Genomic DNA, 43,165 nt, shown 5'->3' with positions numbered 1-43,165 from the left:
CGCGACAGTCGGGCCCAACGGCTGACCCGCCGCCGAAAGCCAAGAGCCGGTTGGGTCGCTCCGCGACCCAACCGACCTACGAAAAATCGAGGCTAACCAAGGAACCGCCGGCACCACGTGCGGGAGCAAGGTTGTGAATTAACCAGACCTCTGGTTGCGGCATGAGAGTGGTACGGTTTGCGACGGTATCGATCGCGTGCGCTGGTCTCGGCCCGGTATCTTTCTGATCAAGGCGGTGGATGCGCTGGGCCCGGTGTACACCGAGACCAGATGGTTCAGGTGGCCGTCGGGTCGGCTCGCTACTTTTGGCCGATGGCGCCATCCTCTGGTTTATTCTGAAGAGAAGCTAATGCCTGCATTTTTGCCGCAGCGACGACTCGGTCAGCAAGCTTCAGCCGTGCGCGGGCAAGCCGCCTCATTTGGCGTAGCGTCAACTCATCCCGTTGGTCAGCGGTGAGTGGAGCTTTTTGTTCGCTCTGTTGCTGTATTCGTCTGCGCTGGTGTGACGTTAGCCGTTCAGTCAGCTGCTCGTCAGCTCGGCCTGCGGCCTCGGCAATGCTCTCGAGCTGGTTTCTTTCCTGCTCTCCGAGTGCTGCCCCAGGCTGTTCAAGCCAGGCACGGATGTCGCTTGGGTCGGTGGCTGCGAGTGCAACCAGTCGCCAGAGTTCTTGCTCCTCCTCTATTGAGTCGAATGCTGCGGGGAGGGCCGTCAGCCAGGAGAGGTCCTGGTCTTGTTCCGGTACGCGTGCCCGTTGCCATTGATTGCGTTGCTCTAGGGCCGTGATGACGTGGTTTGCGGATTCCGGGGGCCAGCCTTGCGGCCAGTTCGATCGTTTCTCCCAGACGCGTAACACCAAGTCGGCACATGCCCTCGCCGCTTCTTCCCGGGTGGCGGCGTCAGTTGCCTCTTGGGTTTGGTGCATAAGTTCGGCAATGCGGAGGGACATCCATCGGGCGAGTAGAGGGGCGTCGTCGCCGCCGAGTTCAGCTATGATCCGCATTCCCAAGGCGGCGACATCGGGTCCTAGGATCTGCTCAGCTTCTTTCAGCCCAGGAGTCAGTTGCATGTCGCCTTTCGCGGGCTCGCCTTGGATGGACCGGTTCGCCATATCGGGTCCGTCGGTATCTCGCACGTCAGCATTGTCCTTCTGCTCTGTTCCTACTTCGCCATGAGTCCCGCTCCCGTTTCTGCCGCGCTGGGTTCCAGCGGGCGGACTCAAATTATGCTTCTGGGCGTTCTGGTTCAGAGAGTTCGATCGACTTCGACGCTGTCCACCCGCCCGTCGGCGTGGCGAGCGACATATCTTGCCCGTCGTTGGTCATCTTTTTCCTCCTGAATGCTGCTGCGGCCTGTGTTGTAGACGTGGGCATCTGTCGCCGATATGAGGCTGAGGCCGCGTTGGCCTAGATATGCCATTAGAAGGCTGCGGCTTACTGTCAGGCAGGAGCCGGAATAATCTTCATCTCCGTCGCGTTGTCCGCGTTTGTTTTCGTCCCCCCAGAGCGTCACTTGGGCACCGACCTTGCCTTCTGGATCGATAAATCGGGTGCCGGTGACATCACTGGACAGCCGCGCCCACTTTAGGAAGGCCGCGAAGGGAAAGCGCCAGGATCCGCTGATTCCGCCCGTCAGTGGGTCGTCGCGGTCCAGCCCTTCTCGGGCCGACTGGTCATCTGTGAGCCAGCCGAGAAGTTTGAGTTCGGGTTCGTCGAGCTCGTCGCCCCATGGTGGTCTGTCACCGGCTGTCGGTAGGTTCAGAGGCCGGGGACTGCTTGCTAAGGCGGCGAGCAGGGCATTGCTGGCGTCTGGCGTGCTGAGTGCACTGATTAGCCAGGCGTTGCACGCGTGACGGTCGGCGCGGGTGGTGATCGATGCGGAGACCACTATCATGCCGGGGTTGTCGTCGAGCTCCTCCAGCGCTCGGCATGCCTGCCGTGCGACAGCTGCACCGTCGAATCTTGATCGAGAGGTTCTCTCTGGCGCTTCCGTCGAGTTCGATGTGGTCTCGGGTTCTGACACTGGTCCCGTTTCGAGGACGTCGCTCTCTTGTAGCTTGCCCCAAGCGCCAAGGGTGAGAGCTATTGCCGGCAGCGGACTGCGGGCGTCAGCAAGCCAGTGGGTTCGCGAGCGGGGAAGATGATCCGCCAGCCAGTCCTCCCATGGATCGCTCGTCTCCGTCCAGTGCCTATGCACCAATGTGTTCTCGTCGATTAGCTCGCCGGCCACCATTTGGAGCGCGTGGTACTCCAGATACTTCCCCAGCGTCTCCACGATCGGCAGCGAGCCATGATCGGCACTAATGAGCCCCCAGGAGCGCTCGTGCTGGTGTGCACGCGGATCCTGCCACGTCTCCTCACGGCTGCGCCCCCACCGGTCGGTGATCCACGCGTCTGCCCGCGTCATAATGTCGGCCAAGTCCACACCGTGAAATACCTCGGCTAGCGGAATGAACCAGTACGGCACCACATCCATGGAGTCGAAATGGAAGCGTGTGTTGTAGTCGGCGAAGCGTGATCCGACCTGACGTGGCTCTTTGGACGTGCTGCATGCCTTCGGACGGTTGGTGAAGGCGAGGTCGTTTAGGGCACTCGCTGGCAGTGCTTCATGCTCTGATGTCGCGACATCCATTGCTACCTGGCGTGCCAACTCACGAATGGCAGCGTGCGGCTGACTCCGGTCCGCAGCCGCCGCGGCCAGCTCTGCGGCCAGCGGCGCGAGCACCGTTGGCCTGTCGCTGGCCACCCGGGCAAAGGCGATGAGCAACCAGTGGCGGGCGGAGAGCGGGAAGAATTCGAGCGTCGCTGACCGAAAACAGCGACTTGCGTCGCCGTCGGCACTGCCTTGTGCGCAACGCCATAGTGCAGCAGCCACAGCACGACCGTCACAACCATGGGTCAGCAGGAGCCGCACGGTATGTGCGGCTCGCCACCGCACCCGCCGGTCCGGGTGGCCAAGCAATGCCCACAACGCCGCCGAGAGGAGCGCAGCGGGCTCAGAGGGTGGCGTCGGCAAGGCCTGCCGCGCTGCCATCGCGTCGACCGGGGAGCTGATGGTGATCGCCGCGCTCGGGTTTATCGCACCAGCTAGGGGTGGAAACGATGGTGGAGACTTCAGAGCCCAGTCGACCACATGCGTTTTGACAGAGGCGGTCGGCAGAGTCTCCGCCAGAGTCGTCGCCAGAGTGTAAAGCTGGGCGGCGGTCAACTCATCAAGGTGTGAGGCCGCTGCCGGCAGCAGCCACTGAGAACGGACGGGATCGCCGCTCGGCAGCTGCAGCAGCTTGGTCGGATACGTGCGATGCCGATCCATGCCCGTCGTAAACAGGTTAAGCAGATGTCGCGTCACCCACTCCGGCAGGCGCTTGCGTGCCCAGTTCCAGACGCTCATGCTCGCACGCCACTCGTTGCACATCTCCGCCACGGCGGCCGCAACGCGGGTTGCTCTGGCGTCTCGCAGGCGGCGGTCGGCCAACTGCAATAGCGCCTCCAGAGCGTCAACACGCCCCGCGGGGCCGGCTCGGCGAGCCGCAGACGTCAGATAGGTAACCACTTCCTCGTCGGATACATAGGCTTCTGCGAGGGTACGAAGATCTTGTTCAGCACTCGCCAAGCTGGCGTCAGCGATCAGAGCGGCGACGTCCACCTGCCGCCCCTCACCGAGACTGCCCCAGCGTCGTGAGGTTTGCGTGTCTTGCTCATCCTGTTCAAGGACGGCGAGGCCGCGTACACGGGCCTGCAGCTTTTGCACGCACTCAATCTGACCCAGGCCCCACTCTTGTGCCGCTGCAACGAGCCGACGAGCCACGTCGGCCTGTCTGCGGGGAGTGAGATCGCGGATAACCCAGTCGGCGAGCGCGCCTAGGCAAACAATCGCCTGATCGCGGCCGGCTGGTACGCGGCCGAGCAGTGATTTGAGGATAGCGACTGCCGGAGAGACCGGGTCAGCGTACTGGTCGAGTAGTCGCAACATCCAGAAGGCGTCGATGGCGTCCAAGCTCCCGGTTGCGGCAAGGAGCGGAACTACGGTGCGAATACCGTCGGACAGGTCGACGTGTCCGTCGTCCTCCCACCTACAGGCCAGCGCGAGACCTGTCGGCCCGTCCAGGCGGGTCGCTACGGCGAGCGCAAGCCGGTGAGGCAAATGTTCTTGAGGATCCGGCACGAACGGTTCTGCGTCCTCGACCGCGTGGCCGAGCAGGCGCGCGATGCGTGCCCGATCCTCATCTGGTGGACCATCTGCTGGACTGTCGGGGATGCCGTCGGCAATCGTGAGCAAAGCCCGGAGCCGTAGAGCGATATCCGCATCGACGCCGCTGGCAGCGCGTACTGCGGCAGCGAACAGGTCTCCTGCGAGGTCGGCATCAACGGGCTGTGCCGCAGACGCCGCGTCGAGTAGCACATCTCGTCGTTCAGTTGCCGGGAAGGCTACCGTTTCCATGGCATCCCCGGCCCGCTGCAGCAACTGCAGTGCGACGTCCTCAGCAACGCTGCTTTCGAGGAGCGTGCGCCCCATCCGCACCCATGCGTATGCCGCCCCGTCGGCCAGCAACCTTCCGATGCTGTCCCCAACATTGGTCAGCGTGTCCTCAACCTGTGTCCGCATCGAGTCGACGGCGGCCCCCGCTGCTGCGCCACGGCCGCTGGAGTCCTCGGTGACAGCTTGCACAGCCGAGGCCAATGCCTCGACCGCCGCCACAAACCAGCTGCGATGTCGATCCCCGGCTCGGTAGAACCGGTCGGCCGTCTCACCCCCGAAGCCTTCCAGGGTGCTACACACGACCTGCACTACCGTCGCTGCCGCCTCGACCGTGTCGGTCCCGGATCGGCGCTTGGCAGCGGTAACCACACACTCCGCTCGTGCTGTCATCACTGGCAACAGCCGCCCGGCTATCTCCAGAAACTGCCGCCGCTCGGACTCGTTCTTGTCGTAGCTGCCTGCTGGATGATCTGCAGGTGGCCGCAACTGCTCAGGCAGGAGATCTTCATTGGTGAGGCTGCGGCCACTCAGGGCTGCATCGAGGCATGCCGCCCGCAGAGGGGCGAGCATCTGGCGGCTGCCGGTGTACTCGTCCACGTGCGACGGGATCGGCGGCGCGAACCGCGTCAGCAAGCGCCGCACTCTGGACTTTGACGCGCCGTGTCCTAGCGCCACCTCGCAGAACGAGACGCCCCACTCGGCTGGACGGGGCACCGGGCGACGCGGCATTCGATCCAGTCGGGCGGCGATCCCTTGCACCCATCGGGTAGGTAGCCTCTGCCCAGTGCGTGCGTATGTGACCGCAAACTGCGCCTGGACCCACGCACTGGCACGGACATCCGCCAGATCTCGTATGCATTGTGTGACCGGTAGGTGGCTAGGCGCGTACCGCGCCACGTGCCACGTCACCTCGTCCACGAACTTGGCTGGACGCCAACCGGCGGCCAGGCGATGGGCCCGATCCAGCCCGCCTAGTACGTAGGCGGCGTGCACACCGTAGGCGACGTCTTCCGGACCGAACTCCCCACGGCGACGGTCATCTGCGCGCGACCATGCCCTCAGCCACGCGCAAGCCAGGTCCAACTGCTCAGCCGCCTCTGTCGCCCGTTCCCCAGCCCACGCCAGCAGGGCCGCAGCCCGGAGATGAGCGCGGCCCCGCCACGCGCCTGACTCCTCCCGCAGGAGGACCTCGGCAACAGTGGCTGCGTCGGCGTGCAACACCGCCAACTCCGGGCGCTCACGTATCGTGTCAACCAGGCTCGAATCGGTGCGAGCGGCATCCCCAGCTGCCAGCAGAAGCCGCACTGCCTCCCCAGACAGGTCCTCTTCGCCGCGTCCGGCGACCGCTCGCAACGCCAGCGTCAACCTTGCCCGGAGGGCTCGGGCACGCGCCATACCATCCGTGATGGCCTCGGGGGCGCCGTCTTCAAGCGCAAGCTCAAGAAGTTCCCTGGACCGGCCGGCATTAAAGAGATGCTGGCCAACGAGCCGGGCTGCCTCCTCATCTACGTTCCGTCGGGCTAGAAAGTGCTGAGCGAACTGATCGTGTGCCTGACGCAGGTCACTTTCCGACAATTGGTCACGTATATGATGCTCGAAGTCTTCATCGGCGAAGCCGATCACATTCTCAGAAATGCGTAGCGCCGGAAACATGTCTTCGCACAGCTGTCGCACCTGGCCTTCGCTGACGCTTAGTACCCGGGCCAGCGTCAATGGCCGTGCCGGCCGTGCCATCGCGGCTAGGATGGCCATGTGGTGCTGGCGAACAGCGCGGTCATGCACAGTAGATAAAGCGCTGGCGAGTACCTCGTCAAAAATGGCTGTCAGGCCAGCATCCGCCCGCTCGATAACCCCTTCGAGGTTGGGCTCATCTGGTTCCGAAGACGTGTCCGTAGCCTGCGGCTGCTCCGCAACTCCCAGTGCGTACGCCTGAACGCGCGCTACGCCCTTGCTGGCCTCGTGGAAGGCAGCACAGTGGCCATCCAGTGCCTCCGGAAACACCGACCGCAGCATCACCGCACTGGCCGCGGCATCAAATGCGGGCAGCGTCACCTGAGCAATTCCTAGCTGTTCCGTTCCCACCAGCACATCCGCTCGGCGGGCACTGCGCGCTGTCATCAGCACCCGCACGTTGCCCGGCAGTTGCAGGTGCCATAGACCCCGCACAAACGCGGGGGCGCCGACCTGGTCAGCCGCGTAGACCGCGTTATCTGCAGCATCGACGGCGACAACGAGCAGGGCGCCTTCTGGCAGCCCGTCTGCGACGGCGGTGAGGGTTCGTTCGAGCCCTCGCCACAGTTCGCTGTGTACTACTGGCCCGTCCGGAACCACGACCGGCAGTACGCCGCCACGGACTGCTGTCTCGTTCGCGATCTGCACGACGGCCCGTTCACTGTGCCGGTCATTGGCGGGATTGAGGTACCGCCCGTTGGCGTAGCAGTCATACACCACAACGATTGATCCTGGTGACAACGCCTCTTCCAACGCCGTGAGCACCGTCGTCTTTCCAACACCCGGTCCACCGTGCGCGAGCAGCCTTCCGGTCGACGCCCCAGTCAAAGCAGATGCGAGGGCTCCAGGCTGAGTTGTCGGAACAAGCCGTGTGGGTTTCGACACGTGCGCGGGGTAAGGGAACAGCGATTGCTCGCCGCTGGCGCCGAGCGCCACGATGATGTCAGCGCGACGAAGCCCAGGGGTATCGGCAGTCCCCGGTAGCATCTGCTGGCGCATGAGTTCGATCAGCCCGACGACTCCGGGGCGGGTCGGACCGACGAGGAGAGTCGCTGCTTCCTGGTGCAGCGTCAACACCTGCAATGCCCGATTGTCAGCACCACAAGCAGACAAGTCCAGGACGCGCACAAAATCCGTGAACTGGCCGCTGGTCAATCCGGACGCTGTGCGCAGCGTCGATAGTGTCTTCCGATGAGGCTGGGCGAGCCGAGTAAAAGCACGACCTGCCTGGATACCTAGCGGTCTGCCCGCCAGCGCTTCCCGAGCTGCCGTCAGGGCGGCAAGCAGACTAGCGTCAGTTGGCTGGTTACTCACCAACGCAACACTGACCTTGCTCACCACCGTCGCCGGGTCCGAATCTTCCACTAGCCCTTTGAACATGTCAGCGAGCCGCCGCAGCGTAGACGCACCGCGGCCTTTGGCTTTCGCAGCCAGCCTGGCGGCCGTCCAAGCCCGGCCTGAGTGCTTCACGCTGTATTTTAGCTGGGTCAGGACCAGCCGCCTCGCGGTCGTCAGGGTGGTCCCGCCGTAGTACTCACTCAGATCGCAACCGAGGAAGCGGTCGTCATCGTCGCCCGCGTCAGATGGCGTCAGGCCTTCGAGTCTCAGCAGTTCCAGCTCGGAACCCGGCTGCAACAAGTGCAGCGCCCGGCGGGCTGCCCACAGGAGATGGAAGTCATCTCCAGCTCGGGACTCACGGACAGAAATGCGGCACTCCAGACAGGCAAGAAGACTCGACGCGCAAGAACGAGACAGGTTAAGCCCATCATGCCGTATCGCTTCGCTGTGCGCGTATCCAACAAGCCGAGTCCTGACAACGTGCCACCGGGCCGTGACAGGACAGGAGGGCACTGCGGTCCAGCGAGATCAGGCCAGACGGTACGTCGGTCATCCCGGCACTCCGCACCACGAGTTGCTTCACAAAACTTATTCGCTCATCGGCATGAGAGGGTGCTCAGTCCAGCATCGGATTGGGTCCCCGGTGGTCACCTGGAGAGGTAGTTGCGTACGGCGGTGATGCACGCGGTCCGGCGGGTCGCGTCGTGAGGGAAACGTCGGCTGCATTCGGCGCGGACCCAGGCTGGCGCCCGACGAGGGCGTGGTGGCTCGTGTGCTCGTGAATGGTGGCGGCGCGGCGCGCTGCGGTCCTGACTGTTCCTGCTCGGCGAGCGCAGCGATGGAGGGTGCTGCTCGTTGGAGGCGGCGCTGGTCTGTGCGGGTGCTTTTGGGGCAGATACCGATGGTTCGGCATCGTGGCGAGGCCGATGGGGGGTACGGCGGGCAGACTCCGGCCGCTTGGAGATGAGGGGCTGCGCGTCCGGTGACGGGCTTGATCGGTGCATTTCCTTCCCGGTGCCTGCCGTGTGGGAGGGACGTGGTGACCATGGGCCTGACGCGTTGCCGGGTTGGAGGATGGCGATGGTGCCGAGGGATGCCAGCACGGTGCTGATCAACGGTGCCATCCAGTGGCGTCGGGGGGAACGCCGACGGTTCCTGTGACGTGGGCGGACCCGCCATGGCTCGTCGGGCTCCGGTGGTACACGCGCGTGGGCTTCGGCGCCTGGGTCGTTGATCACCTCACTTGACTACCAAGAGTGATGGTGATCGCCAATCAGACTCGCTGCCCAGCGCTCCGGCGCACCCCGGTGTGAACGAACTGGCTTGCTGTTCTTGATCGGACCGTGACTCGACTTGGGGTGAAAACGGGCCCGGTCGGTGGTTCTTCATCGGTGCACGGGGATCGGGTGGCCGTCTTGGGTCACCCAGCGCATGAACCACACACCGTCCAACTCCGACCAGTCGGCGACCGGCCCGGTCACCGCACGCCGGATGGTCCCGCTGACCGTCTGGCTGTGCTCGGACACGGCCACCGCCGACACTGCCGGTGCTGTGAACCGCAGCTGCGGCCAGTCCCGGCCCAGCGACACCAAGGACAACTGCCCGCGGCACCGGCAGCCGGCAGGCCGGGAACTGGCCCGGCACCTGATCGGCACCTGCACCCGCCAGGATGATCTGGTCGTCGAGGGCTTCACCACCAGCGAGGCCACCCTGGTCGCCGCCGCCGGCCTCGACCGGCGTGGTATCGCGCTGGTCCCGCACTTCCCGCTCGCCCAGCACATCGGCGCCCGCCTGCGCGCCACCCTGCCCGAAGAGCAACTGACCAGGGTGGCGATGAGGCCCGTGCGGCCGGATCAGATGGCTCGCGGCCTGGCCGACCACCTCGGCGACGTCGCCCTGGTCACCGCCGCGCCGCCGCCGTATGAGACCGGTGGCCGCCCGGCCCGCCAAGCCGGACAGCGCAACTGCCCGGCGTGCCGAGCGGACCTGTGGACGCTCACCAGCGAACAACTCGCCCTGTTCCTGGCCTCCGCATGGACGGCACTGCGGCCGGGCGGTGTCCTGGCGATCACTACCACTGCCCGCCACCAGGCCGGACGCCTCATCGACCCGGCCCCGCGTATCATCCGCCTCGCCCAAGGCTTGGGATTCCGCTACGCCCAGCACATCATCGCGCTGCGCGTCCCCATCGACGGAGACGCCCTGGTCGTCCAGGCCGGCCCCTCTGACCTCGCCCAACTCCGCGACATCCGATCCCGTGCGCTGCTGCCGCCCGTCAGCGTCCATGCCGACGTCACCTTGTTCAGCAAGCCGCAGAACCAGCGGGCTGGAGGCACTCGATGAACCACGACACCTTCACCGCGTCGCCTTTGGCATCGGTTCTGGCTACCGGGCAGCGGCCGTCGAGGCTGCAGCGCCAGGGAGGCTACACGCCCGAGTCGATGCGGCACCCCGGCAAGATGCTTCCCGCGATCGCTGCCACCGTCATCGAAGCGTTCACCCGTCCGGGGGACCTGGTGGTCGACCCGATGTGCGGGATCGGCACCACCCTGGTCGAGGCCATCCACCTGGGACGTGACGCTGCCGGCGTGGAGTACGAGCCCGACTTCGTGCACCTCACCCTGGGCAACTTGCGGCACGCCCACGCCCAGGGCGCCACCGGCACACCGCAGCTGGTGTGCGGGGACGCCCGCAACATCGCCACCCTCTACCGCGCCCTGCACGGGAGAGCGGCACTGGTGCTCACCTCACCGCCCTACGGGTCGCACACCCACGGGCACATCCGCTCCGGACGCGACAACGGCGGCGGAAAGATCGACAAACGCCACCACCGCTACTCCACCGACCGCGGCAACCTCGCCCACCAGCCCCTGCCCGGACTCCTGGACGCCTTCGGCCACATCCTCGCCGGCAGCGCCATCCTGCTGCGCCCTGGCGGGGTGATCGCCGTGACCGTCCGCCCGATCAGGATCAAGGGCGAACTGGTCGACCTGCCCGGTCAGGTCATCGACACCGCCCAACACCACGGTCTCACCCTCGCCGGACGACACGCCGCGCTGCTCGCAGGACTGCGCGACGGCGCACTGGTCAACCGAGCCTCCTTCTTCCAGATGCTGGAAACTCGCCGCGCCCGGGACCGAGGCATCCCCGCCTGCGCCATCGCCCACGAAGACCTCCTGCTCTTCCAGCCGGCCCAAAGGCCCACCGACCTGCCGGAGGCGACCCGATGACCAAGCACAGCCACGAGAAGCCAGCCGGACGGAACCGGGTTGTGGAGATGCTCGCTGTCCTGCAGCTCGGCCTGTGCGGGCGGTGCGGACGCGCCCGCTACCCCACCCGCCGCACCGCCCGGCACGCCGCCCGCATCGCCGCACCCGGCACCCGGCTGCGCGCCTACCGGTGCGGCGACACCTGGCACCTGACCACTCCGCCGGGCCGGCGGCAGTACATCACCCCGCCCGTCACGGTGCCCTGCACCAGCCTCGGGACCAGGCTTGACCTCCACGGCCGAGGCAAGCGTCGATACCGGGACCGTAACGGTCTCGGTAACGGCGACCCCACCCCAGGGCGCACGCAGCGGACGGGCTCCGGTTCCCCAAGGGGACGACGGTGACCGAGACCGGCAGGAAGTTGCGCCTGGTCACGCCGGACGAGCCACCACGGCTCACCCCCGGCGCGGCCAAGGTGCTGCTGCGGATCCTGCTCAAAGCAGCTGAGAACCCTTCAAGACCTGAGGCAAGGAGCCAGACGCCCAATGATCGGATTCGCGATCTATAGCCGGACCAGCCTGGCGCAAGGGCCCTACGGGACCGCGCGGCGCTCCAGCACCGAGGAGGACGCGTCGTGACCGAAAGGTCCACCAACCCGCAGCCGCAACCCGGCTGCGCCAACGATACCCGGACTTCCCCACCGCCAGAGGCCAGCGCCGCAGCGGCCCCGCCACGCCTTCGGTTCGCCTTCTACGGGCGTGTCTCGACCGAGGACAACCAGGATCCCGAGGCGTCGCGTGCCTGGCAGCTTCGCCGAGCCCGCAGCCTTATCGAGGCGAAGGGCGGGGTGATCGTCGCCGAGTACTTCGACGTCGACAAATCTCGTTCCATCCCCTGGATGCGCCGTCCGCGCGCCGTGGCGCTGCTCGACGAAGTCAAGGACCTCCAGCGGAACTTCGACGCGGTGGTGATCGGGGAACCTCACCGTGCCTTCTACGGCAACCAGTACTCCCTGACCTTCCCGGTCTTCGAGCACTTCAAAGTCCCGCTGTGGGTGCCCGAGGTCGGCGGACCCATCGACCCCGCCAACGAAGCCCACGACATGATCATGGGCGTATTCGGTGGCTTGTCCAAGGGCGAGCGGAACCGCATCAAGATCCGCGTCCGGTCAGCCATGGCCGCGATCACCGTGACCGAGGGCCGCTACCTGGGAGGCCGCCCTCCCTACGGATACCGGCTCATCGATGCCGGTCCGCATCCCAACCCGGCCAAGGCCGCCGACGGAAAGCGGCTGAAGCGCCTCGCGATCGATGAGTTCGCGGCAGCCGTCGTCCAGCGGATCTTCGCCGAGTACCTCGGTATCGACAACCACCGCAAGAGGGGCTGCTTCGCGATCGCCGAGGGACTCACACGCGACGGCATCCCCAGCCCGTCGAGCCACGATCCCGCACGTAACCGGCACCGGTGCGGTGTCGCATGGTCCAAGAGCGCCGTACGGGCCATCCTGAGGAATCCGCGGTACACCGGGTACCAGGTCTGGAACAAGCAGCGCAAGGACGAGGTGCTGCTGGACGTCGAGGACATCGCCCTCGGGCACACCACCAGGCTGCGATGGAACCCAGAGGACCAGTGGGTGTTCTCCGAGGAGATGGTCCATCCGGCGATCATCGACCTGCAGACCTTCAAGCGGGCGCAGCAGCGGTTCGCCGAAGCGCCCCGGCCGAATGAGCCCAGGCAGCGGCACAGCAAGCGCTGCTATCCGCTGAAGGGCGCGATGTGGTGTGGTCTGTGCGAGCGGAAGATGCAGGCCCACCACAACGGGACCGCCACGTACTACAGATGCCGTTTCCCTGAGGAATACGGCCTCGCCAACAAGATCGAGCACCCGCGCAACGTCTACGTCCGCGAGGATCACCTGCTGCCTGAGCTCGATCACTGGCTCAGCCTCGTCCTGGCCCCCCACCGGATCGGCGAAACCATCACCGCCATGAGCCGGTCACAGTCCCCGACGTGCACGGACACCGCGGCAGAACAGGCACGAAGCAAGATCAAGAAATGCCACATCAAACTCGAACGACACCGTGCCGCGCTGGAGGCCGGCGGGGACTCCGCGACCATCGCACGATGGATCGCTGAGACAGAAGCCCAAAAAGCCGCAGCCGAGGCGCGACTGCGAGAAGCACGCAAGCAACAGCGCACGCACCTGAGCCGGGAAGAGATCGCCGCCGTGGTGCAACGAGTGGACGACCTACGCGCGGCCATCCCGAACGCCGACCCGGTGGAGAAGCAAAAGCTGTACGAGCAGCTGGGACTGAAGATGACCTACTGTCCCGAACGCGAAGAGGTCCAGGTTGAAATCAACTTCAACCCGGACCTGGATCGCTACCGTGGGGTAACTGGTCGTGTCCGAGGGGTGATCACAACCAATTGCACATGCCGACATCAACCACGATCGGCGACGTGTACCGGGTCCCTGTCGGATAGCTACCCGACTGGGCGTCGTAGCAAACCCCTCGGGCCCGTATGCGGCGTGACCGTGTACGGGCCCAACCCTATCGGAGTCGCCTAGTATGAGTACCAACTGGCATCAAAGACGCGGGATAAATCCTTCCGCGCCGGTTCGAATCAAGTACCGCACGTTCGCTGTTGGCAGCACCCAGCGATGCTGCCCTGACCGCCCTGCTGTGACAGACCGGCTAGCATGCAGCGCACGTGCGAGCAGGACGTACGCTATTGAGCGATGTCGTAGAAAGGATCCATAATGGCTGCCATGATTGTCGCTCGCCGGTGCGGACTTCGGCACAGGGGCGTCCGCAACCGGCGCCCGCCAACAACTCATCCCGCCTCGTGTTCCGCTGAGTTCGCCGCTGCCGAGACTCCGTCAATGGTGTCGGTTGTCAACTGGCCCATGCGAGGCTGGACGGGCAAGTTTAAGACCTTGGAGGCATGTTGAAGCTCAACACCGATGACATCGTTCCGGAGATTGTTGTGACCGAAAGCCGAGCCTTCCCAGGAGCGGAGGTCATCGAGATACCCGGGCTCGGTTACTGGGCCTCACGCGAATCCGCCCAGGAGGCGCTGGACAAGTTGGCTCGAGGCGTTTGCCCTATGACTCATGAGATCGAGGCTGGTTTCGAGCCGCAATCTTGCCGGATATGTGGCGAGCTGGAACATGTCGTCGACGATCCCGACCAATCTAAGTCAGATGAATGATCAGTTCACGGTCTGATGCGGTCGGTCGACGTGGCGATAGTGGTGGAGGGTTATTGCTTGAATTATCGAGAATAAGTGCTGGACTTTGGTCAAGCGTGCCCGATGACACTGGCCCCGAGCGGGTCCACCGGCGCTCGCGGACAATCCCGTCCCGGTTCACAACCCCGTGACCGCGTGGAACACCGTCGCTGGAGCAGCCAGATCCAACCCTCACGAGGTCCACCACTGCACGTTTCCGGGGTAGCCGCCATCGACTCTGGGCTGCGTATCATAAACGTCCGACCCACGAATCGCGCTGCGTGAACCTTGACAGACTAGGCCAGTTGGTGCCAAGCCCAGCATCTGTCAGTGCTGACCGATAGCCTAAGCGAGACCCATCGCCGCCCCAGCATGATCGGAGTTCACCGGTGTCCGAGGGCGTAGTGAACGTTCAGCCGCACGGTCGCATCCTGTCGGTGCTGGGCGACATCGAGTTCTCCCAGTGGCAGTGTCTCGCGGAGTTGATCGACAACGCCTTCGATGACTTCCTAGCCCACGGCAGCCAAGAGGGCGAGCGGCCGACAGTAAGTGTCTCCCTGCCGGGGCGCAGCAGCGACGCTAGAACGGCCGAGGTCTGGGTGACCGACAACGGCCGTGGTATGGACCTGCCGACGCTCGCGAACGCTGTGAGTGCCGGTTGGACCGGGAACTCGCGCTACGGGTCGCTTGGCCTGTATGGCATGGGGTTCAACGTGGCGACCGCTCGTCTGGGCAGGGTCGCCACGGTCAAGACCACCCGTGCCGGCGATCCATCGTGGACCATCCTTGTCCTCGACCTAGATCTACTGGGCCGTGGCAAGAACTACGATGTGCCCGTTCGGTATGAGCCGAAGAATGATCCGCGTGAGCATGGAACTCAGGTGGTCATCAGTAGCCTGAAGAACGATCAATGGGACAAGCTGTCGAAACAGGCAGCCAAGATCAGAGATGAACTCGGCGATGTCTACAGCTACCTGCTGCGTGAGCGGGACTTCGTCATTACCGTCAATGGGAAGAAGGTTCAGCCCCGACTTCCTTGCGTCTGGGACGAGACTCGGTCAGTGACTCGAAGCGGGGCCAAGATCCCAGCGATCATAGAGATAAATCGGCCGTTGCCTCAGATGAAGGCCTGTTTGGACTGTGGGTGGTGGAACAAGGACTGGGCGGAAAAGTGCGAGGATTGCAAGAATACACGCTTGGAGACCCGCGAACGGCGGATCTGGGGATGGATCGGCGTACAACGCTATCTCCACAAGAGCGACTATGGAATCGACTTCCTTCGCAACGGGCGCAAAATCCTCATCCGCGATAAGCGCCTCTTCTTCTGGGAGGATCCGGAAGGGCTCGCCGCGCCGGAACCTGAGTACCCGATCGATTCCCGTCGTGGCCGTGGTCGTTTCGTGGGCGAGATCCACTGCGACCACGTTCCGGTCAACTACCAGAAAAACGCTTTTGAATACGATAACCCGGAATGGCGGACGGTTATCCGCGTGGTGCGCGGCGACAGCCCCCTGCGTGAAAAGATCGCCAAACGGCTCGGCCTCTCGGAGAACACCTCACCGCTAGCCAAGCTTTACACCGGATACCGGCGAGAGGACCCGGGACTGAACTATCTCGTGCCCGGCGACGGTCGGCAGGCGCTCTTCGATTTGGCGCTCGAATGGGCCCAGCTCTTCCGTGACGGGGATCCTCATTACCAGACCGACGACATCTGGTACCAGGCGGCTGAACTCCACGACAACCCAGTGACCCCCAAACCCAAGACTGAGCTGGATGACGTCTTCGAGGAGATGGGCCTGGACTTCGACGAGCCCGAAACTCTCGACGGTGAGGACCAGTCCAAGAATGGCACCGAGGCGCCTGGCATGAAAGCCGTCGGTCAAGCTCCGGGCCCGGTTGAGACCCTCGATCAGCGACTGGCCCGTTACAGGGAAGGCGCCATCGCTGTTGTCGACCTTGGTGGCCGGTACGAGGCGACGGACCTTGGCCATGTCGAACTGGTCACGTGGGCCGTAAAGGAGCCCTCGCTCACCGATCCAGCCGGCAACATCGTGCCGATCTTCACGCAGATGGTACGCGCTCCACGCTTGGAGATCTTCATCGCCATTAAGCATCCGTTGTTCACCGAGTATGGGATGGAACTCCGTGACCTGGCGATGGTCGAGACGGCGGAGTTCATGCGGGTACGCGGAGCCCCAGCGGGACAAGACCCGAAGCCACTTTCGGTTGTTCTCGCCGACATCAAGAGCCGCGCTACCGATCATAAGATCACCCCCGACGTGCTAGCGAATCGTGCGAGCCGGCTGCTCGAACGGATGCGTGAGGCCATACAGCGCGAGGTCAAGGGCTCACCCAGCGGCTACTGGGAGCTGCTCCAGGAGTCAGAGCGCACCGCAGCGCAGAGGCGGTTCGTCATTGAGGGCGGAGACGTCACCTGGGACTCGGTCATCGAGTCGGGTGACTTCGCCTTGTTCCTCCCCGCCAGTGCCCTCGTCCGCCTGATCGAGCGGCGGCCGGAGGCCTTCCTGGACGGCAAGGTCTTCCGACGCGCCTACCTCAGCTTGACCGACGATGGCTCACGATCGCTGGTGGTTTCACGCCTGGTCGGATTCATCGGTGACCTCGCGCTCATGGAGGAGCATCATCCCCGGCTTGGCATCGTAGAACTCCAACGTGTCCGACTGAGCTGCCTCCTTGTTGAGGACGACCTGAACGATCAGGACTAAAGCAATGGGCTCAGGCTTTCTCGACCCCGCCTCCCTCCTTGAACTTGGGCCCAACCAGTTCGCACGACAGATCGAACGGCTGCTCTGGCACATCGGATTCACTGACGTCAACAACATCGACGGACCCGGCGACGGCGGTGGGGACCTCCTCGCACGATTCAAGGGTCACCAGTGGGTCCTCCAGTGCAAATGGAAGAAGAGGGGCGCTGTCGGTGCCGGCGCCATCGACGAGGTGGCTCGGGCCCGTGATCTATACCGTGCCAGCCGGGCCGCCGTCGTCACCAACACCCGCCTCAGCGCCGACGCGATCCAGCGCACCGAGCAACTTGCGTTGCTGGCCCCGCGAATCCAACTTTGGCCGGGCCGGACCCTTCATCGCGCGTTCGAGCAGGCCAGCGATCGCTTCGGCGAAGTCCGCCTACGCCCGTACCAGGAACGCGCGAAAGCGCGTCTCATCACGGACCTGAACGACAAAGACCGGGCGCTGCTCATCCTGGCGACCGGTATGGGGAAGACGGTTGTTAGCGGCGAGGTGATTGCTAACCACCTAACCAGATTCCCCGCAGATCAGATTCTCATCGTTGTGCACACTAAGGATCTCGTCGACCAGCTTGAACGCGCGCTATGGCGTCATCTGCCCAAGACGACGAAGACCCGCATGCTCACTGGCGAGGATCGTCCGGACGATCTTGAGGGCGTCACCTGTGCCACTCTCGGAAGCGCGCTGCACGCAGCCCGGCGGGGGTATCTGCCGGGTCTGGTCGTCGTTGACGAAGCACACCATGTCGGAGAGAACGGCCAGTACTCCGAATTGCTCCAGACTCTCGACAAGGCGCGTCAGTTGGGGGTGACAGCCACCCCATGGCGCGGTGATGAGTACGACATCACCTACCGCTTCGGGCCCCCTTCATACGCTCTGGGCATTGAGGAAGGCATGCGGAACGGATACCTCGCCCAGGCTGACTATCGGCTGTATGTCGACAACGTCGACTGGCAAGTCGTCCGATCAGCCAGCCGGCATTCGTACAGCCTGGGCGAGCTGAACTCCAAGCTTTTCCTCCCTCAGCGCGACGAGGCGATCCGCGACGAACTCGCGGCCGTGTGGGGTTCGGTCGCCCGCCCGCGTGCCCTGATCTTCTGCCGGACAGTTGAGCACGCCGAGCGCATGGCCGACCTCCTTCGCAGGAACTCACGATGGTCTGACGCACTGGCCGTCCACGCCGAACTGCCCAAGCGGGAGCGTCAATCACGCCTGCTGGCATTCCGTTCGGGGGCGGTTCCGATCCTCACCTCCGTGGACATCCTTAACGAGGGGGTGGACGTACCGGATGTCAACATCCTCTGCTTCGCCCGCGTCACTCACAGTCGACGGATCTTTGTTCAGCAACTCGGGCGAGGGCTGCGGCTGCGCGAAGGTAAGGAACGCGTCATCGTCCTGGATTTCGTCAGCGATCTGCGGCGCATCGCAGCTGTATTGAATATCCAGCGCGAAATAGACGCGGATGATCTCGAAGTGCTCGGCCAGGTCGGTTCGTCTCGGATCGAGTTTTCCGACCAGCGGGTTGGATCTCTTATGGGCGAGTGGATCAAGGACGCCGCTGATCTGGAGACCGCCTATGATGAGGCCCGACTGCAGTTTCCGGACCCTTCGACCCTTGGTTGGTGATTGTGTCAGAACTCCCCGAAGCAATCCGTTCCGAGGTCATCACGGAACTTTACCGCCAAGCGGCGGAACTCGATTGGGAGCTTCTCTCCGCTGGCGCCAAGAAGCTCCAGTACCGCCGGTGGATCGAAGATCCACGCGTGGGCGGAAGGCTTCGCGGATTCTTCGACGAGCACCGCATGGGTACCTGGATCAAGGATACCCCCATGAAGGAGTACGCCCGAGCCCAGGAGGGGTTCGGCTCCATGGCGACCTATGCCAGAAGCCAGTTCCCCGGTCCGGAGCACCTGATCCGCACCGCACTCGGCGATGACTGGGAAGTCCGCGAAGGTAGCGTCAACGAGAAGCCGATGCATTGCCTTGCCAGTTGCGGCGCTCTCGAGAGGTATGTCTGCTGGGGACGCCCGAATACCTTCCGTGATCTAACCTGGGCGGGAATCAACAAGGCGGTCAGCATGCAGACTCGCCCGCTCATCATCGTGACACTTCAGGATGGCCTCATTGTGTCCGAAGCTGAGCGTGCCTTCCAAAAGAAAATTGCCGAGCACTGCAACATTGACATCCAGTACGTCCATCGACGCCTGCGGTTCATCAAGTAGGAGATATTAGTTGCAGGTCCCGCTTCGAATATAGATGAACTGTCAGAAGGGCTGGTCATCGCCACCTTCAACCTCATCCTCCAGTTCGTTCTTATTTGGCTTACGTGTTTCCGGCTCTTGTTCGACAACGCCGTCGGTGCGGTAGTAGCGAAAGGCGCTGGGATACGTCCTTTGATTATCCTTGTACATAATCGCCCAGCCTACCAGTGCGCTGATCTGCCACCCCTCGGGCATGTGCTGCGAGACGAACCGGAACGCCTGGTCTGCGGTCATCTCCTCTTCGGGGACGGTGACGGTCATGGTGCGAAACGGCGGAAAGCGCTGTTGGAACCGGAAGTTGAACGGAAGTCCGTCCTTGATGGCTTGGAGTACCGCCTGAAGTGATTGGGGGCCCGGGGTGAGGCCGGCGACTCCGAGAGAGAGATCGATCGGATATTCCAGGTCAAAGTGATTCTCTCTATTTTTGGTCGAGTCTCGCTCTCGGCCGGGGTCGTTGATGCCGAACCCCCGGTTGTTCCACACGATTCTTCCGGTCCTGAGGTGGCGCTTGATCAGCATCTTTTCAGGGGAGACAGCGGATAGATCCTCTTCGACGAACAGGCAACGGAATGACATCTCGTCGAGAGAGATGCCGACCCTACCTGAGAGCTTGAATAGATGGTCTCCCAGGCGCTTGTGTAGCGGCTGATCGGCTTTCCCGACATAGGTGAGTTCGCGTTCCTTGCCGGGCTCCTGGCGAAAGAGCTGATAGACGCCGGACATGCTCGGCAACCCGAGTTTCTGGGCCTGCGCGGGGAGCGCGTCGAGGTTCTCCTGCGTGAGTGGCGCTGGTTCCAGGCGGTCAAGCGCGGCGTAGAGTTGCGTGCTCAGCGCCTCGGTGATGCTGAGCCTGAACTGGTTGCTGAACTGGTTGCTCACGCGAGGTCCCGTCCTGGCTCGGGGCGGATCGCCGTCGCCATGCGGTCAGCCAGACCGGTGATCGTGATCTGCAGTTTCTCTCACCGCTTCCGGCGTCGGCTCCGGCGTGGTCTCGGCCCGATTATTGCAGGTTTGGGAGGTCCAGGCCTGTCGGAGTGGTGGGCGATCAAGAGGTGGCAGGGCTGACCCGAGTCACCCAAGGGTTCGAAGGAATCTTTGCGCGCTGCCCAACGAGACGACCGCTCCGCGGTACGCTTTCCGCATGGCTGATCAGTCAAGTTCCACCTCGTCTTCCAGGACCAGCGTCGAACTCTTCGCGGGCGGTGGCGGGCTGGCCATGGGGGTCGAGTACGCCGGCTTCCGGCCGCTGCTGTTCAACGAGTACGCCAAGCGCGCCTGTGAGACTCTCGTGGAGAACAGGGCGGACCGTTACGACGCTGAGGGCGACGTCCCGCCGATCCCCGGGCCGGGCGATCGCCCCCCACTGGTCGAGGGCGACGTCAGCAAGTTGGACTTCGACTACCTCAAGGGGAGGGTTGACCTCCTTGCCGGTGGACCGCCGTGCCAGCCCTTCAGTCTTGGGGGGGTGGCCAGGGGTGACGAGGACGACCGTAACGGGTTCCCTCACATGTTCCGGGCCATCCGGGAGATGGAGCCCAAGGCCGTCGTATGCGAGAACGTCCGAGGGCTCCTGCGGCCCTCGTTCGCGCCGTACTTCGAGTACATCAAGCGCGAGCTTTCACTTCCGTTCGAGGAGCGGAGGGACGGCGCCGCCTGGCGTGAGCATGACGAGGTACTTCGGCACATGCTGGAGACCGCGACCGTTGAGCCCCACGAGCGTTATGACGTGCGGCACTTCCCTGTCAACGCGGCTGACTATGGCGTCCCGCAGATCAGGAACCGAGTCATCCTCATCGCCTTTCGGCGCGACCTTGGGATCGACTGGGACCGCTTCCAAGACCTCGTACGGCCCCGTCACTGCGAGGCGAGCCTGCACGAGGACATGGCCAGCGGTGCCTACTGGGACCGTCACCCCGAAGTCCCCGGGGGGGTCCGAGAGAGAGTGATGGCACGGGTCCCGCGACAGACACCCGAACCGCTTGACGGAGAACGGCTCCTGCCGTGGCGTACGTTCCGAGACGCTCTCAAGGGAATCGATGGACAGAAGCCCTTGCCGCCGGTAGAGCTTCTCGACCGCAAGGAGTATTTCCTGGGGGGCTTCACCGATCACATCGGCTGGCCGGACGCCCGAATATATCCCGGGCACACGCCCAACGAACTCGACCGGCCCGCGAAGACGGTCAAGGCGGGGGTCCACGGTGTACCCGGCGGGGAGTCGGTGATGATGCTGGATGACGGCAGCCACCGTTACATGACGGTACGCGAGACCGCTCGTGTCATGACCTTCCCCGACGACTGGAAACTGTGCGGTCCCCGCGGGGAGAAGATGCGACAACTCGGTAATGCGGTGCCGGTGCTGCTCGGCAAGGTGTTCGCTGAGGCGGTCGCCACAGTCCTAGAGGAAGCTGAACAGCCCACATGACGGAATCGACCGACGATGGGCGTGGCCGGTGGAAGGACAGGCCACCACCGGCGCGTGCGTGGAAGGGCCGTCCCGGACTTAGCCGAGCGTCGCGGACGGCCGAGCAGGATCGTGCCGCCGGCGGGCGTGGTCGCCGCCTCGTCGAACTGGGCGGCGGCCGTACCGCCCGCGCCTCAGTTGAGCTTAAGGTCCTCCCCAACACCCGACGGATCCGCGCCTATTTGCGCTGGTCTGATGGCGGTAAGACGACCGAGAAATACCTTGGTGAGGTATCGGAGACGACGAGAGCACGCAACCTCGCGACGGCCTGGCGAATGGCGTTTGAGCAAGAACTTCTCGTTGCTGCCGAGACGGCTGATGGCTCATGGGCGAGCTCACCCAGTGTCCGTACGGTCATGCGAGCCAACCGCGGTCGAGACACCAAGCCGGAACTCGCGCTGCGGTCGGCCGCTCACAGACTCGGGCTCCGATATCGGGTGGATACGGCTCCGGTCAAGGGCCTAAGGCGACGAGCCGACCTGGTCTTCACCAGGGCTAGGGTCGCTGTCTTCTCTGATGGCTGCTACTGGCACGGGTGTCCGGAGCACTACCGACCAGCGCGCAAGAACGGCCAGTTCTGGGACGACAAGATCTCGACTAACCGTGCGAGGGATCAGGACACGGACGTAAGGCTCGCCGACGCTGGCTGGCTCGTCATCCGCGTGTGGGAGCACGAGGATCCAGCGGAGGCTGCCGACCGTATTGCTCAAGCAGTCCGAGGTCGTCTCGCGTAGCGGCCGCGTTTGGGGGCGTTGAGCAAGTTCGGCCAGAGCGGGGATCGCGCCGTTCGGCCCCGGTGTAGCTCGACTAATCGGATGGGTTCGGTTCACCCAGCCGACGCCACCACCGCGAAACACGGCATCGGCCTCCGGGACGCCCTCCTCCGCTTCACCAACCGGCAGCCATGGCTGCCCTCCGCCGCCTGAAACCGGCTCACCCTACCTCAACCTGCTGACCAGTCACGCGTCGGCTTCTACTGAATTTTCATGCGTGCACTCCTTTCTGCGGATCACCCTCCTTGAGGAAACCGCTTCCCGGCGCCTCTCCATGCAGCTCCTCGGTCTACGACCTGATGTCCAAATCGTGCCTATTGTTCACTCGCGAGTAAATCGTCTGGGCCTCATTGTGGAGAGATTTACCTTCGGGGTGCCGTGACTGGCAGTCGAGGTGCCCAGTCTCCATCTACGATCGCTCGACGTCGTTATAGCGTCGCGGTCATGGAGGTCCATCGTGACCGGCCGTGTGATCAAGTCTATGAAGGTGGAGACTTGTCTGGTACTTGTCAGCGAGTAGTGAATCGGCTCTGCTGCCTTGGCATCGCGGGTGCTGTCTTGGTGGCCTCAGGCTGTGGTGGAGAGTCCAGGGCCGTTGCTTTGCCCTCGTTGACGGATTCAGGTACGCCACGGCCCTCACTGTCAAACGCGGATGAAGAGCACGCCGTGGCGTCGGCGTACACAAAATTCGTCGCGATGCTCGACCGCGCGGACTCTCTTCCCGTCGAGTTTCGTAAGCGGGACCTCGCTACGGTCATGGTCGATCCCCAGCTTTCGCGTGTGCTGCGACGTATTGAAGAGATGAAGAAGCAGCACATCGCGACCTATGGCCAGGTTGCTGTTCGCATAAAGAGTGTTCAGCTGACTGCGAGTGGCGCCACGGTGTTTGACTGTCAGGACTCTAGTAACGCTGGAATTCTACACTCGATCACAGGTAAGAAGATCAACCGTGGGGTTCGGGAGGGAAACACCAAGGCGCTGTTGGTGAAGGGGTCTGATGGGCAGTGGCGGGTCAGGAAATCCATCACGATCGGGGAAGGGTGCTGACCGGGTGGAAGTCGTTGCGCCCATGCTCGGGGTCGGTCTTCTTGTTTGCTCTTCCGTTGCGGCGCCGCCTCCGCGGGACCCGCTGCCGCCGGATGCGAACTTGTACAGCTACAACTTCGGCGCCCAGGATGGCGGGCGGCCGGCAGGCGGTGGGCGAACGTCTGCCGCTGCGCCGAGAGGGAACCAGGCGGACGTTCCGCAGGAGCCGGGGCCGCGTGATTGCCAGGCACTGAGCGAATACGTGCAGGTGGTCTGCCCGGAAGCGGGTGAGGGCGGCAAGGCGTCCAAGGTGTCTCCGGCCGCACTGGCGTTGACCAAGTGGGCGAGTATGCCGATTCCCGCTCCGGTGGTGCGGACGGCGCCGCCGCGCCGGAGGGGCGGGCTGGTGGGGTTGCCGGAATGGTTCTGGGTGACCAACTGGCATCCGTTGAGCGGTCGCGTGTCGGCTCGGAACGTGTGGGTTGAGGTGACTGCTCGTCCGCAGAGCATGACGATCGCCCCAGGGCCTGGGGAGCCGGTCGTCCGTTGCTCGGGGCCCGGTACGGCCTATGACAAGACACGGTCGGCCGCGTCGCAGCGCACCGATTGCTCCTACACCTTCGCGCGGTCGTCGTTGCATGAGCCCGGTCAGGCGTATCGGGTGCGGGTGACGGTGCTGTGGGGCGGGACGTGGCGCGGTTCGGATGGGTCCGGTGGTGCGCTGCCGCCGTTGAGCCGGTCCACGACTTTCCGGCTGCGGGTGGCCGAGGCGCAGGCGCTTTACGGATGAGGGTAGGTATGAAATCGAGTGGCCGAGTGTTGCCGGGGCCGATCGCTGCCAAGACCGTGGGCGGTGCGGGTGCGTCGTCGTCCAAGCGACTGGCGCGGCAGCGCCGTCCAGGGGTGATCGTGGCGGCGGTGCTGTTGTTGGTCCTGGCTGTGGCGACCAACGTGTATCTGTTCCGCTCCTCAGGTGATCGGGTCTCGGTCGTCAGGGTGGCGCGTGATGTCGCGGTCGGGCACAAGATCACCCAGGCCGATCTCGACAGGGCTCGGGTCCCGGTGGTGCCGGGCGTGACGGTGATCCCGGGCCGTCAACTCGAGCAGGTCGTCGGGCAGCGGGCCGCCGTGGGGCTGCGGAAGGGGACGCTCCTGGCGGCATCGCAGCTGACTGCGGAGCAGAGCCCTCCTGAGGGACGGGCACTGGTCACCGTGCCGTTGAAGGCGAGCGCGATGCCGCCCGGGCTGGCTCCCGGCTGGAGTGTCCGGGTGGTGTTCACCTTCGGCAATCAGGGACAGGAGCCCGTGGCCGGCGCTTCGCAGAGCCGCGCCCAGACCACCGCCCTGCGGGATGTCGCCGCGGTGGTCGATGAGGTGGACGGACCGGACGCCGAGGGCGCGATGACGGTGTCCTTGATCGTGCCCGATGGCGACAGCAGCGCGGTGGCGCGGCAGGCGGCCGCCGGGATGGTCGTTCTCGTGGTGACGGAAAGGCGGGGTTGACCGTGGCTCTGCATTGCGTGGTCTCGCCGGGCGGATCGCCGGGCGTCACGACTACCGCGTTGGGGCTGGCCATGACTTGGCCTGGGGAGGTGCTGCTGGCCGAGTGCGACCCGATGGGGCGCCGTGTACTGCCGGGCTTCATGGCGGACCGGCTCCGCGAGTCGGCCGGCCCGGGGCTGCTCGGCTTGGCGATGGCCGCCGAGTCCGGTCCGAACGTCCGGCTTCCGCTGGAGGACTACGTGGTTCCCATCCCGGGCGCGGACTCCGCGAAGGTGCTGCATGGTGTCCGCGACCCTCGACACGGCGTGCGCCTGGAACCGTTGTGGGGCCGACTGGCCGAGGTGTTGGCCTCGCGGCCAGGCGATGTGATCGCGGATCTCGGGCGCATCGGCGGCCGGGACACACCTGATGACTTGCTGCGGGCGGCGCAGACCGTGGTCATGGTGTTGAAGCCGACATTGACGCAGGTCGATGTCGCCGGTCCACGACTCGACGCTCTCAAGGATCTGGTGGGCGATCGCGCGACGATCGGGCTGTGTCTGCTCGTGGATGGGCCGTACAGCGTGGCGGAGGTCGAGCGCGTCCTTGGGACGCCGGTGCTGGCTGAACTGCCGTGCTCACCTACCGACGCCCAAGTCCTCTCGGACGGCGCTCGGCCCCGCAGGACCTTCAGGACCTCGCTGCTTCTGCGGTCGTTCAAATGTCTCGGTCGACGCCTCCGCGCGACCACCGAGTCAATGTCGACGGATATCGGAGGCGAAGGCGGCGCGGTTCTCTCCGGTGCCGGTGCCGGTGCCGGTGCCGGTGCTCGGGGCGACCGGTGAGCGCGTCCGGCTGGACGTTCGCCAGGCCGCAGGGAGTCCGCTACGCCGGCCCCACGTCCGCTGCAACAGCCTCGCCGGATGAGGCGGACGACGCGAATGTGTGGACGGCGGTCCGCGAGGTGTCCGCGCAGCTCGTGGACGTCCTGACCGACGGCATCGACCGGATACGGGCACGGCAGCTGATCGACGCGCAGGTCCAGGCGTGGGCGCATGGTCTGCTGACGTCCGGACGGGTGATGTCGGCGGAGGCGCTGCGCGACATCGCTCGGCTGGTCTTCGACCGCCGGTTCGGGCTCGGCCCGTTGCAGCCCTACCTGGACCGTTCCGACGTCGAGAACATCGTCGTCAACGGCTGCCGACAGACCTGGATCAGCTACACCGACGGCACCAAGCGCCCAGGGCCACCGGTCGCCGAAACCGATGACGACCTCATCGAGTGGGTTCAACTACTTGCGCGCCGCGGGAACACCGGCCGCGAGTTCTCCCACGCCTCGCCGCTGCTGGATGCCGCGCTGTCCGACGGCGTCCGGCTGGCCGTGGTGGGCTGGGTGTCCAGGCGCCCGCATCTGGCGATCCGGGTACACCGGCTGGTCGATGTAACCCTGCGGCAGCTCACCGACATCGGCACCCTGACCGAGCCCCTGGAAGCATTCCTGAAAGCGGCGATCCGGGCCCGACGCAACGTCATCGTGTGCGGGGAGGTCAACACCGGCAAGACAACGTTGGTGCGCGCGCTGGCCAACGAGATTCCGCCCGAGGAGCGGGTCATCACGTTGGAGAGCGACTTCGAGCTGTTCCTGGATGACCCGCGCCTGGCGCACCGCCATCACGACGTCGTCGCCATGGAGGCCCGACAGGCCAACGCCGAGGGCGCGGGCGAGGTCCGCTTGCAGGACCTGGTGCCGGCGTGCCTGCGCCTGAATCCCGACCGGGTGATCGTGGGGGAGGCGCGGCATGGGGAGCTGGCGCCGATGCTGGAGGTGATGTATTCCGGGGCGCGCGGCTCGATGTGCACCCTTCACGTCCACCGGCCGGAACACGTGTTCAGCCGTGTTGTCCAACTCGGTCGCCGTGCCGATCTCGGCCTCGGAGCCGATGACGTGCACCTGATGTTCGGGCTCGCTGAACCCGTGATCGTCTACCTGGAGCGGGACCAGGCGAGCAATAAACGGTTCGTGTCTCAGGTGATGGAGATCGGGCCACCGGCGGACGCGGTCGAACCGACCCGCAACCTCGTCTTCACCCCAGCGCCTGACGGACGAGCCACCCCGGCGGGTGGGCACATCAGTGGCGCCCTGCTCGGCGAACTGGTGGCGCAGGGCCTCGACCCAGAGATACTCAAGCCCGGTCCGGACGCAGGGGGCTGGCTGTGATGAGCGTGCTCGCCGCCCTGGCCGGCCTGTGCGCCGCCGGGGCCGTTCTCGCGATCGTGGTTGGTCTTCGTGTGCCCGAGCCCGCAGAACGGCGAGTGCGCCCGCCGTCGCGGTTGCAGACGGTTCTGCGCTCGTCGGCTTGGCCTGGGCGCCGTAACCGGTTGCTTGCCGCTGCCGTGGCGGCCCTCGCCGTGTTCCTGCTGTCCAGCTGGCCGGTCGCTGCTCTCGCGATGGGTGCCGGTGTGTACGCGGTTCCGCCGATGCTGTCGGGACGGGCATCGCAGCGCCGCATCGCGCGACTGGAGGCACTGGCGCAATGGTCTCGCCGACTGGCCGAGATGATGGGCGCCAGCCGCGGCCTGGAACAAGCCCTGGCCGACAGCGCCCGCATCGCGCCCGAGGCGATCCGCGCACCCGTGACCGTCCTTTCGGAACGGCTGAACAACCACGCCAACACCGAGCAGGCACTCCGGGTGTTCGCCGAGGAGCTGGACGACCCGATCGCGGATCTGATCGCGTGCGCGCTGGTGCTGGCCTCACGCCGTCGTGGTCCAGGGACGCGGGAGGCGTTGCGCCTACTGGCCGACGCCGTGGAACACGAGGTTCTCGTCCGCCGGGACGTCGAGGCCGAACGCGCAGGGCTGCGTACGACACTGATCGTCATCGTCGCGTCCGTCGTCGTCCTGAGCGCGTTGTTCGCATCGTCGCAGACGTTCGCCGCGCCCTACGGCACCGCCCTCGGGCAGACGGTCATGGCCGTGGTCGCCACGATCTACACGGCGGGACTCTGGTGGATGCGGCGCCTGTCTGTGCTGTCGACCGGGGCTCGGTTCCTGCACACTGCCCGTCGCACGCCCGCCGACCAGGGGGCCGAGCTGTGACCGTGATCGCTGCTGTCGCCGGGTGCCTGGGCGCCGTCGGCCTCATCGTGCTCATCGGCGAACTCCGCTCCGCGCCGCCGCGCCTGGACGCCGCCTTGGCCCGCATCCAGCCCGTGCCGATCCACCAGCCGACCGGCGACCGTCTGAACGTCCGCGACAGCGTAGGACGGTGGCTTGCCGATCGCGTCGCGCGTCCGGCCGGGCTACTCGCCCTACCTCGGACTGATCTCGCGTTGCTCGGACGCCCGGTCGAACGGTTCATGTTCGACAAGCTGACCCTGTTCGGCACCGGGCTGGTCGTGCCGTCCGTTTTTAGTGGCCTGGTGGCGCTGGCTGGCGGCTCACCGTCGTGGACGTTCCCGGTCGTTGCCGGTCTCGTCCTGGCCGCGATCCTGTGGATGGTCCCGGACTGGAACGTGCGGTCTCAGGCTCGCCAGCGCCGCCGCGACTTTCGGTACGCCTTCACGTCCTACCTTCAACTCGTCGTCCTCGAACGCGAGGCCGGAGCCGCGTTGAACGCCGCGCTGGAAAACCCCGCGAAGATCACCGAGGGATGGCCGTTCCAGCGCGTCCACGAGGCCCTGACGCGCGCCCGTCACGCCCAGCAACAGCCCTGGCGGGCCCTCGCCCAACTCGGCGAGGAGATCGGCGTCCGCGACCTGATCGACCTGGCGCACACGGCCGAGATCGCCGGGAGCGAGGGCGCCAAGATGCATGACGTCCTGGTCGCCAAGATCACCTCGATGCGGCACGAGGCGTCCGCCGCCGCGCGCGCCGAGGCCAACTCCCGCACCACCGCCATGTGGGTGCCGACCAGCCTGCTCATGCTCGGCTTCGTGATCCTGGTCGGCTTCCCGTTCTTCTCCAAACTTCTCGCGTCCGGCTGAGCGCCCCGGACGACCGCACCAACGCATCGGGGGACCATGAACACACTCAACGCCGCGGCGATCCGCGTAGTGCTCACCATCCATGACCGAGGCCAGCGACTCGCCACCGACCTGCGAGACAGCGGCGACCGCGGCTCCGGGGTAGTCGAGACGATCATCATCGTGGCGGGATTCGCCGGGTTGGCGTTCGCCGTCTACCTGGCCGTGTCCAACAAGGTGAACGGCTGGATCGACAAGATTCCCGGCGCAAGCGGACCGTGACCGTGCCCGAACGAGCACGAGCCCGACGAGACAAGGGATCAGCCACCGTCGCGACGGCCATCACCTTCCCCGTCGTCGGGCTGCTGTTCCTGGCGCTCGCGCAGGCGGTCATGGTCTCAGTGGCGCGGGATGTGGCCCAGTCGGCCGCTGAAGAAGGGCTTCGCGTCGCACGAGCACGCCAGGGCACTTTCGCCGCAGGACGCGACGCCGCAACGTCATTCGCCCACCACGAACCCATCCTGGACGCGCCTAGCGTCACCGTGTCCGGTGCCAACACCATCACCGTGCGGGTGGCCGGGCATGCGCCGTCGCTACTACCGGGCGTCAACATCACCGTGACCGGGACCGTGCGCGGCGCCCGTGAACGCTTCACCACCCCGGGGCCAACGTGATCGCGGGAAAGGGGACGCCGGGTCGTGCGGACCGGGCACGGGACGCGGGCAACGCGGTCGTAGAGACCGCGATCCTCGCGCCAGTCTTCATCACGCTCCTCGCCGGCCTGCTCGTGGTGATGCGGGTGACGCACGGCAGCGCCGTAGTCGCACAAGCCGCCGCTGACGCCGCACGGCAAGCGTCCATCGCCCGCAGTGCCCATCAGGCGCGGGCCGGGGCGAGCAGCAGCGCCATGCACACCTTGCGTGACCGGGGCCTGCATTGCACGCCGTCGATTCGACTCGACCTGTCCGGCTTTAACCGTCCAGTTGGGCAGCCGGCCACGGTGTCGGCACAGGTGACCTGCGTAATCCGGCTCAGCGATGTCGGGCTTCGCGGGATGCCCGGTGCCCGGACGGTCACCAAGACCCATCGATCACCAATCGACCCCTACCGGGGCACTCGATGAGCAGGCGCCTGTGCTCACTTCGGCGACGACCCGAGCGCGGAAGCGTGAGCGTCTTCGCGGTCATCATCACGCTGGTCGTCGTGGTGTTCTTCGGTGCCGTCGTCGACTTCGAGCAGGCCCTCGAAGCCCGGCAAGACGCCAACACCGTTGCCCAGGAAGCCGCCCGTGCCGGCGCCGGACGCGTCGACCGGAACCGCGCCTACATCCGTGGACAGTTCGTCGTGGACCGTGAGGCCGCGAGCCGATCGGCGCGCGCCTACCTGCGGTCCAGCGGCTACAGCGGCACCGTGACCACGTCCGGAACGCGCGCCATCCACGTCCACGTCACCACCACCCGCCCCGCACGGTTCCTGCCGGTGATCGGGATATCCGTCCTGCGCGCCGACGCCACCGCGACCGCGAACCTGACCACCGGAGTGGAAGGAACCCGCCAGCCGTGACCTACACCGGACGCAGCCGCCTCGCCGACTTCGCACGCGGACTCACCGCTCTTGCGGTCTTCCTGTTCTTCCTAGTCGGCTTCCCGGCCGCGATGTACGCCATGGGCGGCTCTCCCATCCCGGACCGGATTCCGTCGTGGGAAGAGATCAGCGCGACCCTGATGCGGCAGGACACCGACCAGAGCGTGTTCCTGGCCACGCTCTTCCTCATCGGCTGGGCCACATGGTGCCTGTTCATCGTCACCGTCTGCGCCGAGGCGGTGAACTACCTGGCCGGACGCTCCAGGCCCGCCGCGCCGCGCCCGGCCCGACCGCTCCAAGAACTGGTCCGGAACCTGGTCGCCACGGCCACCCTCACCTTCAGCGCCGTCGCCTCCCTCAGCGCTTTGGCCTCCGCCACTGCCGCGACGAACACGCACGCTGTCGCCGCCAATGCCCATCCCGCCGTTCCAGAAGTGGGCTCCCTGTCGCCCAGGCAAGACACACCACCACGGGAACCGACCGAATCTGAATGGACGCCGCTGCTCGCCGACGAGCCAACAGCCCAGCCGAAGCCCGACCACCACGAGGCGCGAACCCACGTCGTCAAGCGAGGCGAGACCCTCTGGGGTCTCGCCGATCGCACCTATGGCTCCGGCGACCAATACCCCGAGATCTTCAAAAGCAGCCGGAACATCGACCAACCCGATGGAATCCCCGCACTGACCGACCCCGACGTCATCCACCCGGGCCAGCGCGTACGACTCCCACGCCCCACCGCGCCGGATGGCGCGCCTTCGCCCTCGCGACCGGCCTCGCCGCGTGCAGGTGCACACACGGCCCCAACCGAGCAGGGTAAGCAAAGCGGTACCCGAGCCCCCACTCCACCTAGTGCAACGTCCGGCAAGGCGACGGAGTCGCCAGTGCCGAGCCCGGTCGTGGCGCCGCCCGCCGAGCACTCCATCAGCCCGGCACCCTCGACACCGAACGACCGGGACGATGCCGATCCGCCCCTGGAGATCTCCCTACCGTCCGGCTCGCGAATCGGCCTCGGTCTCGCCGCCGCACTCAGCGTGGCGGTAGCCGCCACCCGCCTGCACCGACGCCGCCGGCGTCCGCTGCAGGGCGATCCCGAGGCCGCCGAGCACATCCCCGAGCCCCCGATCCCGGCCCCCGTCCTCAAAGCCCGCAAGGCGCACCTGGACACCTACGTTGTTCGCGAGGCCCCTGTCCCGTCCGACCCGGAACTCGTCCGAAAGGACCTGCTCACCCCGGAACCGGACCATCTCGTCGTGGGCACCCGCGACGGCCAAGCCGTCACCATCCCCCTGGCAGGTCTCAGCCTCGGCTTGACCGGAGACGGCGCACACGCCGCCGCCCGAGCCATCACCACCGAACTCCTGGCCAAGGCTCACCGCTACCGCGCCGAGGTCATCATGCCGCAGCCCGATGCACAGGCGATCTTCCCCGGCGACGACATCACCGACCTGTCCACGGCCCACGACGGATTGACCCTCAAGCCCAACCTGCACGAGGCCATCAACCACCTAGAAATCGAACTCCTCCACCGTGGCAGAATCCTGGAGACAACCGAACAGCCCGACGTAGCCGCACTACGCGCCGACGACCCCGCCGAACCACTGCCGACCGTGCTCCTGGTCGCCTCCATACCCTCGGACAACGCACGGGTGGATGCCCTCGCAACACTCGGGCGCCGCTTCGGCCTCGGCGTCCTGGTGCTCGGTGCCTGGACGTCCGGCACCAGCGTAGAACTCGCCACCGAGGCGACCGTCACGAACACTGACGGCCCCAATGCCGCGCGGTTCACCCGGGCCAGCCTCTTCCACCTCACCACCGACGATGCCGCAGAGATGCTCCGGACCATCCGAACCGCCACCGGCACCGAAGCACCCTCACCGACACACGCCGGCCCCACGCCCGAACCCGAGACTCCCTCGGCCATCGTCCCGCCGCCGCGGCTATCCGAAGGAGCATCCCACCGCCCGGTCAGTCTCGAAGTGCTCGGCGACGTCCAGCTCTCCACGGCGGACGGACCGATCAAGACAGGGCTACGCCAGCGAGCCCGCGACCTACTCGCCTACCTCGCCCTACACCCGGACGGCGTCACCCGAGACCGGGCCAGCGCCGACCTGTGGCCAGATGAAAGCCCCCAAACCGTCGTCACGGCGTTCAACACCGCCGTCACCAACATCCGCAACGTCCTTCGGAACGCGACCGGCCTCAGCAGCCCCATGTACGTCATCCACAGCGCTGGCCGCTACCGCATCGATCCCGACGTCATCGACATCGACCTCTGGCAACTAACCGCGGCCCTCGCCGATGCCCAGCAGGCCGCCGACGACGCCACCAAAATCAGGGCGCTCACACTCTTAGCCGACCGCTGCGCCGGTGAATTCGCCACTGGCCTGACACAGCCGTGGGCCGAGGCCCACCGTGAATACCTCCGCCGCACCGTCGGCAACGCCCTTACGAACCTCGCCCGCCTCCATCAACAAGACGACCCAGAGCAGGCGCTGATGGTGCTGGAACAGGCCATCATCCGCGACCCCTACTCCGAGCCCCTCTACCGGCACGTCATGCGGCTACAAGCCCGCCTCGACCGCCCGGACGCCGTCCGCCGTACCTACGCACTCCTCACAGCCCGCCTCGATGAACTCCACGCCGAACCCGACGACGAGACTCGTAAGCTCGTCAGTTCCGCAGCGCGGACGTCGAATCGAAAGTGACGACGGAGCCTGCGCTCACCACACGCGCGAGCGCTGGTTTCGTGCAAGCATCCAGCGGGGGCTCGCGGACGGAAGACGCGTTGTCAGGACCGAGGGGATGTGATCGGCTATCGGCGTGGACGTCGACCAGTTCTTCAGTTACGGGCCGCGCGCTCCATTCGAAGTCCAACATGTCTTCACCGACCGGGAAGGGCCGATCCGGGCCTTTCGGGACCGGTTCGTCCAGCTGTCCGAACGGTCGTGGACCGTTGAGGAGCTGCTCGATTTCCAGCGGCCGGCGTCAAACCTCATCGCAGTGTCGGGCGAGGGCGGGATCGGGAAGTCCACGCTGGCCCGGCACGTCACCGAGCTGGCCGTTACCGGGAAGCTGGATGGTCTGCCGCCGCGCGGCGCGCGAGCGGTACTAGATTTCGCCGACCCTGCCAGTTCCAGCTTCGAGGCGGTCTTGCTGCGGGTACGTGCCGCCCTCGCGCCGCTGGCCAAGTCCTGGCCTGCGTTCGATGTGGCGCTGGCCGTCTACTGGCAGCGCAAACACCCGGGAGAGTCGCTGACGGCGTTTCTGCGGAAGGAGACCACGGCGGAGTCGCTCGGTGTCGCCGACCAGGTAGGGGACGTCGTTGATCAGCTCCTGGGTGGTTTCGGCGCGCTGTCGGTGGCCTACCGGGCGCTGAACCTGCTCGGCCGGACCGCGACGCAGAAGGCCCGGTTGAAACGGCTGCGGTCGAGTTTGCCGGCTCTCGATCCGATCTTGGGTGAGCAGGACCCGGATCGGATGTTGGGCTACATGCCGGTACTACTGGCCGCCGATCTGGAACGAGCGCGGCGCAAACACCCGTCGCTGGCGCTCTGCGTGCTGGACACGCTAGAGAACGTCCAGCGTCCGCCCACCGAGCGCGGAGGCCTGGAGGACCTGGTTTCGCGGTTGGTGTATCTGATGCCGAACGTGGTGTTCATCGCGGCCGGACGCCTTGCGCTGCGATGGCACGATCCGGGAAAGGCCGTCGCCTTGACCTACGGCGGCGTGCGCCGCTGGCCGGGGCTCGCCGACGACGACCAGCTCGGGCTCGGCGGGTTCGACCGGGCATCGGCCGAGACCTATCTGACGGCGCGGCTCACCGTGGACGGGACGCCGGCGATCGGGCCCGCGATCCGGGAGCGGATCATCGCCGGGTCGGGCGGTTCACCGCTCTACCTTGATCTGTCGGCGGAGTTGTTCGGACAGTACCTCGCACGGGGCGAAGTGCCGCCCGCCGACGTGTTCGGGCTGGGTTTTCCCGAGTTGGTGCTGCGGACGATGCGGGATCTGTCCGCGACCGACCGAGACCTGCTGCGGGCCGCGTCGCTGCTGGAGGCGTTCGATGAGGATGTCCTGCACGCGGTGCTGCCGCATCTGCGGCTCCGGCAGATCGAACGGTTCGTGCAGCGCCCATTTGTCCGGCGGGACGAGACGGTGTGGCCACCGTACCGGCTGCACGAGAACCTGCGCCGCAGCGTCATCGACTGCGACGCCGACACCGACGACGGCTGGACACAGACCGAACGCACCCGCAACGCCGAACAGGCCATCGAGCATCTGACGCGCGCCGCGCTGACGGTCTGGGACGACGACGCCGATCACCCGTTGCCGTTGGGGGTGCGGAGCAGGCGATGCGTGGCCGCATTCCTGCTGGTCCTTAGCGCTGCCGATGAGCATCGGCTGACGCCGGAGTCTCTTGGCAATGTCGCCTACAGCCTCACTGTTCTCGGGCACTGGCAAGTCCTGTCATCGCTGCCCGAGCTGCCCGGCTCACCGGAGCTGGACCGGTTGACCGCCGTCGCGCGACTGACCGCACGCGGCGATATCAACGTCGAGGACCGTTACGGCGCGCTGCGCGAGCTGATCGGTGAACCCGACGGCCCGTTCGCGGACTACTACCGGCACGAGCTGGCGAGCCGCGCGCACATCATCGGCCAGGTCGAAGAGGCCGCCGCGCACCTGTCCGGTATCGAGCCCACGTCGCTGATCGGCGCGAGCGCGCGGTTCGGCCTGGCCGACAACGCGCTACGCCGCAGCGACTACCGGTCCGTGGCGCGGTTGATGGCCGGCGCATCGCAGACCGGCCCGGACCAGGTTCGGGCCGCAGACCTGCTTGGCCACACCCACCTGCAGAACGCGCGGTTCGCCGAGGCGGCCCGCTTCTTCGAATCGACGTTGGAAGCGGCACGCGAAGCCAACGCACCGCTATGGGAAGCTCGCGCGATACGCCACCTGCTGCTAGCGCTGATGTGGTACGACTCCGACCGCACGCTGGCGCTCCTCGGCCGGGCGCGCGAACTCAACAACTCGGTCGGCGAACCGATCGGGCTCGCGCAGTGCGACATGGCCGAGGCGATGGCACGGGCGCTGCGAGGCGAGCACCGCACTGCCGCGGAGCTGCTGGAGGCGGCGGCGCGCCGGTTCCGTGAACTCGGGGCCTCCCGCGAACTGCTGCCCGTCGAGGCATTGCAGGTCCTCCTGGACGCTTCCAGCGGACACACGGAACAGGCCGCGCGTACCGCACGGAGGCTGGGCGAGGACTGCCTTCCGGTCTGGGAGCCGGTCACTCGCTCATGGGCTGGGCTGGACGCCGACTTCGCGGCCATCAAGTGGCTGGACAGTCCCGAGTCCGCACGGCGCCGCTGGTCGGAGGCCCTGGCCCGACTACAGACACCGATCTGCGGGCCTCTGGACATCGACGACCGCCGCGCGCTGATTCCGACCGGTCGCGTACCCGACGCCCTTGTTGAGGCCGCGATCCGGGGCGCCATGGCCAGCCCGGCGTTCGACGGCCAACGTGACCTCAGCGCCGCGCTGGCGACGTTCGGTTCCGACGGCGTCGTGCCGGGCGTGCGGACGGTGGTGAAGGTGCGCAGGCGGCTGCACGAACGACTGGAGACTGTCCATGCGTTCGAGCAACTACGCGCTACAGCCGGCGTCCTAGCACCTCAACTGCTGGACGCGGGAAGGGTCGGGGAATCCTGGTGGGCCGTCTTGGAGCGTCTCCCGGGCGTGCCCGCGGACCGTCCGACATCCGCACGTCAGCGGGACCTGGGCCACCAGCTTCGGCTTTGGCATTCCCAGCCGCCTGGCGAGGGTCTGCGCCTCGACGACCCGGGCGCGCTGGGCGTCCTGCTGGGCTGGGCGCGGACCTCAGTACCGAACGCCTACTCGGTCATCGCCGAACACGTCGACGAAGCATGCCGAGGGCTCCCCATGACCGCAATCCACGGCGACGTTGCCGTCTGCCATAACGCGCTGTTCGACGGCGACGTCGTGACCGGACTGCTCGACCCGGGCGCGACCGAGGCAGGGCCCCCGATGCTCGACCTCGCCTGGTCGCTGGCCGTCGACATGCCACGCGGCGCAGAACCCGGCCCACTCCTCGACGGCTACGGTCACGACGCCGTCGACCAAGATGCCCTGACGGAGCTACTGCCGCTGATGATGTTGCGTCGCCTCATCGACGCTCCGGCCCTCGGGCTCACCGAAACAGACGGGGTATGGATCACCGGATGGCTATGTGACCACCGCCCCGACCTACTCGCCCTCACTCAATAAGCCCGGCCCGGCGGGCGCACGTGTACGGGATGTAGTTGTCCAGCACGTTCGCAGGCACGGAGAGTCGCTCATGCAGGTCAGGCTCATCATCGCGTACGTAGAAGCGGTTGAGGCCGTCGAACAGCGCGAGTCCGTACCCCGCCGCCAAGACATAGGGCTCCCACTCCTGGTGACTCGGCCGGGCCGTCAGCGGAACGGTCGCCTCGACCACGATTGCCCGCGGGCGCCACACCCGCAGGTCAGCCGACCGCAGGACGGCGGCCTCAGCCCCCTCCACATCAACCTTCAACAGATCGAAGCACGGTTCCGCATGTGCGCTGAGGATCGTCTCCAGGGTGACGACCTCGACCAGTAGTTCCTCGTGACCCCAACCATTCGCAAGATGCCCCTCCAGGACATCCCAGCGCAGGGTGCTGAGCCCGCCGCCACCCGTCTTCCCTCGCCCTGGGACGACCCGGAAGAACCCTGCGGCGCCCGGCTCGTCTCCAACGGCCACACACAGATTCACGTCGCGCGGCCGGGCCTGCTGAAGAAGTGCGTGGCGTTCGGGCAACGGCTCGACATTGACCCCTCGCCAGCCCTGGCTGTCCACAAGGTTCTTGGTCAATGAACCGCTGACAGGCTCGCCGGCGCCGACATCCACGAAGAACCCACCCCGATGGTCAGCGAAGGCACGCATCAGCACGACATCCTCCGCGTTCCCTGCATACGCGATCAACTCGTAGCCGCTCACACGCGCCAACCTACGGGTGTTTCGTCGGCGCTTATGCCAAGGGGCTCAGGTCTACAGTCGGCAGTATCGCTGGGGTGGGCCAACGTGATCGGAGTTGCTCGACGGTGTCCTCTAGGGCGTCGAGACGATCGGCACGCATGGCAGGGGGGTCCGTTGAGTTGACGGTTTCAATCATCGCTGTAACGAGTCGTTCGCCGCGCAGCAGTGGAGCGGCGGTGTCGGCGGTAAGTATGGTTCTCGCCGCGTAGATACCTCCGGCCACGATCGAGAGACGGCTGACCAGGATGGGTATCGAATCTCCGGCAGGAAGGCCCGGTGAAGCTTCGCGTGCCTCGTCGAGTGCGTGGATGATGTCGTTGAGAGCCAACCAGGCTGCCGCCCGGGCGGCGACCGCCGGAGTCTCGACCGCAAGGCGCGCTGAAGTGAGGACTCCCAAGAAGACTGAGGGAGGCATCTCGTCGAATCGGTTGCGCGTGTAACACCACACATCGTAGGTCGCGTCCAACTCCGGTCGACCTATATCCATTACCGGCTCTGCGTGACCGGCCAGGGTCACAACGAAGCGGTCCACCGTACCGACGAGACGCGAAGCCCAGGTGATGGCCTGGCAACAATGGTTGATCAGCCGGGGAGGTAGGTCGTCCAGGCTCACGGTGAACGTCCTGTCCTCGTGCAGGTAGTCGAGCACCCTCAGCCCGTTGGTGCCAAAGTGTGACAGAGCGTTGTGTTCGTTGAGGATGTTGAAGCCCGTCGGCGGGTCTTCGCTGTCGAGTAGATCAGCCAGTTCGGTTGAAGCAGCGCGTGCGCAGGCCCAGCCGGATTCGGCACCGCGCATGAAGGAGTAGGCGTGAGCCGAAGCCGCCCTGAGCTCATCCAGGGTGACGCTGCCGTCCCCGACCCTGAGTGCCTGCAGCGACTCATCCCAGACGTAGTCCTCGTGCGCTGAAGCGTTACGGGATGGCGGCAGGAGTGATTTCGCTGCCGTAGTCAGAAGCGGGTGACCATCGGCGATGAGCTGTTCCCGCAAGGTCGTTATCCCCGGATTCTGGCTGACAGTCTTTCCTCGCATCTCCAGGAGCACTATTGCCCACGGCTTCAACTGCCCCTCAATGATCTTCCTGTATACATCGAGGGTCAGGCTGGCGCGGTCACGTTCGGAACGTGCTTCGCGGAGCATCCGTATCACCGCGTTCATCATCGCGTTGCTCGCGGCGCTCCGGTCGACACGTAGCTTTAGGTTGCGGAGCGGACGGGCAGTGTGCTCGGGGTCGATGCCCATGCCTTCTTCGATTAGCTGGTATACGCCCATACCGGCCTTGACGGCGATCAAGGGGACGGCGCTTCCAACGATTCCAGAAGCTGCATGGAGCGCATCTGGAAGGTAGCTCGGGCGGTGTGGAAAGAATGCAAGCAGTTCGTCTACGATGCGATCGAGTTCGTCATAGTGAAGATGGAAGGCTGCCAATATACGGACGTCAGTGGGAGGACCCTCGGGATTGCGGAGCTCCTCGGAAGAGATACCGAACGCCTCTTCATAGGGATCTTTGTTATCCCGAGCAGTTGACTCTACGAGTTCTTGGAAGGCCAGTCCGAGTTCATCCTGCGGAAAACTTGCATTGATCGATTCGCCGTTGGCCACGGCTTTGAGTGTGACGTTGGCTTGTTCCACCAGGGTGGACCGGAGAGCTTCGACCGAGCCCGGCGCTGCAGGCCTCAGGACGTTGAGACACCAAAGATCATCAGCCATCGCCGTCACGAGATCGGCCAGTGCTCCAGCGGCGTGACGCACCGCTCCGCCATGGCTCCTCCCTTGGGCCGAATGCAGCGCATGGATCCGATCCTCGAGTTCCGCCAGGAATGAATCGAACGACAGCTCTTCCACCGATGCCAACCAGCCCTCTTCGGTAACAGGAACTGTGGGCAGTGGTGTTCGTCTAAGTGAACCGAGCCGGTTGAGCGGTTCCTGGACCAACCGTGCCAGCGCGTCGAGTGGAAGTTGTGACGTCATGCGGCCATTGTGCCGCTCTCCCTCCAAGAGGCCAACAGGTTTCGCAGCTATGCTCTGATATCTCTCCTGGTGGAGATCTCGGCTAGAAGAATGCCCCTTCCGGATGACCACGTAGTCCGTAGGGCGGCGCTGGTTCTGACGGTGTAACCGACCTGGAGCGGCTGCAGCGAGGTCGGCTGAGGAGCCGTCAGCTTTGAGCCGCCCTTGAGTGCCACTTCAACCGCAAGGCATCAGCAGTCCGCGCGGTATCCGGCGACCGGGTGAATCACCAGTACGAAGAATCCAAGCTCGTCGCATCCAGGACCGTGCTCCAGACCGCCTCATCATGCTGGGCCATCTCCCGGTCTCGTCGTGCGGTGCCGTCGATATGAGCACGCTCGCTATGCAGCAGCGCCAGCTTGCTGCGCAGCTCCTGCTCTTCCTTGGTGATCGGGAGCTTCTTGCGCCGGCTGCTGGCCTTGGCTGCGTTGCGCAATCTGTCGTACTTGGCCTGCTGTGGTCGCAGCTTGACCATTTCGGCATCAATCTGGGCGAGCAGGGCGGCGCGTTCGGTCGCGAGCACGTCCAGCTCTGCGCGCACCGCTCGTTCCTCCTCGCTCCAGGAGTCCTTCCTGAGTTTCTGCCCGGTCTCACGAAGGATCCGGGAGCGTTCGCGGTCGAAGGCGCTCTTCCTGGCCCGAAGCTCAACCTCGCGCGCGTCGATCTCCAGCCCGCGCTTCTTGCGCGCCGTCATCGCCTGCCCTGGCGTCTCTGAGGTACTCATTGGCTTATCGTGATCTGGGGCCGTTAGCCTGTCTGCTATCTCAGCGGGAACATGTTCGTTGAGGTACACACAGCCATTATGGATATCAGGCTCACAGAGAAGGCTTATGGTTCTGGATGCAGCGCGGCCCAGGAGAGCGCGCGATGCTCGGGAAAGCATGGAGCTTCGCAAGCCGCAAGGTTGAGCGCGATGCCTCGATGTAAGATCAGCCGTGGGCTTGACGAATCGATTCGAGCTATTCCTTGATGGTGGCCGTCCGCCACGCTAGTTCGCCGCTATTAGGAACGCGGCGGCGGGGCGGACGGGCAGGAGGATTCAAGGAATGTCGAGATTCAACCTCGAACCCACGGCCTCGGTGATGGGCGCGTCGATGTCCTGGCGGCGCGCCTTCCCGGGGCGGGCCGATCAGATTCCGCTGGCGCGGCAGTTCGCCATGTTCCTGTTCGCCGAGACCACGATCGCCTCGGACGTGGGCTTCGTAGTGACGGAGTTGGCCTCGAACGCGGTGCGCCACACCCGGTCGGGCCAGCATGGAGGCCGGTTCACCGTCGAGCTGGTGCTCGGCGGACTGGCCTACGTGGGTGTCAGCGACCTCGGTGGCGGCGAATACCCGACGGTGAGGCACGACCCGCTCGGCGGTCCGCTCGAGAGCGAAGGCGGGCGCGGCCTGCGGGCGGTCTCGCATCTGGCCGCGATGTTGGGCGTCCACGGAAGCCCGACCGAGGGCCACACCGTGTGGGCGGACCTGATCTGCGTCGAAAAGCCGCACGAGGACCCGCCGCTGGTCGCGCCGGTCCATCCGGCCGCATAGGGCGGGACCAGCCTGTCCATAGCAGGCTGGTCCCGCCCTCCAGGCTAGGGGCCAAGCTCTGGTCCCGTCCGCACCTCGGCGAGGTGCGGGCGGGACCTTTGTTCGTTCACGTGGCCGAGGCAGGTGGGGTCGCCGGGGGCGCGATCGGGGGCGTAACCGGGGGGTTGCCCATGGCCACCCCCGCCTTTCACCGTTGTCAGCGCAGGTCAGCCCGCGCCTCGGGTGGGGCAGCGGTGCACCCGGATACCCCCTCAAGGGGAACATGCACGGGGGTGCAGTCGCTCACAATAAACCCTGCACCGAAACCTAAGCTCTAACTGTCTCTCGCCTTTCAAGTCCACCACCAAGTCCGTATTGAGCGCCGACGCCGTTGGGTGTCCGATTGGTGAGATGGCGAGAAGTTCGTTCCGCGTGTGGCGTGAGTCGACGCCACCAGAACGGCCGGGGCTGAATGTGAAGGTCCAGCGGAGTCTCGTTCGAGGTCGCGCGCCGTGATTCCGTTGAGGTCGCAGTCGTCGGCCCGGTCATTAAATTTCCGTTTACTGAGGCAAGCCTCTCCAGCCGTTCCGGTAACAAAATTGGTCGGCGCTCCGTGTTGCATTCGTCGCGACGTCGAGAAATGGTCGTCATGGCGGACGACGCCGGGCGGGAAAGTCCCGCCGAATCGGCCGCCAATCAGGAGGCAGAAACAATGGCGAACACCATCACCACCGCGACCGCTGACACGACCACCACCGCCCCGGCGGACGGCACGGCGGACGGACGTCCGACCGGGGCGGCCGGGGCCGTGTGGGACGCGCTGAACGCCGCGCCGGACGGTGCGACGGTGACGGCGCTGGCCGAGGCGTCCGGCGTCAGCCGCGCGACGGTGACCAAAGCCCTGACGGCGTTCGCGGACGCCGGACGCGCAGTCCGGGCGGCCGGTGAGGGCACCGGTCGGGGCCGCACGCCGGACGTGTGGTCGCCGGTCGCCCCCACGACCACCACCGACGCCGGTGATGCCACCCCGTCCGCCCCGGCGGACGACACGACGACCGACGCCACGACGGCCCCGGACGCCACCACCGGGACGGGCGTCATCTCATCGGACACCCTTGCCACCGCGATGCAGGTCCTGTCGGACGAGGCCGACCGGCGGGCGGCGGCGGCCGAGGCGCTGCGCAAGGCGCAGGAGGAGGAGGCCGAACGGCGCGCGCGGGTCGACGCCGAACTGCGCAAGGCCGAGCAGCGCGAAACCGCCCGCGTCATCCTGACCGACCTGCTGAGCACGGTCACCACCACCCTCGCCGCGATCGCGGCCGACGACGACGAGGGGATCACGAGGGGCATGGAGGACATCGCGCGCTACGCCGGTAGCGTCCGGCGCACCACGCGCGCCACCACCGGCAGCCGGACGGGCGCGGGGACCCGGACGGCGCGCGCGACCGGCGACCGTGGCGCGCCGTCGCCCCTGCGGCCCCTGGTCGCCGGGCACCTGAACGCGTTCCCCGACCTGGAGTTCACGCCCAGCGAGATCGCCAAGGTCCTGGACCGGTCATCCGGTGCCGTCGCCAACGCCCTCGACACCCTCGTCGGACGGGGCGAGGCGGTCCTGACCAACGAGCGCCCCCGCCGGTTCCGCGCGGCCAGCCCGGCCACGACCGGCACGGACACCGGTAACGGCGACGCAGACACCACGAACGCCGCGTGACCCGTAGGCGGGGCGGACGGGTGACGGCCCGTCCGCCCCGTCATGACTCGGGGTCTCACGACCCCCACCCGCAATGAGGTTGTCATGACGAAGGAGACGCTACATGTCCGGTGACGCGACCGGCACGACCTCGCACGACACAGAACACGACCCCTACGACCAGGTATTCGTCCTGCTCGGTTGGGCATGGGACGTCGCGCGCGCCGCACGAGCGGCCACTCGCTACCCGGTCTCGCACGCCAACGTGTCAGACATCGGCGCGCTCGGCGCACTCATCCGCATCGACCACGAGTACGCGGAGAGGGTGGACCTGTCCCGCCCGCTGCTGGCTGTTCCGCTTCCCGAGGTGCGGACGCCGATCGTGATCGACGGGTGGCACCGGATCCACAAGGCCCGACAGACTGGCGTCACCGACTTGCCGGTCATCTTCCTGGACGCCGACGACGAGCGCGCATGCCGTCTCATGGGCGGCGGCATCAAGCGTCGCTGGTAGACCGGCAGGGACATCACACATAGCACCACACGCGACAGGGCCCGGGTAGGCGGAACGCCACCCGGGCCCCGTGCGCGCCGC

Annotated in this window: 33 protein-coding genes; 27 read left to right on the top strand and 6 right to left on the bottom strand. The window is 65.8% G+C overall.

Translation table 11 applies throughout. The annotated features are described in order from the left end of the window. Positions 1-299 precede the first annotated feature (299 nt). Positions 300-1,133, bottom strand: coding sequence for a hypothetical protein (locus tag ABZ806_RS33350; RefSeq protein ID WP_500221433.1), 834 nt, complete (start codon positions 1,131-1,133; stop codon positions 300-302). A 110-nt stretch (positions 1,134-1,243) separates the two neighbouring features. Further along, on the bottom strand, positions 1,244-7,588 hold the full coding sequence (locus ABZ806_RS33345; RefSeq protein WP_500221432.1) for a hypothetical protein: 6,345 nt from the start codon (positions 7,586-7,588) through the stop codon (positions 1,244-1,246). A 1,389-nt stretch (positions 7,589-8,977) separates the two neighbouring features. Here ABZ806_RS33345 and ABZ806_RS33340 point away from each other — a divergent pair. The 9 genes from ABZ806_RS33340 (at position 8,978) to ABZ806_RS33300 (ending at position 18,974) form a co-directional block, all read left to right on the top strand. Further along, on the top strand, positions 8,978-9,889 hold the full coding sequence (locus ABZ806_RS33340; RefSeq protein WP_500221431.1) for a hypothetical protein: 912 nt from the start codon (positions 8,978-8,980) through the stop codon (positions 9,887-9,889). Continuing rightward, positions 9,886-10,776: a TRM11 family SAM-dependent methyltransferase gene (locus ABZ806_RS33335; RefSeq protein WP_500221430.1), complete on the top strand. Its 891-nt coding sequence runs from the start codon at positions 9,886-9,888 to the stop codon at positions 10,774-10,776. Before ABZ806_RS33340 ends, ABZ806_RS33335 begins: the two co-directional genes overlap by 4 nt. Next, positions 10,773-11,159, top strand: a complete 387-nt coding sequence (locus ABZ806_RS33330) for a hypothetical protein (RefSeq protein WP_500221429.1) — start codon at positions 10,773-10,775, stop codon at positions 11,157-11,159. Before ABZ806_RS33335 ends, ABZ806_RS33330 begins: the two co-directional genes overlap by 4 nt. Beyond that, positions 11,156-11,323, top strand: a complete 168-nt coding sequence (locus ABZ806_RS33325; protein ID WP_500221428.1) for a hypothetical protein — start codon at positions 11,156-11,158, stop codon at positions 11,321-11,323. Before ABZ806_RS33330 ends, ABZ806_RS33325 begins: the two co-directional genes overlap by 4 nt. Positions 11,324-11,389: 66 nt before the next feature. Further along, the gene (locus ABZ806_RS33320) at positions 11,390-13,324 is read left to right on the top strand and encodes a recombinase family protein (protein WP_500221427.1); all 1,935 of its coding nucleotides are present in this window, start codon (positions 11,390-11,392) and stop codon (positions 13,322-13,324) included. A 377-nt stretch (positions 13,325-13,701) separates the two neighbouring features. After that, positions 13,702-13,968, top strand: a complete 267-nt coding sequence (locus tag ABZ806_RS33315) for a hypothetical protein (protein ID WP_500221426.1) — start codon at positions 13,702-13,704, stop codon at positions 13,966-13,968. Positions 13,969-14,375: 407 nt separating this feature from the next. Then, positions 14,376-16,712 carry an ATP-binding protein gene (locus tag ABZ806_RS33310; RefSeq protein ID WP_500221425.1) on the top strand — a complete coding sequence of 779 codons (2,337 nt, stop codon included), beginning with the start codon at positions 14,376-14,378 and terminating at the stop codon, positions 16,710-16,712. 4 nt (positions 16,713-16,716) lie between these two features. Next, complete coding sequence (locus tag ABZ806_RS33305) at positions 16,717-18,378, top strand: DEAD/DEAH box helicase family protein (protein WP_500221424.1); 1,662 nt, start codon at positions 16,717-16,719, stop codon at positions 18,376-18,378. Beyond that, positions 18,375-18,974, top strand: a complete 600-nt coding sequence (locus tag ABZ806_RS33300) for a hypothetical protein (RefSeq protein WP_500221423.1) — start codon at positions 18,375-18,377, stop codon at positions 18,972-18,974. Before ABZ806_RS33305 ends, ABZ806_RS33300 begins: the two co-directional genes overlap by 4 nt. 42 nt (positions 18,975-19,016) lie before the next feature. Here ABZ806_RS33300 and ABZ806_RS33295 read toward each other — a convergent pair whose 3' ends face one another. Next, positions 19,017-19,892, bottom strand: coding sequence for a GIY-YIG nuclease family protein (locus ABZ806_RS33295; protein ID WP_500221422.1), 876 nt, complete (start codon positions 19,890-19,892; stop codon positions 19,017-19,019). Between the two features lie 262 nt (positions 19,893-20,154). Here ABZ806_RS33295 and ABZ806_RS33290 point away from each other — a divergent pair, with 262 nt between their 5' ends. The 15 genes from ABZ806_RS33290 to ABZ806_RS33220 all read left to right on the top strand — a co-directional run bounded on the left by ABZ806_RS33290 (position 20,155) and on the right by ABZ806_RS33220 (position 36,586). Then, a complete protein-coding gene (locus ABZ806_RS33290) occupies positions 20,155-21,435 on the top strand; it encodes a DNA cytosine methyltransferase (protein ID WP_500221421.1) in 1,281 nt (426 codons plus the stop codon). After that, entirely contained in the window at positions 21,432-22,208 is a 777-nt protein-coding gene (locus ABZ806_RS33285; protein WP_500221420.1) for a very short patch repair endonuclease, read from the top strand. The genes ABZ806_RS33290 and ABZ806_RS33285 overlap by 4 nt, the downstream gene beginning before the upstream one ends. Positions 22,209-22,913: 705 nt before the next feature. Continuing rightward, complete coding sequence (locus tag ABZ806_RS33280) at positions 22,914-23,294, top strand: hypothetical protein (protein WP_500221419.1); 381 nt, start codon at positions 22,914-22,916, stop codon at positions 23,292-23,294. Between the two features lie 100 nt (positions 23,295-23,394). Continuing rightward, positions 23,395-24,063, top strand: coding sequence for a hypothetical protein (locus tag ABZ806_RS33275; RefSeq protein WP_500221418.1), 669 nt, complete (start codon positions 23,395-23,397; stop codon positions 24,061-24,063). 8 nt (positions 24,064-24,071) lie between these two features. Then, complete coding sequence (locus ABZ806_RS33270; RefSeq protein ID WP_500221417.1) at positions 24,072-24,776, top strand: SAF domain-containing protein; 705 nt, start codon at positions 24,072-24,074, stop codon at positions 24,774-24,776. Positions 24,777-24,865: 89 nt separating this feature from the next. Further along, positions 24,866-25,600, top strand: coding sequence for a hypothetical protein (locus ABZ806_RS33265; protein ID WP_500221416.1), 735 nt, complete (start codon positions 24,866-24,868; stop codon positions 25,598-25,600). Beyond that, a complete protein-coding gene (locus tag ABZ806_RS33260; RefSeq protein ID WP_500221415.1) occupies positions 25,597-26,973 on the top strand; it encodes a TadA family conjugal transfer-associated ATPase in 1,377 nt (458 codons plus the stop codon). The genes ABZ806_RS33265 and ABZ806_RS33260 overlap by 4 nt, the downstream gene beginning before the upstream one ends. Then, positions 26,973-27,854, top strand: a complete 882-nt coding sequence (locus ABZ806_RS33255; protein WP_500221414.1) for a type II secretion system F family protein — start codon at positions 26,973-26,975, stop codon at positions 27,852-27,854. The genes ABZ806_RS33260 and ABZ806_RS33255 overlap by 1 nt, the downstream gene beginning before the upstream one ends. Beyond that, a complete protein-coding gene (locus ABZ806_RS33250; protein ID WP_500221413.1) occupies positions 27,851-28,741 on the top strand; it encodes a type II secretion system F family protein in 891 nt (296 codons plus the stop codon). The genes ABZ806_RS33255 and ABZ806_RS33250 overlap by 4 nt, the downstream gene beginning before the upstream one ends. A gap of 36 nt (positions 28,742-28,777) precedes the next feature. Then, entirely contained in the window at positions 28,778-29,002 is a 225-nt protein-coding gene (locus tag ABZ806_RS33245; protein ID WP_500221412.1) for a hypothetical protein, read from the top strand. After that, a complete protein-coding gene (locus ABZ806_RS33240; RefSeq protein ID WP_500221411.1) occupies positions 28,999-29,394 on the top strand; it encodes a TadE/TadG family type IV pilus assembly protein in 396 nt (131 codons plus the stop codon). Before ABZ806_RS33245 ends, ABZ806_RS33240 begins: the two co-directional genes overlap by 4 nt. After that, positions 29,391-29,843, top strand: coding sequence for a TadE/TadG family type IV pilus assembly protein (locus tag ABZ806_RS33235; RefSeq protein WP_500221410.1), 453 nt, complete (start codon positions 29,391-29,393; stop codon positions 29,841-29,843). Before ABZ806_RS33240 ends, ABZ806_RS33235 begins: the two co-directional genes overlap by 4 nt. Before the next feature lie 44 nt (positions 29,844-29,887). After that, entirely contained in the window at positions 29,888-30,283 is a 396-nt protein-coding gene (locus tag ABZ806_RS33230; protein WP_500221409.1) for a pilus assembly protein TadG-related protein, read from the top strand. Next, a complete protein-coding gene (locus tag ABZ806_RS33225) occupies positions 30,280-33,009 on the top strand; it encodes a BTAD domain-containing putative transcriptional regulator (RefSeq protein ID WP_500221408.1) in 2,730 nt (909 codons plus the stop codon). Before ABZ806_RS33230 ends, ABZ806_RS33225 begins: the two co-directional genes overlap by 4 nt. Before the next feature lie 115 nt (positions 33,010-33,124). Then, positions 33,125-36,586 (top strand): hypothetical protein, encoded by a 3,462-nt coding sequence (locus ABZ806_RS33220; RefSeq protein ID WP_500221407.1) that lies wholly within the window; start codon positions 33,125-33,127, stop codon positions 36,584-36,586. Here ABZ806_RS33220 and ABZ806_RS33215 read toward each other — a convergent pair. From ABZ806_RS33215 to ABZ806_RS33205, 3 genes are all read right to left on the bottom strand, one after another. Then, positions 36,576-37,319, bottom strand: a complete 744-nt coding sequence (locus ABZ806_RS33215; protein WP_500221406.1) for an FkbM family methyltransferase — start codon at positions 37,317-37,319, stop codon at positions 36,576-36,578. The two genes, ABZ806_RS33220 and ABZ806_RS33215, sit on opposite strands and share 11 nt — an antisense overlap. A 31-nt stretch (positions 37,320-37,350) precedes the next feature. Continuing rightward, entirely contained in the window at positions 37,351-39,327 is a 1,977-nt protein-coding gene (locus ABZ806_RS33210; protein WP_500221405.1) for a hypothetical protein, read from the bottom strand. Positions 39,328-39,592: 265 nt separating this feature from the next. Continuing rightward, positions 39,593-40,090 carry a hypothetical protein gene (locus ABZ806_RS33205; RefSeq protein WP_500221404.1) on the bottom strand — a complete coding sequence of 166 codons (498 nt, stop codon included), beginning with the start codon at positions 40,088-40,090 and terminating at the stop codon, positions 39,593-39,595. A 358-nt stretch (positions 40,091-40,448) separates the two neighbouring features. On the opposite strand from ABZ806_RS33205, the gene ABZ806_RS33200 reads away from it, so the two are divergent. From ABZ806_RS33200 to ABZ806_RS33190, 3 genes are all read left to right on the top strand, one after another. Further along, complete coding sequence (locus ABZ806_RS33200; RefSeq protein WP_500221403.1) at positions 40,449-40,901, top strand: ATP-binding protein; 453 nt, start codon at positions 40,449-40,451, stop codon at positions 40,899-40,901. A gap of 691 nt (positions 40,902-41,592) precedes the next feature. Then, a complete protein-coding gene (locus ABZ806_RS33195) occupies positions 41,593-42,591 on the top strand; it encodes a hypothetical protein (protein ID WP_500221402.1) in 999 nt (332 codons plus the stop codon). A gap of 103 nt (positions 42,592-42,694) precedes the next feature. Then, complete coding sequence (locus ABZ806_RS33190) at positions 42,695-43,084, top strand: ParB N-terminal domain-containing protein (protein ID WP_500221401.1); 390 nt, start codon at positions 42,695-42,697, stop codon at positions 43,082-43,084. Positions 43,085-43,165: the final 81 nt, after the last annotated feature.

Origin of the sequence: Spirillospora sp. NPDC047418, assembly GCF_040643275.1 — a bacterium.
Classification (GTDB): Bacteria; Actinomycetota; Actinomycetes; order Streptosporangiales; family Streptosporangiaceae; genus Spirillospora.
Note: the sequence above shows the minus strand (reverse complement) of the source record. Positions and strands in the feature narration are given on the sequence as shown.

Bases quoted from the DNA above. Each gene is read 5' to 3' on its own strand.
- ABZ806_RS33345 (WP_500221432.1), bottom strand. From the start codon at position 7,588: ATGTTCAAAGGGCTAGTGGAAGATTCGGACCCGGCGACGGTGGTGAGC.
- ABZ806_RS33340 (WP_500221431.1), top strand. From the start codon at position 8,978: ATGAACCACACACCGTCCAACTCCGACCAGTCGGCGACCGGCCCGGTC.
- ABZ806_RS33335 (WP_500221430.1), top strand. From the start codon at position 9,886: ATGAACCACGACACCTTCACCGCGTCGCCTTTGGCATCGGTTCTGGCT.
- ABZ806_RS33330 (WP_500221429.1), top strand. From the start codon at position 10,773: ATGACCAAGCACAGCCACGAGAAGCCAGCCGGACGGAACCGGGTTGTG.
- ABZ806_RS33315 (WP_500221426.1), top strand. From the start codon at position 13,702: ATGTTGAAGCTCAACACCGATGACATCGTTCCGGAGATTGTTGTGACC.
- ABZ806_RS33305 (WP_500221424.1), top strand. From the start codon at position 16,717: ATGGGCTCAGGCTTTCTCGACCCCGCCTCCCTCCTTGAACTTGGGCCC.
- ABZ806_RS33290 (WP_500221421.1), top strand. From the start codon at position 20,155: ATGGCTGATCAGTCAAGTTCCACCTCGTCTTCCAGGACCAGCGTCGAA.
- ABZ806_RS33285 (WP_500221420.1), top strand. From the start codon at position 21,432: ATGACGGAATCGACCGACGATGGGCGTGGCCGGTGGAAGGACAGGCCA.
- ABZ806_RS33270 (WP_500221417.1), top strand. From the start codon at position 24,072: ATGAAATCGAGTGGCCGAGTGTTGCCGGGGCCGATCGCTGCCAAGACC.
- ABZ806_RS33255 (WP_500221414.1), top strand. From the start codon at position 26,973: ATGAGCGTGCTCGCCGCCCTGGCCGGCCTGTGCGCCGCCGGGGCCGTT.
- ABZ806_RS33245 (WP_500221412.1), top strand. From the start codon at position 28,778: ATGAACACACTCAACGCCGCGGCGATCCGCGTAGTGCTCACCATCCAT.
- ABZ806_RS33210 (WP_500221405.1), bottom strand. From the start codon at position 39,327: ATGACGTCACAACTTCCACTCGACGCGCTGGCACGGTTGGTCCAGGAA.
- ABZ806_RS33205 (WP_500221404.1), bottom strand. From the start codon at position 40,090: ATGAGTACCTCAGAGACGCCAGGGCAGGCGATGACGGCGCGCAAGAAG.
- ABZ806_RS33200 (WP_500221403.1), top strand. From the start codon at position 40,449: ATGGGCGCGTCGATGTCCTGGCGGCGCGCCTTCCCGGGGCGGGCCGAT.
- ABZ806_RS33195 (WP_500221402.1), top strand. From the start codon at position 41,593: ATGGCGAACACCATCACCACCGCGACCGCTGACACGACCACCACCGCC.
- ABZ806_RS33190 (WP_500221401.1), top strand. From the start codon at position 42,695: ATGTCCGGTGACGCGACCGGCACGACCTCGCACGACACAGAACACGAC.